This window comes from Janibacter limosus, assembly GCF_004295485.1.
GTDB classification, from domain to species: Bacteria; Actinomycetota; Actinomycetes; order Actinomycetales; family Dermatophilaceae; genus Janibacter; species Janibacter limosus_A.
In genome coordinates this window covers 2275807-2332765 of sequence record NZ_CP036164.1, presented here as the reverse complement: position 1 = coordinate 2332765, position 56959 = coordinate 2275807, and the positions used below count along the sequence as shown (strand labels likewise).

At 70.8% G+C, this 56959-nt stretch carries 52 protein-coding genes (2 of these 52 running past the window's edge); 32 read left to right on the top strand and 20 right to left on the bottom strand.

The genetic code is table 11. The annotated features are described in order from the left end of the window. Positions 1-1394 carry the 3' portion of a sigma-54-dependent Fis family transcriptional regulator gene (locus tag EXU32_RS11065; RefSeq protein ID WP_130629956.1) on the top strand. Its footprint begins 247 nt before the window's first position, so only the last 1394 of its 1641 coding nucleotides appear in the window; its start codon lies beyond the left edge, outside the window; the stop codon is at positions 1392-1394. Here the strand turns inward: EXU32_RS11065 and mftR are convergent. Next, positions 1388-1987 (bottom strand): mycofactocin system transcriptional regulator, encoded by a 600-nt coding sequence (gene mftR, locus EXU32_RS11060; protein WP_207233781.1) that lies wholly within the window; start codon positions 1985-1987, stop codon positions 1388-1390. The genes EXU32_RS11065 and mftR overlap by 7 nt on opposite strands. A gap of 127 nt (positions 1988-2114) precedes the next feature. On the opposite strand from mftR, the gene mftA reads away from it, so the two are divergent. Genes mftA through mftF form a run of 7 tightly spaced genes read left to right on the top strand, consistent with a single transcriptional unit; the run spans position 2115 to position 8111 of the window. Then, a complete protein-coding gene (mftA, locus tag EXU32_RS11055) occupies positions 2115-2231 on the top strand; it encodes a mycofactocin precursor MftA (RefSeq protein ID WP_242612765.1) in 117 nt (38 codons plus the stop codon). Between the two features lie 4 nt (positions 2232-2235). Further along, positions 2236-2568, top strand: coding sequence for a mycofactocin biosynthesis chaperone MftB (gene mftB, locus EXU32_RS11050; RefSeq protein WP_130629954.1), 333 nt, complete (start codon positions 2236-2238; stop codon positions 2566-2568). Further along, positions 2565-3815 carry a mycofactocin radical SAM maturase gene (gene mftC / locus EXU32_RS11045; RefSeq protein WP_130629953.1) on the top strand — a complete coding sequence of 417 codons (1251 nt, stop codon included), beginning with the start codon at positions 2565-2567 and terminating at the stop codon, positions 3813-3815. Before mftB ends, mftC begins: the two co-directional genes overlap by 4 nt. A gap of 19 nt (positions 3816-3834) precedes the next feature. Beyond that, entirely contained in the window at positions 3835-5028 is a 1194-nt protein-coding gene (gene mftD / locus EXU32_RS11040) for a pre-mycofactocin synthase MftD (RefSeq protein WP_130629952.1), read from the top strand. Between the two features lie 16 nt (positions 5029-5044). After that, entirely contained in the window at positions 5045-5779 is a 735-nt protein-coding gene (gene mftE, locus EXU32_RS11035; protein ID WP_130631165.1) for a mycofactocin biosynthesis peptidyl-dipeptidase MftE, read from the top strand. Continuing rightward, complete coding sequence (locus EXU32_RS11030) at positions 5776-6570, top strand: mycofactocin-coupled SDR family oxidoreductase (RefSeq protein ID WP_130629951.1); 795 nt, start codon at positions 5776-5778, stop codon at positions 6568-6570. Before mftE ends, EXU32_RS11030 begins: the two co-directional genes overlap by 4 nt. Continuing rightward, the gene (gene mftF / locus EXU32_RS11025) at positions 6567-8111 is read left to right on the top strand and encodes a mycofactocin biosynthesis glycosyltransferase MftF (RefSeq protein ID WP_130629950.1); all 1545 of its coding nucleotides are present in this window, start codon (positions 6567-6569) and stop codon (positions 8109-8111) included. Before EXU32_RS11030 ends, mftF begins: the two co-directional genes overlap by 4 nt. Before the next feature lie 7 nt (positions 8112-8118). Here mftF and EXU32_RS11020 read toward each other — a convergent pair whose 3' ends face one another. The 5 genes from EXU32_RS11020 to EXU32_RS11000 all read right to left on the bottom strand — a co-directional run bounded on the left by EXU32_RS11020 (position 8119) and on the right by EXU32_RS11000 (position 11746). After that, entirely contained in the window at positions 8119-8769 is a 651-nt protein-coding gene (locus EXU32_RS11020) for an alpha/beta hydrolase (RefSeq protein WP_130629949.1), read from the bottom strand. Next, positions 8766-9278, bottom strand: a complete 513-nt coding sequence (locus EXU32_RS11015) for a VOC family protein (protein ID WP_130629948.1) — start codon at positions 9276-9278, stop codon at positions 8766-8768. The genes EXU32_RS11020 and EXU32_RS11015 overlap by 4 nt, the downstream gene beginning before the upstream one ends. 66 nt (positions 9279-9344) lie before the next feature. Further along, positions 9345-9920 (bottom strand): NADPH-dependent F420 reductase, encoded by a 576-nt coding sequence (locus EXU32_RS11010; protein WP_130629947.1) that lies wholly within the window; start codon positions 9918-9920, stop codon positions 9345-9347. An 87-nt stretch (positions 9921-10007) separates the two neighbouring features. Beyond that, on the bottom strand, positions 10008-10646 hold the full coding sequence (locus tag EXU32_RS11005) for an NADPH-dependent F420 reductase (protein WP_130629946.1): 639 nt from the start codon (positions 10644-10646) through the stop codon (positions 10008-10010). Beyond that, positions 10643-11746, bottom strand: coding sequence for an LLM class flavin-dependent oxidoreductase (locus tag EXU32_RS11000; RefSeq protein WP_207233780.1), 1104 nt, complete (start codon positions 11744-11746; stop codon positions 10643-10645). Before EXU32_RS11000 ends, EXU32_RS11005 begins: the two co-directional genes overlap by 4 nt. An 88-nt stretch (positions 11747-11834) precedes the next feature. Here EXU32_RS11000 and EXU32_RS10995 point away from each other — a divergent pair, with 88 nt between their 5' ends. After that, positions 11835-15737 (top strand): Pls/PosA family non-ribosomal peptide synthetase, encoded by a 3903-nt coding sequence (locus EXU32_RS10995; RefSeq protein WP_130629945.1) that lies wholly within the window; start codon positions 11835-11837, stop codon positions 15735-15737. Next, positions 15734-17044, top strand: a complete 1311-nt coding sequence (locus EXU32_RS10990) for a M1 family metallopeptidase (protein WP_242612764.1) — start codon at positions 15734-15736, stop codon at positions 17042-17044. The genes EXU32_RS10995 and EXU32_RS10990 overlap by 4 nt, the downstream gene beginning before the upstream one ends. Here the strand turns inward: EXU32_RS10990 and EXU32_RS10985 are convergent. Further along, positions 17011-17619, bottom strand: a complete 609-nt coding sequence (locus tag EXU32_RS10985) for a 4'-phosphopantetheinyl transferase family protein (RefSeq protein WP_242612978.1) — start codon at positions 17617-17619, stop codon at positions 17011-17013. The two genes, EXU32_RS10990 and EXU32_RS10985, sit on opposite strands and share 34 nt — an antisense overlap. A 24-nt stretch (positions 17620-17643) precedes the next feature. On the opposite strand from EXU32_RS10985, the gene chrA reads away from it, so the two are divergent. The 5 genes from chrA (at position 17644) to EXU32_RS10960 (ending at position 23948) form a co-directional block, all read left to right on the top strand. Beyond that, positions 17644-18825, top strand: coding sequence for a chromate efflux transporter (gene chrA / locus EXU32_RS10980; RefSeq protein WP_242612763.1), 1182 nt, complete (start codon positions 17644-17646; stop codon positions 18823-18825). 67 nt (positions 18826-18892) lie between these two features. After that, positions 18893-20290, top strand: a complete 1398-nt coding sequence (locus EXU32_RS10975) for an NAD(P)/FAD-dependent oxidoreductase (RefSeq protein ID WP_207233779.1) — start codon at positions 18893-18895, stop codon at positions 20288-20290. Positions 20291-20299: 9 nt separating this feature from the next. After that, entirely contained in the window at positions 20300-21589 is a 1290-nt protein-coding gene (locus EXU32_RS10970) for a M16 family metallopeptidase (RefSeq protein ID WP_130629940.1), read from the top strand. After that, on the top strand, positions 21586-22962 hold the full coding sequence (locus EXU32_RS10965; RefSeq protein WP_130629939.1) for a M16 family metallopeptidase: 1377 nt from the start codon (positions 21586-21588) through the stop codon (positions 22960-22962). The genes EXU32_RS10970 and EXU32_RS10965 overlap by 4 nt, the downstream gene beginning before the upstream one ends. 188 nt (positions 22963-23150) lie before the next feature. Further along, a complete protein-coding gene (locus EXU32_RS10960) occupies positions 23151-23948 on the top strand; it encodes a hypothetical protein (RefSeq protein ID WP_130629938.1) in 798 nt (265 codons plus the stop codon). Positions 23949-24122: 174 nt separating this feature from the next. Here EXU32_RS10960 and hisN read toward each other — a convergent pair whose 3' ends face one another. The 4 genes from hisN to EXU32_RS10940 all read right to left on the bottom strand — a co-directional run bounded on the left by hisN (position 24123) and on the right by EXU32_RS10940 (position 27941). Then, complete coding sequence (gene hisN, locus EXU32_RS10955) at positions 24123-24917, bottom strand: histidinol-phosphatase (RefSeq protein ID WP_130629937.1); 795 nt, start codon at positions 24915-24917, stop codon at positions 24123-24125. Positions 24918-25038: 121 nt separating this feature from the next. Further along, complete coding sequence (rsgA, locus tag EXU32_RS10950; RefSeq protein ID WP_130631163.1) at positions 25039-26124, bottom strand: ribosome small subunit-dependent GTPase A; 1086 nt, start codon at positions 26122-26124, stop codon at positions 25039-25041. Continuing rightward, a complete protein-coding gene (gene aroA, locus EXU32_RS10945; RefSeq protein ID WP_130629936.1) occupies positions 26124-27419 on the bottom strand; it encodes a 3-phosphoshikimate 1-carboxyvinyltransferase in 1296 nt (431 codons plus the stop codon). Before aroA ends, rsgA begins: the two co-directional genes overlap by 1 nt. A 6-nt stretch (positions 27420-27425) precedes the next feature. Further along, entirely contained in the window at positions 27426-27941 is a 516-nt protein-coding gene (locus EXU32_RS10940; protein ID WP_130629935.1) for a DoxX family protein, read from the bottom strand. Positions 27942-28029: 88 nt separating this feature from the next. On the opposite strand from EXU32_RS10940, the gene EXU32_RS10935 reads away from it, so the two are divergent. Further along, positions 28030-28860, top strand: a complete 831-nt coding sequence (locus EXU32_RS10935) for an SOS response-associated peptidase (protein WP_130629934.1) — start codon at positions 28030-28032, stop codon at positions 28858-28860. Then, entirely contained in the window at positions 28853-29584 is a 732-nt protein-coding gene (locus EXU32_RS10930) for an alpha/beta hydrolase family protein (protein WP_130629933.1), read from the top strand. The genes EXU32_RS10935 and EXU32_RS10930 overlap by 8 nt, the downstream gene beginning before the upstream one ends. A gap of 133 nt (positions 29585-29717) precedes the next feature. Here EXU32_RS10930 and EXU32_RS10925 read toward each other — a convergent pair whose 3' ends face one another. Beyond that, positions 29718-30902 carry a helix-turn-helix domain-containing protein gene (locus EXU32_RS10925; protein WP_207233778.1) on the bottom strand — a complete coding sequence of 395 codons (1185 nt, stop codon included), beginning with the start codon at positions 30900-30902 and terminating at the stop codon, positions 29718-29720. 157 nt (positions 30903-31059) lie between these two features. On the opposite strand from EXU32_RS10925, the gene EXU32_RS10920 reads away from it, so the two are divergent. The 5 genes from EXU32_RS10920 to EXU32_RS10900 all read left to right on the top strand — a co-directional run bounded on the left by EXU32_RS10920 (position 31060) and on the right by EXU32_RS10900 (position 35867). After that, on the top strand, positions 31060-32175 hold the full coding sequence (locus EXU32_RS10920) for a ferredoxin reductase (protein ID WP_130629932.1): 1116 nt from the start codon (positions 31060-31062) through the stop codon (positions 32173-32175). A 2-nt stretch (positions 32176-32177) separates the two neighbouring features. After that, a complete protein-coding gene (locus EXU32_RS10915; RefSeq protein ID WP_130629931.1) occupies positions 32178-33419 on the top strand; it encodes a fatty acid desaturase family protein in 1242 nt (413 codons plus the stop codon). A 167-nt stretch (positions 33420-33586) separates the two neighbouring features. After that, complete coding sequence (locus tag EXU32_RS10910) at positions 33587-33814, top strand: FitA-like ribbon-helix-helix domain-containing protein (RefSeq protein WP_130629930.1); 228 nt, start codon at positions 33587-33589, stop codon at positions 33812-33814. Then, the gene (locus EXU32_RS10905; protein ID WP_130629929.1) at positions 33811-34239 is read left to right on the top strand and encodes a type II toxin-antitoxin system VapC family toxin; all 429 of its coding nucleotides are present in this window, start codon (positions 33811-33813) and stop codon (positions 34237-34239) included. The genes EXU32_RS10910 and EXU32_RS10905 overlap by 4 nt, the downstream gene beginning before the upstream one ends. 377 nt (positions 34240-34616) lie before the next feature. After that, positions 34617-35867 carry a hypothetical protein gene (locus EXU32_RS10900; protein ID WP_130629928.1) on the top strand — a complete coding sequence of 417 codons (1251 nt, stop codon included), beginning with the start codon at positions 34617-34619 and terminating at the stop codon, positions 35865-35867. Here the strand turns inward: EXU32_RS10900 and rsrA are convergent. The 3 genes from rsrA to EXU32_RS17695 form a co-directional block, all read right to left on the bottom strand. Beyond that, positions 35854-36153: a mycothiol system anti-sigma-R factor gene (gene rsrA, locus EXU32_RS10895; RefSeq protein ID WP_130629927.1), complete on the bottom strand. Its 300-nt coding sequence runs from the start codon at positions 36151-36153 to the stop codon at positions 35854-35856. The genes EXU32_RS10900 and rsrA overlap by 14 nt on opposite strands. Beyond that, a complete protein-coding gene (locus EXU32_RS10890) occupies positions 36150-36800 on the bottom strand; it encodes a sigma-70 family RNA polymerase sigma factor (RefSeq protein ID WP_130629926.1) in 651 nt (216 codons plus the stop codon). The genes rsrA and EXU32_RS10890 overlap by 4 nt, the downstream gene beginning before the upstream one ends. Positions 36801-37032: 232 nt before the next feature. Continuing rightward, a complete protein-coding gene (locus tag EXU32_RS17695) occupies positions 37033-37107 on the bottom strand; it encodes a 50S ribosomal protein bL37 (RefSeq protein ID WP_370639715.1) in 75 nt (24 codons plus the stop codon). A 130-nt stretch (positions 37108-37237) separates the two neighbouring features. On the opposite strand from EXU32_RS17695, the gene EXU32_RS10885 reads away from it, so the two are divergent. The 3 genes from EXU32_RS10885 to EXU32_RS10875 all read left to right on the top strand — a co-directional run bounded on the left by EXU32_RS10885 (position 37238) and on the right by EXU32_RS10875 (position 40121). Further along, positions 37238-37609, top strand: coding sequence for a hypothetical protein (locus tag EXU32_RS10885; RefSeq protein WP_130629925.1), 372 nt, complete (start codon positions 37238-37240; stop codon positions 37607-37609). 89 nt (positions 37610-37698) lie between these two features. Next, a complete protein-coding gene (locus EXU32_RS10880; protein ID WP_130629924.1) occupies positions 37699-38859 on the top strand; it encodes an HD-GYP domain-containing protein in 1161 nt (386 codons plus the stop codon). Then, on the top strand, positions 38856-40121 hold the full coding sequence (locus EXU32_RS10875; protein ID WP_130629923.1) for an HD-GYP domain-containing protein: 1266 nt from the start codon (positions 38856-38858) through the stop codon (positions 40119-40121). The genes EXU32_RS10880 and EXU32_RS10875 overlap by 4 nt, the downstream gene beginning before the upstream one ends. Before the next feature lies 1 nt (position 40122). Here EXU32_RS10875 and EXU32_RS10870 read toward each other — a convergent pair whose 3' ends face one another. After that, positions 40123-42120 (bottom strand): hypothetical protein, encoded by a 1998-nt coding sequence (locus tag EXU32_RS10870; RefSeq protein ID WP_130629922.1) that lies wholly within the window; start codon positions 42118-42120, stop codon positions 40123-40125. A gap of 286 nt (positions 42121-42406) precedes the next feature. Between EXU32_RS10870 and EXU32_RS10865 the strand changes: the two genes are divergently transcribed. From EXU32_RS10865 to EXU32_RS10860, 3 genes are read left to right on the top strand one after another with little or no spacing between them, the layout of a single operon-like run. Then, a complete protein-coding gene (locus EXU32_RS10865) occupies positions 42407-43567 on the top strand; it encodes an NAD(P)-dependent malic enzyme (protein WP_130629921.1) in 1161 nt (386 codons plus the stop codon). Then, complete coding sequence (locus EXU32_RS17175) at positions 43564-43833, top strand: hypothetical protein (RefSeq protein WP_165399651.1); 270 nt, start codon at positions 43564-43566, stop codon at positions 43831-43833. The genes EXU32_RS10865 and EXU32_RS17175 overlap by 4 nt, the downstream gene beginning before the upstream one ends. Then, positions 43830-44672 (top strand): nucleotidyltransferase family protein, encoded by an 843-nt coding sequence (locus EXU32_RS10860; protein ID WP_165399650.1) that lies wholly within the window; start codon positions 43830-43832, stop codon positions 44670-44672. The genes EXU32_RS17175 and EXU32_RS10860 overlap by 4 nt, the downstream gene beginning before the upstream one ends. Before the next feature lie 4 nt (positions 44673-44676). On the opposite strand, the gene EXU32_RS10855 is transcribed toward EXU32_RS10860, so the two are convergent. Together EXU32_RS10855 and cysD are read right to left on the bottom strand one after the other, a co-directional pair. Continuing rightward, positions 44677-46038 carry a sulfate adenylyltransferase subunit 1 gene (locus EXU32_RS10855; RefSeq protein ID WP_242612762.1) on the bottom strand — a complete coding sequence of 454 codons (1362 nt, stop codon included), beginning with the start codon at positions 46036-46038 and terminating at the stop codon, positions 44677-44679. Then, positions 46038-46952 carry a sulfate adenylyltransferase subunit CysD gene (gene cysD, locus EXU32_RS10850; RefSeq protein ID WP_130629919.1) on the bottom strand — a complete coding sequence of 305 codons (915 nt, stop codon included), beginning with the start codon at positions 46950-46952 and terminating at the stop codon, positions 46038-46040. Before cysD ends, EXU32_RS10855 begins: the two co-directional genes overlap by 1 nt. A gap of 155 nt (positions 46953-47107) precedes the next feature. On the opposite strand from cysD, the gene EXU32_RS10845 reads away from it, so the two are divergent. From EXU32_RS10845 to EXU32_RS10830, 4 genes are read left to right on the top strand one after another with little or no spacing between them, the layout of a single operon-like run. Continuing rightward, a complete protein-coding gene (locus tag EXU32_RS10845; protein ID WP_165399649.1) occupies positions 47108-50083 on the top strand; it encodes a glycosyltransferase in 2976 nt (991 codons plus the stop codon). After that, on the top strand, positions 50080-50967 hold the full coding sequence (locus EXU32_RS10840; RefSeq protein ID WP_130629917.1) for an ABC transporter permease: 888 nt from the start codon (positions 50080-50082) through the stop codon (positions 50965-50967). The genes EXU32_RS10845 and EXU32_RS10840 overlap by 4 nt, the downstream gene beginning before the upstream one ends. Continuing rightward, the gene (locus EXU32_RS10835) at positions 50960-51817 is read left to right on the top strand and encodes an ABC transporter ATP-binding protein (protein ID WP_242612761.1); all 858 of its coding nucleotides are present in this window, start codon (positions 50960-50962) and stop codon (positions 51815-51817) included. The genes EXU32_RS10840 and EXU32_RS10835 overlap by 8 nt, the downstream gene beginning before the upstream one ends. Further along, a complete protein-coding gene (locus EXU32_RS10830; protein WP_130629916.1) occupies positions 51814-54096 on the top strand; it encodes a DUF6270 domain-containing protein in 2283 nt (760 codons plus the stop codon). Before EXU32_RS10835 ends, EXU32_RS10830 begins: the two co-directional genes overlap by 4 nt. On the opposite strand, the gene EXU32_RS10825 is transcribed toward EXU32_RS10830, so the two are convergent. Next, positions 54083-54832, bottom strand: a complete 750-nt coding sequence (locus EXU32_RS10825) for a DUF6270 domain-containing protein (protein ID WP_130629915.1) — start codon at positions 54830-54832, stop codon at positions 54083-54085. The two genes, EXU32_RS10830 and EXU32_RS10825, sit on opposite strands and share 14 nt — an antisense overlap. Continuing rightward, on the bottom strand, positions 54829-56959 hold the 3' end of the coding sequence (locus tag EXU32_RS10820; protein WP_130629914.1) for a glycosyltransferase. Its footprint extends 2375 nt past the window's final position; the window shows 2131 of its 4506 coding nt (coding positions 2376-4506); its start codon lies beyond the right edge, outside the window; its stop codon occupies positions 54829-54831. Before EXU32_RS10820 ends, EXU32_RS10825 begins: the two co-directional genes overlap by 4 nt.

Genomic DNA, 56959 nt, shown 5'->3' with positions numbered 1-56959 from the left:
ACGACGACCCGCGGACGCGCGAGGGGCTCGACCTGCTCAACATCCGTGAAGGCACCAGCATGCTCGAGGAGAATGTCGGCACGAACGGGCTCGGGACGGTCTTCGAGACGCGTCACCCGGTCGTGATCCACGGGTCGGAGCACTTCGCAGAGTCCCTGCGGCACTTCAGCTGCTACGGCCACCCGATCCGGCACCCGCTCACGCGTCGGATCGAGGGAGTCCTCGACATCTCGGCGCTCGTGGACACCGCGAGCCCGCTGCTGCCACCGCTGATCGCCCGCGCCGTGCACGACATCGAGCAACGACTCCTCGACGGCAGCCGGATCTCCGAGAAGAGTCTGCTGGCCGCCTTCCAAGAGGCGTCTGGGCACTCCAAGCATGCTGTCCTGGCCATCGGTGAGGACATCGTGATGAGCAACCAGGCCGCCTCGAGCCTGCTCAGCTCCTCCGACATCGCACTGCTCCGCGTGCTCGGGGAGGACCCTCCGGCAAGCTCTGACAGCACCCTGCGCTTCACCCTCGAGACCGGTCGGGCTGCGGACGTCACGGTCACGCGGGTGCCGGGAGCGCGCCGCGGGGTCCTGCTCCGGGTGGCAGAGCGGTCCTGCGGGCCGCACCTGACTCCTCCGTCGATGAGTCCGGTCCGGGTGCCGGACAGGGCGCCCGCTCCGACCTTGGTGTTCGGGCCACCCGGCACCGGACGGTCGACCCGGGCGAAGGAGATCGGCAGCCTGCCCACCAAGGTCTTCCACGCCGCGACGGCTCTGCTGGAGGGTCAGGAGGTGTGGGCGAAGGAGTTCGACGGCGCAATGCGCCGACCGGGCGGCTGCGTCGTCGTCGAGGCCATCGACCTGTTGTCGGACGAGCTGCTCGACCTCGTCATCGACCGGGTCGACCTGCGCTCGCGACCCCAGCTGGTCTTCACCTCGGGCCCGGTCGAGACGCTCACCGGCAGGGCGGCCACCCTGGCCGGGACCGCGGTCGTCCGCGACGAGCTGACGACTCTGGCTTCACGGCGTGCGGAGATCCCCGGTCTGGCCGCAGCGATGCTCGCCGACGTCGCCGCGAGCGACGACGTGCACCTCACTCCCGGGGTCATCCATGCACTCACCGCGCAGGACTGGCCGGGCAACCTGCGTGAGCTCAAGGCCGTCATCACCTTCGCGGCCGGTCGTCGCACGCATGGTGGCATCGCACTGACGGATCTGCCCGACCAGTACCGGGTGGCCAGCCCTTCTCACACGCTCACCACTCGTGACCGGGCCGAGCGCGACGCCGTCGTGGCCGCGCTCCGCGCCTTCGACGGCAACAAGGTGCAGGCGGCGCGGGAGCTCGGCATGTCGCGTACGACGCTCTACACGCGCATCCGCCAGCTCCGCATCACCAGCTACTGACCCTTGCCCACCGCCCTTCGCTCGGGGGTCACGGCGCGCTGGTCGTCGAGATGATGGTGGAGTGCGGCGAAGGTCTCGTCCAGCAGGCTGGGCAGCGACGTCTGCTCGTCCTCGAGCCACTGCTCGTAGGCCGACAGGGCGAGGGCCAGCGCAACGCGACCGATGGTGCGGGGATGGAGGTCGTCGGGGCACATGCCATGTCGCTCTGCGACGTACGACGCGATGACTGCGCGCCAGGCGCCGTGGCGCAGGGTGGCGTGGGCCTGCAAGGCGGGGGTGTTCATCAGCAGACGCATGCGTCGTCGGTGCTGCTCCACGGCGGCGGGGTCGACGTGGTTGAAGGCCTTGACCGACTCCTGGACGGCCACGGCCGTGCTGACGTCGGCGGGCATCTCGCGCAGGTGCTGGGCGAGCAGGCGCAGGCTCTCGTCGAACTGGCCCCACGGGATGTCGTTCTTGGACGGGTAGTAGCGAAAGAGCGTGCGCCGAGCGATGCCCGCCGCGTCGGCGATCTGCTCGACGGTGGTGTTGTCGAAGCCCTGCTCGTCGAAGAGGCGGAAGGCGATCTCCTCGATCAGGGCGTGGGTCGTCACCGGGGGGCGACCTGGGCCTTTCTTGCGCACCGGACGAACCTATCGCAGCAAATTTCGGATCACCCCTTCCATATTGCCCTCAGTGCCAATATGGTGTGGCCCACGTCATACCCACCAAGGAGGAACGATGGACAGCACGGAGACCATGGAGACCACGGACACCACCACTGCCGAGTCCGAAGAGCTCACCGCGGAGATGCTGGTCGAGGAAGTCTCGATCGACGGCATGTGCGGCGTGTACTGAGCCGATGTCGACCGCTGCGACTGCCACCGTCCTCGAGGCTGACCCCGTGCCACGGATCGAGGTCCGTCTCGAGGACGGGTGGCGACTCAACCCGAAGGTCGCGCTGAGACCCGAGCCGTTCGGCGCGCTGGCCTACCACTTCGGCAACCGGCGCCTGTCGTTCTTGCGCCGGCCCGAGCTGGTCACCGTCGTCCGGGCACTGGCCGAGGCCCCTGACGTGCGCACCGCGCTGGCTGATGCCGGCATCCCCGAGGCCCAGTGGGCGGCATACGCCGGCGCACTGTCCACGCTCGCCGAGTCCGACATGATCCACTCCCGCAAGGAGGGCCAGCGATGACCATCACCGCACCAGCCCGCGATGCCCGTCCGAAGGGCGGCAGCCTGGTCGACCAGTTCGAGCTCGGCCTCGATGCCCCCATCTGCCTGACCTGGGAGCTGACCTATGCGTGCAACCTCGAGTGCGCGCACTGCCTGTCGAGCAGCGGCCGCCGCGACCCACGCGAGCTGACCACGCAGCAGTGCGAGGCGGTGATCGACGAGCTGCAGCGGATGCAGGTCTTCTACGTGAACATCGGCGGCGGCGAGCCGACGATCCGACCCGACTTCTGGCACCTGCTGCAGTACGCGGTCGACCACGAGGTGGGGGTGAAGTTCTCCACCAACGGTGTCCGCCTGACCCCCGAGCGCGCCGGCTTCCTCGCCTCGCCCGCCTGCAACGGCTACGTCGACGTGCAGATCTCGCTGGATGGCGCGACCGCCGAGGTCAACGACTACGTCCGCGGCCCCGGCTCCTACGACACCGCGCTCGCGGCCTTGCAGAACCTGCAGGAAGCCGGCTTCGAGGACGCCAAGATCTCGGTCGTCTGCACCCGGCAGAACATCGGCCAGCTCGACGACTTCAAGGCGCTCGCCGACCACTACGGCGCCACCCTGCGCCTGACCCGGCTGCGCCCTTCGGGTCGCGGCGCGGACGTGTGGGACGAGCTGCACCCGTTGCCCGAGCAGCAGCGCGAGCTCTACGACTGGCTGATGGCCCATGGCGAGGACGTCCTCACCGGCGACTCGTTCTTCCACCTCGCGGCCTTCGGTGAAGCACTGCCGGGCCTGAACCTGTGCGGCGCCGGGCGGGTGGTGTGCCTCATCGACCCGATCGGCGACGTCTATGCGTGCCCCTTCGCGATCCACGACAACTTCCTGGCCGGCAACCTGCTCGCCGACGGCGGCTTCCGGGAGGTGTGGCAGACCTCGCAGCTCTTCCAAGAACTTCGAGCACCACAGACCTCGGGGGCGTGCACGAAGTGCGAGTTCTTCGACTCCTGCCGTGGCGGGTGCATGGCCGCGAAGTTCTTCACCGGCCTGCCGATGGACGGCCCCGACCCTGAGTGCGTGCAGGGCTACGGCGAGTCCGCGCTGGCTGCCGACCGCAGCATCCCCGCGGCCAGCCAGGACCACTCCCGCACGGCCCCGGGACGCAACCAACCGGTGATGCTCACCCTGACCCGTCGTCCCGACGACTTCACGCCTCCGACGTCCGCGCCGGTCTCTGCCTGTGCGGAGAACCCGCTGGCCGGCTTCACCCCCTGATCCCGAGAGGTCTCCACCCATGTCGAAGAACCCCTGGGCCCAGAATCCTTGGTTCGAGTCCGTCGCCGTCGCCCAGCAGCGGGCCAAGAAGCGGCTGCCGAAGTCGGTCTACGGCGCACTCGTCGCCGGCTCGGAGCGTGGGCAGAGCCTCACCGACAACGAGGCTGCCTTCACCGAGCTCGGCCTGGCCCCTCACGTCGCCGGCCACCTTCCCGACCGTGCCATGGCCACCAGCGTGCTGGGCGTCGACATCTCGTTGCCGGTGATCATGTCGCCGACCGGTGTGCAGGCGGTGCACCCTGACGGTGAGGTCGCCGTCGCTCGGGCAGCCGCCGCGCGGGGTACGGCGATCGGCCTGAGCAACTTCGCCAGTCGCTCGGTCGAGGACGTCGTCGAGGCCAACCCCAACACCTTCTTCCAGATGTACTGGACAGGCGATCGTGACGTCATGGTCCAACGCATGGCGCGGGCCCGGGCCGCCGGTGCCAAGGGGCTCATCGCCACCCTGGACTGGTCCTTCTCGATGGGCCGTGACTGGGGGAGCCCCGAGATCCCCGAGAAGATCGACTTCGCATCAGCCCTCAAGCTGGCTCCCGAAGTGGTCCGACGTCCCCGATGGGCATGGGAGTTCGCCAAGGAAGGCAACATCCCGGACCTGACGGCACCCAATCTGGCGGCCCCGGGCGAGGACAAGGGGCCGACCTTCTTCGCCGCCTACTACGAGTGGATGACCACGACCCCGCCCACCTGGGAGGACGTGGAGTGGATGGCGAAGGAATGGGGCGGCCCCTTCATGCTCAAGGGCGTGTGCCGCATCGACGATGCCAAGCGCGCCCGGGACCTCGGCGTGTCGGCGATCTCGGTCTCCAACCACGGTGGCAACAACCTCGACGGCACCCCGGCCCCGATCCGGGTCCTGCCCGGCATCGCGGATGCGGTGGGTGACGACATCGAGGTGCTGATGGACGGCGGCATCCGACGCGGTAGCGACGTGGTCAAGGCACTCGCGCTGGGTGCGCGCGCGGTGATGATCGGCCGCGCCTACCTGTGGGGCCTCGGCGCCAACGGCCAGGCCGGGGTCGAAAATGTCCTGGACATCCTGCGCAGCGGCATCGACTCCGCTCTGCTCGGCATGGGCCACTCCTCGATCGACGAGCTCAGCCCGGAAGACCTCGTCATTCCCGAGGGCTTCGCCCGCAGGCTGGGCGAGTAGGGAGCCTTTCGTGGGCATGCTGACGCGGACGACCTGGACGGCGCTGGAGCCCGGCTGCCGGGTCCTGGTCCCCATCGGGTCGACCGAGCAGCACGGACCGCATCTTGGTCTCGGCACGGATACGGCGATCGCGGTCGCCGTGGCCTCACGACTCGCAGGCTCCGTGCCGGGTCCGACACATGTCGCGCCGCCAGTCGCGTTCGGAGCCTCCGGTGAGCACCAGGGGTTCCCCGGACTGATGTCGGTCGGCAACGACGTCCTGCAGCTCGTCCTGGTCGAGCTGGTCAGGTCGATGAGCTCCTGGGCCGGGGAGATCACCTTCGTCAACACCCACGGGGGCAACCTCGCCGCGCTGCGCGGGGCCGTGACGCAGCTGCGCGCCGAGGGACACCACGCCCGATGGCTGCCGTGCGCAACCGAGGAGCTCGATCTGCATGCAGGCCATGCCGAGACCTCGATCATGCTGCACCTCGACCCGCTCACGGTCGACATGAGCGCGGCCGAGGTCGGTGACACCCGCCCCCTGGCGGAGGTACTCCCCACCCTGATGACGAAGGGGGTGATCGCAGTGAGCGCGAACGGCGTGCTCGGTGACCCGACGACCGCGACAGCCGAGGAAGGTGTACGACTGCTCGACCTGATCGTCGAGGACGCACTCGAGCGACTGACGTCCGCCGTGGTCGATGACCGTGGTTGCCTGGTGCGCGGGTCGGATCGCGCGGCACCGGCGGCCATGCAGAGACAGTCATGACGACCGCCGACCGGGTGGTCCTCGTCACCGGAGCGGCGCGGGGGATCGGCGCGGCGACCGTGTCAGAGCTGCTCGGTACCGGACATCGGGTGATCGCGATCGACTCGTGCCGGGGCGCCGACAGCGGGCTCAGCTATCCGCTCGCGACTCGCGAGGATCTGGCGGCGGTGGCCGCCCTCGACCCCGGCCGGGTGGAGGCGGTCGTGGCCGACGTCTCGGACCCCACCGCGATGAGGGCAGCGGTCGCCACGGGGGTTGCGCGGTTCGGGCGCCTCGATGCTGTGGTTGCTGCGGCCGGGGTGATCGCCGGTGGAGCGCCGCTGTGGGAGACGCCGGCAGAGGACCTGCAGACCCAGTGGGACGTCAACGCCCTGGGTGTCTGGAACACCGCGGCCGCCACCGTGCCCGTCATGCTCGACCAGCAGGACCCGTCCGGCTGCCGGTTCGTCGCCGTCGTGTCCGCAGCCGGGAGCCGCGGGTTGTTCCATCTCTCCGCCTACAACGCGTCCAAGCACGCGGCACTCGGCATCATTCGCGGACTCGCGGCCGACCTCGTCGGCACGGGGGTCACCGCGGTCGCCGTCTCGCCCGGGTCCACCGACACCGCGATGCTCGCCGCCACCGCCAGCATCTACGGGCTCGCTGACTCGTCCGAGCTGGCGGAGTCGCAGCTGATCAGGCGTGTCATCGGGCCGGCCGAGATGGCCGTGACGATCGCGTTCTGCTGCTCGACGGCCGGGGGCGTGCTCAACGGATCGGTGGTCGCGGCCGACGGTGGGTTCGCCGGGTGAGTGCAGTGTCACCGTCGACCGGGCTTCCGCACGGTGCTCGCCTGCGCCTCAACGAGCACGTGCGGCGGTACGACGACGGGCGGGTACTGGTCGGCGGGAGCCCGGGACGGTTGATGCGACTGTCGGCAAGGGCTCTGGCGATGCTCGACGGCGACGAGCTGGATGTGGGCGCCGGGACCGCTGTGCTCGCTGAGCGACTCCTTGACTCGGGCCTGATGGACCCGGCCCCTGCGTCGTTGCCCCCCATCTCGCTCGACGAGATGTCCGTGGTGGTCCCGGTGCGGGACCGAAGTCGGCAGCTTGATCGTCTGCTCGCTGCCCTGCCCACCGGGGTGCACGTCCTGGTGGTGGACGACGCCTCGGAGCGGCCGGATCTGGTGACCGCGACGGCGGAGCGGCACGGCGCAGAGGTCTTGACTCTCCCCACCAATGGCGGGCCGGCGGGAGCGCGGAACCGTGGGTTCGAGGCGACCCGGACCCCCTTCGTCGCCTTCGTCGACTCCGACGTCGTACCCGGTCCCGGGACCTTCGAGGTGTTGCTGCGCCACTTCGCCGACCCCCGGCTCGCGATGGTCGCGCCGCGCATCCTCGGCCTCGAGCCCAGGTCCGCGAGGGCGCACGGGAGCGGCGCGCTGACGCGCTACGAGGCCGCGATGTCGTCACTCGACCGGGGGCCCGACCCGGCGTTGGTCAGGCCGCTGAGCCGGGTGGCGTGGCTGCCCAGCGCCTGCGTCGTCGTGCGCCGTGGTGTCTTCGAGTCCTGCGCAGGGTTCTCCGAGGAGATGCGCGTGGGCGAAGACGTCGACCTTGTCTGGCGGCTCACCTCGGCGGGGCACCGGGTCCGCTACGAGCCGGCTGCCTTCGTGCGCCACGAGCATCGCGCCACCGCGTCGTCCTGGCTGACCCGCAAGGCGGTGTACGGCACGAGTGCTGCGCCGCTCGCATCACGGCACGGGGATGCGGTGGCGCCCGCGGTCTTCACTCCCTGGACCGCAGCCCTTGCGGCGGCGGTCATCGCCCAGCGTCGGTGGAGCCTGCCCGTGGCGGGGCTCATCTGGGCCACCATCACCGCGCGCCTCGCGACGCGTCTGCGCTCCTCGGGCGATGACGTGCCCCTGAGCTGGTCGACCGCGGGGCAGATCGCCGCTCGCCTGTCGTATGACGCAGCTCGTGGCTCGCTCGAGCAGTCGGGTGCGCTGGCGTTGCGGCACTGGTGGCCCGTCGTGCTGCCTGCGGCCCTGGTGTCGCCACGAGTTCGTCGCATCGTCGCGGTCGCCGCCGTCGCCGACGCGATCTCGGAGTGCAGACGCGTGCGTCCTGATCTCGATCCCTTGAGCTTCCTCGTGGACAGACGGCTCGACGACCTGGCCTACGGGGCCGGTGTGTGGACCGGTGCGGTGCGGGCCAGGTCTGCGCGTGCCCTGCTGCCGCGCTTCGGCGGATCGGTCAAGGCGAGGCGACCTATCGCTGAACCTGAACCGGCTCGGGTGGTCACCTCGTGCTCTGTGCCCGCGAGTACGCAGCACCAGTCGACCACCTGAGTCGGGTTCAGGTCGGGTCGGGCGTGGGTCGGCCGGCGAGCGCCTTCAGCCAGCCGACCAGCACGACCAGGCTCGCCTGCGTGATGCCGTGGCCCCCCGCATCGCGGTGGGCGGTCACCAGGGCGCCGGACTCGTCGTGCAGATAGGTCCAGGTGCCGTCGAGCAGCTCGCGCGGGATGACGTGGTCGCTGTCGCCCTGGGCGACGAGGACGGGTAGGCCGTCCAGGCGTTGCGCTGTGACGGGCACGCCGGCGTCGAAGGGGAGGGTGGCGTAGAGGATCGCCGCACCTGCGTAGCGCTGCGGGTCCTCGAGGACGAGCCCGCCGGCGAAGGCCCCGCCGCCGCTGAAGCCGATGAGCACGACCGGCCGCCCGGTCGGGGCCACCTCGTCGAGCCAGGTACGGAACCACGCCATGGTGTCCGTGAGCGACTCGGCGACGGGGCGACCGATGCCGCGGTTGGCGAACCAGGCGAAGCCACCCCCTTCGGCGATCGGGGCACGGACGGCGGCGTACGAGGGCCCGGCCGGCAGGTGGGCCGCGAGGGAGAGGATCTGCCGCTCGTCGGACCCTCGGCCGTGCAGCAGCACGACGAGCGGCTTGGTCGGGTCGTCCTCGCCGAGGAATGCGGCGACGGCTGGGGCGAACTGCGCGCTCACGCGGTCACCTCGCGCGGGACGAGCTCGCCAGCGGTGGCCACGCCGGCCCAGCGCTCGATCTCGGCGGGCAGGTCCAGGGCCTCCACGGGCGCCGCGTTGTCGTAGGAGCCCCACTCGCTCTGCGGCAGCATCCACATGACCTCGAACTCGTTGCCGTCCGGGTCCGCGGCGTACACGCTCTTGGTCGCGCCGTGGCTGGACTCGCCGACATGGGCACCGAGCCCGACAAGGGTCCGCCGGGCCTCGTCGAGGTCCTCGATCGTGTCGACCTGCCAGGCGAGGTGGTACAGCCCGATCGAGCCGCGCTCGCGGGGCGGCTGGGCGCCGACGCCGAAGAGCCCGAGGTCGTGGTGGTTGGTCGAGCGGGGCATCCGCAGGAAGGCGGCGCGCATGCGCGGCTCGTAGGCGACGGTCTCGGCACCGAAGGCGTTGCGGTAGAAGGCGATGGAGCGCTCGACGTCGGCGACGAAGAGCACCGCGTGGTTGAGGCGGACGGCTGGGATGGGCATGGGCACGACTCCTTTGGAGCTGGCGTGGGACGAAGGGGGAGGGCCTGGCGAAGGGGGGAGGCCGGGTCAGCTGATGACGCCGAAGCCCTCCGTCCAGGCGAACTTCTCGCGGGCGGCGAGGGTGATCTGCAGGAAGCCGATGGCCTCGAGCTCGCGGGCGCGCTTGAGGGCGCCCGCGTCGATGACCTTGAGCCCACCGGAGGTGAGGACCTCGGTCAGGGACTGCTTGGCGGCATCGTCGTCACCGGCGATCAGGGCCGTCGTCTGCAGTGGGCCCACGGTGCCCTCGGCCAGGGTGCTGGCGAAGTTGGTGTTGAAGGCCTTGACGACCTTGGCCGACGGGAGCGCCGCGGCGATCTCGGCTGCCATGGAGCTGTCGGCGGGCACGACAAGCGAGTCCATCGTCGCGAAGTCGACCGGGTTGGTCAGGTCGACCACGACCTTGCCGGAGAGCTGCTCGCCGCGGGTGGCGATGATCTCGTGGACGGCGGTGTGGGGGACAGCGAGGACGACGATGTCACCGGTCACGGCGACGCCTTGGTCGGAGGAGCCGAGGAGCTGCACGCTGTGGTTGCCGCGCTCGGCGACCGCCGCGATGGCGCTGCCCATGGTGCCGGTGCCGATGATGGAGATGCTCGTCATGGTGACTCCTGAAAAGTTGTTGATTTAACTATGTGGCTCCACTATAGCGATATTTAGTTGTTGCGTCAACCAAAGAGTTCGAAGGGGTCAGCCCCGTGCCGCGACACCGACGAGATCGCGCAGCGCAGCTGCGTCGACGTTCGCGCCGAAGGCCGGTCGCCCCGGCTCGAGCGCGCGTCCCTCGGCCAACGCCCCGATGGTCACCGGGTCGAAGCCGAGCTCGTCGACGAGGCGGGCGGCCTCCGCGACGTCATCGGCTGCGTCACCAGCGATCGCGATGGCCTTGCGGCCCTCGGCGCCTGCGGGCCGGGCACCGTCCTCGAGGTCGTGGTAACCCATGTGGTTGAGCGCCTTGACCACGCGCGTGGTCGGCAGGTGCTCCCGCACGATCTCGCTGGTGGTCGTGCGCGGGTCGGTCAGGTCGTCGCGGACGCCGTCGACCTCCCACCAGTAGTTCATCGCGTCGATGACGAGCCTGCCGGCGAGAGCCTCGGCCGGGAGGCTCGTGTGCTTGCCCAGCGGGAGGGCGAGGATGACGGCGTCCGCGCGGGCGGCGGCGTCCGCGGCGGTCGTCGCCTCGGCGCCGGGTGCCAGCACCTCGACGGTCAGGGCGATGCGCTCGGGGTCGCCCGAGCCGGCGACGAGCACCTCGTGACCGGCGGCGACGGCCAGCCGGGCGAGGACGGTGCCCAGCTTGCCGGCGCCGAGGATCCCGATGGTGCTCATGGCCGACCCCCTTCGCTCGTCGTCGCGGTCGCATGGTCGGCCGCGTCGGTCTCGGTCAGGTCGGCGAGCAGCTCGCGCACGCGCGGCGCGACCTCGCGGCCGTACAGCTCGACGGCGCGCAGCCGGTCGTCGACCGGGGTGCTGCCGCTCGTGTAGACGAGGTCGAACCGTCGGGCGTCGATGGCGCGCAGGGCGCCGGCGATGCGCTGGGCGACGGTCTCGGGTGAGCCGATGTACAGGGACCCGTGGGCGATCTCGTCCTCGAAGGACTCGCGTGTCACCGGCGGCCAGCCGCGTTCGGCGCCGAGCCGGTCACGGTTGCGCTTGTAGTGCGGCCAGACGATGTCCGCCGCCGCCTGGTCGGTGTCGGCGACGAAGCCGTGCGAGTGCATGCCCACCGGGTGCGGGGTCGTGCCGTACTGCGCCGCGGCCCGTCGGTAGAGGTCGACATAGGGGGCGAAGCGCGCCGGGGAGCCGCCGATGATCGCCAGCATGAGGGGCAGGTCGTAGCGTGCGGCGCGGATGACCGACTGGGGCGACCCGCCGACGCCCACCCAGGTGTCGAGGTGACCCGACTCGGTGCGCGGGTGGACCTGCGCGTCGGTGAGCGGCGAGCGCGTCGTGCCCTGCCAGGTGACCGGCTCCTCCTTGAGCAGCTCGGAGAAGAGCTGGATCTTCTCCTCGAAGAGGGTGTCGTAGTCGGCGAGGTCGAAGCCGAAGAGCGGGAAGGACTCGGTGAAGGAGCCGCGGCCGAGGATCACCTGGGCGCGGCCGCCGGACATCGCGTCGACGGTGGAGAAGCGCTGGAAGACGCGGACCGGGTCGTCGGACGACAGCACGGTCACGCCGGACGCGAGCTTGATCCGCTCGGTGCGCGTCGCGAGGCCGGCGAGCACGGTCTCGGGGGAGGAGATCGCGTAGTCGGACCGGTGGTGCTCACCGAGCGCGATGACGTCGACGCCCACCTGGTCGGCGAGCACGCCCTCCTCGATGACCCGGCGGATCGCCTCGGCCTCCGAGACGAGGGCGCCGCGACCGTCCTCGGGGATGTCGCCGAAGGTGTCGAGACCGAGCTCGATCTGGGTGATGGGCGTGGTCATCGCGGCCTTCCGGTCGGAGAGGGGAGAAATTGTTGTCGATTCAATCAACCAGTGTGCCCGACGCGCTATTCCGGCGCGCCATCGCCAGATGTTCACCTTCGCAGTCCACGATGCGCCGGTGACCTCCCCTTCGCCCGTGCCGCCGTCGCTCCTCGCGGGCGACCGGGCGCCGTCCCCGCGCACCCTCGTGGACATCTTCACCGGGGTCGTCGCCGAGCACCCGGACGCGCCGGCCGTCGACAGCGGCAGGGAGAAGCTGACCTACGCCGAGCTTGGCGAGGCGGCATCGGCGGTGGCCGAGCAGCTGGCCGAGCTCGGGATCGGGCGGGGGGACAAGGTCGGGGTGCGCATCCGCTCCGGCTCGACCGACCTCTACGTGGCCATCATCGGGATCCTCGTCGCGGGCGCGGCCTATGTCCCCGTCGACGCGGACGACCCCGACGAGCGGGCGCGGGTGGTCTTCGAGGAGTCCGGTGCCGCGGCCGTCATCGGCAACGACCTGGTCATCTCCACCACCCTTGCGGGACAAGGGCGCCCGACGCGCGACCCGGCGCATCCCGGGACCGGGGACGACGCCTGGGTGATCTTCACGTCCGGCTCCACGGGCAAGCCGAAGGGGGTGGCCGTCACCCACCGCAACGCGGCCGCCTTCGTCGACGCCGAGTCGCAGATGTTTCTCGTCGACGACCCGATCGCCCCGGGGGACCGGGTGATGGCCGGGCTGTCCGTCGCCTTCGACGCCAGCTGCGAGGAGATGTGGCTGGCCTGGGCCTACGGCGCCTGTCTCGTGCCCGCACCCCGCTCGCTCGTGCGCTCGGGCGTCGACGTCGGCCCGTGGCTGCTGGCCAACGAGATCACCATCGTCTCGACCGTGCCGACCCTCGTCTCGCTGTGGCCGCCGAGCTCGCTGGAGCGGGTCCGGCTGCTCATCATGGGGGGCGAGGCCTGCCCGGCCGAGCTGGCCGCGCGCCTCCAGGCGCCGGGCCGCGAGGTGTGGAACACCTACGGCCCCACCGAGGCCACCGTCGTCGCCTGCGGCGCGATGCTCGACGGCAGCGACCCGGTGCGCATCGGCCTGCCGCTCGCCGGCTGGGACCTCGCCGTCGTCGACGCGCAGGGGCACCCCGTGGCAGAAGGGGAGTCCGGCGAGCTGATCATCGGTGGCGTCGGCCTGGCCCGCTACCTCGACCCGGCCAAGGACGCCGAGAAGTACGCCGCCATGCCCACCCTCGGCTGGGAGCGCGCCTACCGCTCCGGCGACGTCGTACGCAACGACCCGCTCGGGCTGGTCTTCGCCGGCCGCGCAGACGACCAGATCAAGCTCGGCGGCCGGCGGATCGAGCTCGGCGAGATCGACGAGCAGCTGCTGCGCCTGCCGGGCGTCGTCTCCGCGGCGGCCGCCGTGCGCTCCACCCAGGCGGGCAACAAGCTGCTCGTCGGGTACCTGACGGCCGACGCGCACTTCGACGCCGCGCGGGCCCGCGACCTGTTGCGCGAGCGGATGCCCGCCGCGCTCGTACCGCGCCTCGCGGTCGTCGACGAGCTGCCCACGCGCACCTCGGGCAAGGTCGACCGCGACGCCCTCCCGTGGCCCCTGCCCACCTCCGACGACACCCCGGCGACCGGGCAGCTCGGGCAGACCGAGCAGTGGATCGCGGGGCTGTGGGTGGAGATCATCGGTGCCCAGGTGAGCGACCCCTCGGTCGACTTCTTCGACCTCGGGGGCGGTTCGCTGACCGCCGCCCAGGTCGTCAGCCGGCTGCGCGAGCGCAACCCCGAGACGACCGTCGGTGACCTCTACGCGCACCCCACGCTCGGCGACCTCGCGGCCTGGCTCGACGAGTCCGCGGCCGCGTCGACGATGGTCCTCACCAACCGCAAGGTCCGACCCATCCGCACGCGGACCCAGGTGGCCCAGCTCGTGGCGATGGTCCCCCTTCGTGCTCTGGCGGGGATGCGGTGGGTGGCGTGGCTGCTGCTGGGCTCGACCATCGGGCACGTCGTCCTGCCGTGGCTGCCGGCCTTCCCCTTCTGGCTCGTTGCAATCACCACGGCGCTCTTCCTCACCGCCCCAGGCCGGATGGCGCTCGCCGCGCTCCTGGCGCGGCTGGTCCTGCGCGGCGTGAGGCCCGGCTCCCACCCGCGTGGGGGCAAGATCCACCTGCGGTTGTGGCTGGCGGGGCGCATCCAGGACGAGCTGGCCGCGGCTTCGCTGTCCGGCGCGGTCTGGTTCCGTTGGTACGCAACGCTCCTCGGAGCCAAGATCGGCGAAGGGGTGGACCTGCACGCCCTCCCGCCGGTCACCGGATGGCTGGACGTGGGGCCGGGGGCCTCGATCGAGCCGGAGGTGGACCTGCTCGGTCACTGGATCGACGGTGACCGCGTGCACGTCGGCCCGATCACCATCGGAGCCACCGCTCGGATCGGTGCCCGCAGCACCATCTCCCCGGGGTCGGTCATCGGTCCGGGGGCGGAGGTGGCCCCCGGCTCGCACGTCATGGGCGTCGTGACGCAGGACGAGTTCTGGTCGGGCGCCCCTGCGGAGCCGCACGGCCGGGCCCGCGGGCCGTGGTCGGCGCAGGCGGCGCCCGCCCCCAGGACGTGGTTGCTCGGCTATGCCGTGCTCGCCCTGCTCATCGCCTCCCTGCCCGGGATCGCCACCCTCGCTGCCGGCGCCCTGCTCTGGCCGGCCGTCGCCGGGTCGGACGGCCTCGGCGAGGCGCTGCGCTCCGCCCTCCCGTGGCTGCCCCTCGTCGCGCTCGCCGGCTACCTCGTCCTGGCACTGCTGGTCCTCGGCCTCACCCGCCTGCTCGGCACGCTCGTCCAGCCGGGCCACTACCCGGTGCGCTCCGCACCCGGCCTGGCCATCTGGGGGACCATCCGCCTCCTCGACGAGGCGCGGGACTGGCTCTTCCCCATCTACTCCAGCGCCTTCACCCCGATCTGGTTGCGGCTGCTGGGTGCTCGCATCGGCGAGGGCGTCGAGGCCTCGACCGTCATGCTCATCCCCAAGCTCGTGCGGGTCGGTGACCACGCCTTCCTCGCCGACGACACGATGATCGGCTCCTACGAGCTCGGCGGCGGCTGGATCCGCGTCGAGCGGGTCAAGGTGGGCAAGCGCTCCTTCGTCGGCAACTCCGGGATGCTCGCGCCGGGCCGCCGGGTGCCCAAGCGCTCTCTCGTCGCCGTGCTCTCGGCCGCTCCCGGGCGCGGCGTCGCCAAGGCCGGCCAGTCCTACATCGGCTCCCCGCCGCGCAGGCTGCGTCGGACGGCCGACGACCAGGACTCCAGCCGCACCTACGACCCGCCGATGCGACTGAAGGTCATGCGGGCCCTCGTCGAGCTCTGCCGGGCCGTCCCGCTGTGGTGCTCGGTCGCGCTCAACCTCGCGGTCGGGGTCGTCCTGCTGGCCCTGATCGACCGATCCCTCTGGGTCGCAGTGTTGCTCGCCGGACCCGTCATGATCATCGGCAGCCACGTCGCCGCCGGGGTCACCCTCGTCGCCAAGTGGGTCCTCGTCGGTCGTCACCGTGCGGGCGAGCACGAGCTGTGGACTCCCTTCGTCTGGCGCAACGAGCTCGCCGACACCTTCACCGAGATGCTCGCCGCGCCGTGGTTCGCCCGGATCACCGCCGGCACCCCCGCGCTCAACGTGTGGCTGCGCCTCATGGGCAGCCACGTCGGCACCGGGGTGTGGTGCGACACCTACTGGCTCCCCGAGAGCGACCTCGTCCGGCTCGGCGACGGCGCGACGGTCAACCACGGCTGCGTCGTGCAGACCCACCTCTTCCACGACCGGGTGCTCAGCATGGACTCGGTCGTCCTCGAGGCCGGGGCGACGCTCGGACCCAACAGCGTCATCCTCCCTTCGTCGAGCATCGGACGCGACGCGACGGTCGGCCCCGCATCGCTGGTGATGCGCGGCGAGGGCGTACCGTCGCGCACACGATGGATCGGCAACCCGATCGGACCGTGGGAGGAGAGCGAGTGAGGCGGCACGGAACGGACGACTACGTCCCCGGGCACGGGGACGCGTCCTACGACGTGGAGCACTACGACCTGGTGCTCGACTACAAGATCGTGGGCAACCGTCTCTCGGGCGAGGCGACGCTGACCTGCCGGGCGCTGCAGCCGGTGAGTCGGGTGGAGCTGGACCTGCACTCCCTCAACGTCGCTCGCGTGCACGTCGACGGCAAGCCGGCCAAGTACACCCACCGCTTCGACCGCCTCGCCGTCACGCTCGGGCGCACCGTGCCAGAGGGCGAGGACTTCGAGCTTCGGATCAGGTACGCCGGGACGCCCAAGCAGGTGCGCAGCCGTCATCTCGGCGACGCCGGCTGGGAGGAGCTCGAGGACGGCGTGCTCGTCGCCGCGCAGCCGCACGGGTCGCCGTCGTGGTTCCCGTGCAACGACCGACCGGACAACAAGGCGACCTACGCGATCGCGCTCTCCGTGGCGAAGGGGTACCACGTCGCCGTCGCCGGTGAGCTGGTCCGCAGCACGACCCGCGGCAACATGACGACGTGGACCTACCGCCAGGACGACCCGATGGCCACCTACCTCGCCACCGTCCAGGTCGGCGACTACCGGGTGCTGGAGCAGAAGGGGGCGCCCGTCCCCGTCCGCGTCGTGGCACCCGCCAGCCGCCCCCGGGCCGGTTTCGAGGCGGCCTTCGGCAAGCAGCCGCAGATGCTGGCCTTCTACGTCGAGCTCTTCGGGGACTACCCCTTCGCGTCGTACACGGCGGTGATCACCGATGACGACCTGGAGATCCCGCTCGAGTCGCAGGGGCTGTCGACCTTCGGCCGCAACTTCATGAGCGACGACTGGGAGTGCATCCGGCTCGTCGCGCACGAGCTGAGCCACCAGTGGTGGGGCAACTCCGTGACCCTCACGCACTGGCGCGACATCTGGCTGCACGAAGGCTTCGCCTGCTACTCCGAGTGGCTGTGGTCCGAGCACGTCGGGCTGATGACCGTGGGGGAGCGCGCGGAGGTGCACCACGACAAGGTGCTCCACGACGACGGCGACGAGCTGCTCCTGGGTGACCCCGGCGCCGAGCTGATGTTTGACGACCGGGTCTACAAGCGCGGTGCACTGACGCTGCATGCGTTGCGGCTCAAGGTCGGTGACTACGCCTTCTTCGAGGTGCTGCGGACCTGGAGTGCCGCGCAGCGCCATGCCAATGTCACGACGGCGATGTTCGTCGAGCACGCGCAGGCGGTGACGGGGGAGGATCTCGCCGGCCTCTTCCAGTCGTGGCTCTACGAGGTCGAGCTGCCGCCCCTGCCGGCCTGAGGGATGGTGGCGACGGCTGCGGCGAGGCCCCCGGGTGCCTCGATGTCCACGACCGGCCAGTCGGCGACCCGGATCTCGCTCATCGGCGTGCTCAGACCCGTGCCGAGCGCCTTGAGGATCGCCTCCTTGCGGCACCACATGGCTCCCCGCTGCCGCATCTCCTTAAGGTCGTGCGCAAGAAGCCGCATCTCCTTAAGGTCGTGCGCAGGGCCCCGCATCTCCTTAAGGTCGTGCGCAAGACGTCGCATCTCCTTAAGGTCGTGCGGGTGTTTTTCGCTCGGATGGAGGACCAGGGCCGGGTCCCAGCGTGAGGTGACCGCCTCGATCGACTCGACATCGATGCCGACCGGGTGCTCCGCGACGACCGTCACGAGATGCTCGCCGCAGCGGGAGAGGCTGACGTGCGTGCTCGTCCCGTCGGCCAGCCGGGCCCACGGTCGACCGTGGGTCGTCGAGCCGCATGACGGGCAGTGCCGGCCGACCTCGATGTCCGCGCCGAGGTGGGCGCGGAGGGCTTCGCTCCCTTCGAGACGCTTGCTGCGCAAGCTCCGCAGGGACCGGGCGTCGTGCCACATGATGTCCACGAGAGCAGGGTAGGCGTGCGCGCACTCGAGGTCTTCCGCGTCTTCCTGCTGCTCGGGCTCACCAGCTTCGGGGGGCCGGTCGCGCACCTGGGCTACTTCCGCGATGCCTTCGTCGTGCGCCGCCAGTGGCTCACCGAGGCGGCCTACGCCGACCTCGTCGCGCTCTGCCAGTTCCTCCCCGGACCGGCCTCGAGCCAGGTGGGGATGGCGATCGGGCTGCGCCGTGCCGGCTACCTCGGCATGGCCGCGGCATGGGTGGGCTTCACCCTCCCTTCGGCCCTGCTCATGCTCGGCTTTGCCCTCGGCGCGCGGGCCATCGGCGTCACCGGGGACGAAGGGTGGTTGCTGGGTCTCAAGGCCGCCGCCGTCGCCGTCGTGGCCCACGCGGTGATCGGGATGGCGCGCACGCTCGCCGCCGGGCCGCGGCGCGCCACGATCGCGGTGGCCGCGCTCGCGGTCGTCCTGCTGCTCCCGTCTGCTGCCAGCCAGGTCGCCGCCATCGTCCTGGGGGCGCTCGCGGGGCTGCTCTGGCTCTCGGCGGACCCGGTCACGGACGAGGAGGACGAGGCCGTCCCCGTCCGACGGCGCACCGCCCTCACGGCCCTGACGATCTGGGTGGGGCTGCTCATCTCCCTTCCCGTCCTCGCGGCGCTCGTCCACGACCCGACGCTGGGCATCGTCGACTCCTTCTACCGGGTCGGGTCGCTCGTCTTCGGTGGCGGGCACGTGGTGCTGCCGCTGCTCGAGGCCGAGACGGTCGGCACCGGCCTCGTCGGGCACGGGGACTTCCTCGCCGGCTACGGCGCGGCGCAGGCCGTCCCCGGGCCGCTCTTCACCTTCTCCGCCTACCTCGGTGCGCTGGTGCCCGGGCAGAGCGCCCCGCTCGGGGCCCTCGTCGCGCTGCTCGCGATCTTCCTGCCGTCGGCGCTGCTCGTGGTCGCCGGTCTGCCCTTCTGGCAGCGGCTGCGCCGCTCGGCCCGCGCTCGCCGCGCCCTGGCGGGGGCCGGGGCGGCGGTCGTCGGGCTCCTGGCCGCCGCGCTCTACGACCCCGTCCTCACCCAGGGCATCACCGGTGCGGGGACGATGGTCGTCGCGGCGATCGCCTTCGTCGCCCTGACCGTGTGGAAGGCGCCGGCCTGGGCCGTGGTCATCGGCGCCAGCGTGCTGGGCGCCGGGCTCCTGCAGATCGTCCCTTAGCACGTCCCGGGCTCTGTGACCAGAGGAATACCCTGTCGATTTCGCCCCCGTCAAGGGCTGGGCCACAATGGGAGACGTGAGCGAAACCTCTGCCAAGCACCGCGTCGTCATCATCGGATCCGGCTTCGGCGGCCTCTTCGCCGCCAAGGCACTGAGCGGCAAGGACGTCGAGGTCACCCTCGTCTCGCGTACCGGCCACCACCTCTTCCAGCCGCTGCTGTACCAGGTGGCGACGGGCATCCTCTCCGAGGGCGACATCGCTCCGGCGACCCGCGACATCCTCGCTCGCGACAAGAACGTGCGCACGATCCTCGGCGATGTCATGGACATCGACCTCGAGGCCCGCACGGTCACCTCCCACTCGCTGGGCCAGGAGACGGTCACCCCGTACGACAGCCTGATCATCGGCGCCGGTGCCGGCCAGTCCTACTTCGGCAACGACCACTTCGCCCGCTACGCACCGGGCATGAAGGACATCGACAACGCCCTCGAGCTGCGCGGCCGGATCTTCGGCGCCTTCGAGCTGGCCGAGACCACGACCGACCCCCACGACCGCGAGCGTCTGCTCACCTTCGTCGTCGTCGGTGCCGGTCCGACCGGTGTCGAGATGGCCGGCCAGATCGCCGAGCTGTCCCACAAGACGCTGGCCCACGAGTTCCGCCACATCAACCCGCGCGATGCCCGCGTGGTGCTCCTCGACGGTGCCGACATGGTGCTGCCCTCCTTCGGCGACCACCTCGGTGCCAAGGCGCGCAAGAGCCTCGAGGCCCGCGGCGTCGAGGTCCAGCTCGGCGCCATGGTGACCCAGGTCGACGGCACCGGCATCGAGGTCAAGGACAAGGACGGCACCCACCGCCGCATCGAGTCGATGACCAAGGTCTGGGCCGCCGGCGTCGCCGCCTCCCCGCTGGGCAAGATGGTCGCCGACCAGGCGGGCGCCGAGGTCGACCGCGCCGGTCGGGTGCACGTCGAGGAGGACCTGACGCTCAAGGGTCACCCCGAGGTCTTCCTCATCGGCGACATGATCAACCTCAAGCGCTACCCGGGCGTCGCCCAGCTGGCGATCCAGGGTGGTCGCTACGCGGCCAAGGAGATCGTCGGTCGCCTCGACGGCAAGGAGCCGCAGGCCCCCTTCAAGTACTTCGACAAGGGCTCGATGGCCACGATCTCGAAGTACTCCGCCGTCGCCAGCATCGGCCGGATCAAGCTCACCGGATTCATCGCCTGGCTGGCCTGGCTGGCCGTGCACCTCATGGCGATGGTCGGCTTCAAGAACCGCATCTCCACCCTGCTCAACTGGATCATCACCTTCGTCGGCAACAACCGCAACGAGCGGGTGACGACGATGCAGCAGGTCTTCGCGCGTCGGGCGATGGAGGACCTCGGCCCGGGCGCCTACCCCGAGCTGCCCCGTCGCGGGCACGAGGAGCAGCTCGAGGCCGAGGTGCAGCGCGACGCGTCGTAGGGTGCGAGCATGCACTTCACCCTCGAGGAGCACACCCTCGCCAACGGGCTGCGCGTCGTCGTGCAGCCGGACCACACGACCCCGACCGTCACGGTCAACCTGTGGGTAGGTGTCGGATCGCGCCATGAGGAGCCGGGTCGCACCGGCTTCGCCCACCTCTTCGAGCACCTGATGTTCCAGGGGAGTGCCCACGTCGACAACGGCGAGCACTTCCAGGCGCTCATGGGTGTCGGCGGCCGGCTCAACGCCACGACGTGGTTCGACCGGACCAACTACTTCGAGACCATCCCCTCCGGGGCGCTGGAGCTGGCGCTCTGGCTCGAGGCCGACCGGCACGCCAACCTGCTCGCGGCGGTCAACCAGGCCAACCTCGACAACCAGCGCGATGTGGTCAAGGAGGAGAAGCGTCAGCGGTACGACAACCAGCCCTACGGCCAGGCGCTGTCGACGGTCTACGCGACGATCTTCCCCGAGGGCCACCCCTACCACCACCCGACGATCGGCTCGATGGAGGACCTCGACGCCGCATCGGTGCAGGACGTCCACGACTTCTTCACCGCGCACTACGCCCCGGACAACACGGTCATGACGATCGTCGGCGACGTGACGGCGGAGCGGGCCGTCGGCCTCGTCGAGCAGTACTTCGGGCACATCACCCACGCGGCGGCGCCACGACGGGGCCCGGTCGCCCCCCTTCCGCCCCTGGCCGAGCCGGTCCGGGTCGAGGTCCTCGACGAGGTGCCCAACGACCGCATCCATCTCGCCTTCCGCCTCCCTGCCGAAGGGGGCGACACCCGCCAGGAGTTCCTGGCCGCCTCGATGGCGCTCGACTGCCTGGGCGGGTTGAGCTTCTCCCCGCTGGAGCAGCACCTGGTCCTCGACCAGCAGGTCGCCAACAGCATCGACGTCGGGGCCATGGGCTTCGTCGACGGGGTGTCGCTGGGTCTCGTCGTCGCGGACGTCGCCGAGGGCGTCGACACCGACGCGCTCGAGGAGCAGATCTGCGCCGAGCTGACGGCCTTCGCCGACGAGGGGCCGACGCCCGAGCAGATGGAGGCGGTGCGCGCCCAGGCCGAGCGTGGCTGGCTCTCGTCCCTGGCTGCCAAGGACGAGCGCGCCGACATCATCGGCCACTACACGTGCCTCCACGACGACCCGGAGTACGTCAACACCTTCCTCGACCGACTGGGCGAGGTCACCCCCGACGACGTGCGCGCGGCGGCCCACAAGTACCTGCGGCCGCAGAGCCGGGCCGCTGTCGTCTACCGCGTCGCGCAGCAGCAGGAGGAGGTCGCATGAGCACCGTCGACGAGGCGAGCACCCCGGTGCAGCCGCGGCCCGAGGTCACCCCGCCGGGTGAGTGGAGCTTCCCCCAGCCGCGAGAGCTGGTGCTGCCCAACGGGATCCGCGCCCTCGTGCACGACGTGCCGGGCCAGTACGTCGTCTCGGTGCGGGTCACCGTGCCGGTCGCGCTGCGCCACGAGCCGCCGGCGGTCGAGGGGGTCGCCTGGATCATGGCGCGACTGCTCGACGAGGGCACCCGCACGCACGAGCAGCGGGAGCTGTCCGAGCTGCTCGAGCGACGAGGCGTCGCGATCGGTGCCGGCATGAGCGAGGCCTCCCTCGGCATGGACATGGACGTGCCGCAGCGCAACCTCGAGGCGGCGCTGGAGCTGCTCACCGAGTGCCTCAGCGAGCCGGTCTTCGCCGAGACCGAGGTCGCGCGGCTGACGCGCACCCGGCTGGCAGAGATCGAGCAGGAGCGGGCCTCGGCCGGGCGCCGGGCGCTGAAGGAGTGGGCCAAGACCTACTACGACGCGAGCAGCAGGGCGAGCCGCCCGGGCTCCGGGACGCCGGAGACGGTCGCCGCGATCACCCGCCAGGACGTCGTCGACTTCCACGCGCAGCACGTCCACCCCGAGGGGGCGACGGTGGTCGTCGCCGGTGACCTGACCGGGGTCGACGTCGACGCGCTGCTGGCCGGGTCCCTCGGCGCGTGGACCACCTCCGGGCGGACCGCCTCGGTGGAGCCGGCCCCCGCGCCGCGAGCCGCTGACGCCGCCCGCGTGGTGCTCGTCGACCGGCCGGGCTCGGTCCAGTCGGAGATCCTCATCGGCAGCCCCGGACCCGACCGGCGGGTCGACTCGGGGTGGGCTCCCTTCCCGATCCTGGGCTATGTCATCGGCGGTGCGCCCAATGCCCGCATCGACGAGGTGCTGCGCGAGGACAAGGGTTACACCTACGGCATCCGGGCGGGTTTCCGGCCGCGGCAGATCGGGTCGGCCTTCACCGTCTCGGGGTCGGTGCGTGCCGACTCGACCGTGGACTCGCTGCGGCTGCTGACCCAGATCCTCGGTGAGGTCGGCAGCGGGCTCACCGAGCAGGAGACGCGCGCCGGCGTGGACTTCATGACGCTCACCGCACCCGGGCGCTACGACACGGCCGACGCCATCGCCGACGAGACGAGCGGGCTGGCGGGCGACAACCTGCCGCTGACCTTCACCAGCGACGTCATCACCGCGATGCGTGAGCTCACTCCCGCCGACCTCGACGCCGCGTGGCGCGAGCACGTCTCGCAGGAGCGCACGATCATCGTCGTGGGCGACGCCTCGCTGTACCGGGACGAGGTCGAGGCGCTCGGCCTGGGCCCGGTCACGGTCGTCGCCAACTGAGCGACGTCAGCTGGTCACCCCGATGGTTGTGGGTTGAACCGGTAGTCCTGGGTGCCGGCCTCGCCATATAGGCCTCGCCGGCAGCTTTGGCTACCACTTCAACACACAACCCTCGGGGCGAAGGGGGGTTCTTCCCCAGATCTGCGATGGTCCTGTGCGGCGGTGCGGTTGGCCGCTGTGCTGGTCGGATGATCTATCTGAGAGACCAGTGGCAGGGGAGCGCACGCGAGCTGGCGGCGACGGTGGGCAGAGGTGATCTCGCACGTGCGGGCAGGTACTACGTCACGCCCGACACCTCGCTCGAGGTCCGGCAGGCCCTGGCGGAGGGGCTGCGCCCGACCTGTGTGACGGCGGCCAAGGAGCACGGACTGTGGGTGCCGCACGAGCACGGCCGGCACGTCTACGCACGGCGCGGGCCCGTAGGTGCCGCATGGGTCGGGCACGGGTGGCACCACGGGTGGCCGGAGAGTGATGCCATCGCGTCCCCGCGCCTGCTGCTGGAGCACGCGATCGGCTGCCTGGACCCGCTCGACGTCGGGATCCTCGCCGACTCGGCCCTGCACCTGGGCAAGGTGAGCGCTGAGGAGATCGCTGCCCTGGCCAGCGCCGCGCCGCGCCGGACAGCCCGAGTGCTCAGTCGGGTCTCGGGGCTGTCGCAGGCCGGGACCGAGAGCAAGGTGCGGCTCTTCCTCCAGCTGCACAATGTGACCATGACGCCCCAGGTCAAGATTGCTGGTGTGGGCTGGGTCGACAACTTGGCCGGGCGCCGCTGGATCATCGAGTGCGACAGCAGGGCGCACCACACCGGAGAGGACACCTACGCCAAGGACAGAGCCCGGGACCTGCGCGCGCTGGAGCTGGGGTACTTCACCTCGCGGCTGACCCACCACATGATCATGGGCAGGTGGAGCAAGACCTCGCACACCCTGCTGCAGGTCATCCGGTCCGGCCGCCACGCCGAGGATCCCGCCAGGTACGCCCTCTGACCAGTCAGGTCAGCAGGGTTGGTTGTGTGTTGAACCGGTAGTTCTGGGTGCCGGCGTCCCCCTGTAGGCCTCGCCGGCAGCTGTGGCTACCAGTTCAACACACAACCATTGCTCGGCCGGGTGCTGCTGTGCCGGCAGGTGGTGCTGTTGATGCTGGTGGGGCCTTTGTGACTGCTATGGCCGAGGGGTCAGACGCGAGAGCACCTCGTCGTGCAGCAGCCCATTGCTCGCCACGGCATTGCCACCCCACGGGCCGCGGGTGCCGTCGAGGGAGGTGAATCGGCCGCCCGCCTCCTCGACGATCGCGACGAGGGCCGCCATGTCGTAGAGCTCGAGCTCGGGCTCGGCGGCGACGTCGACGGCGCCCTCAGCCACGAGCATGTAGGACCAGAAGTCCCCGTAGGCCCGGGTGCGCCACATGTCGGAGGTCAGGTTGAGGAAGCTGCTCCCGCGTCCGCTCTCACGCCAGCCGTCGAGCGAGCTGTAGGAGAGGGAGGCGTCGGCGAGCCGGGAGACCTTGGAGACGCCGATCTGCCGGGCCTGCGAGAGCGAGCGCCCGGTCCAGGCGCCGGCGTCCTTGGCGGCCCACCAGCGGCGGCCGAGGGCGGGCGCCGCGACGAGCCCCATGACGCAGTCCTCGCCGTCGACGAGACCGATGAGCGTCGCCCAGACGGGGACGCCGCGGACGTAGTTCTTGGTCCCGTCGATCGGGTCGATGATCCAGCGACGTTGCGAGTCACCGGTGTTGCCGAACTCCTCGCCGAGGACCGCGTCGCGACCGCGGGAGCGGGACAGCTGGGCGCGGATCGCCTCCTCGCAGGAGCGGTCGGCGTCGCTGACGGGGGTCAGGTCGGGCTTGGACTCGACGACGAGGTCGTCCGCCTGGAACCGGGACATCGTGATCCGCTCGACCTGGTCGGCCAGCACGTGGGCCAGTCGCAGGTCGTCGGCATAGTGGGAGGTCGCCATCCGGTCAACGTACCTGCCCGGCCTCCGGGAGGAGGCAAGGGAGAGGTCCGGTGCCTCCGGTCCTGCTCCTCGTGGTGGGTCACGTGACCCACCACGAGGAGCAGGACGGGAGGCGCGCCAGCTAGTGGGTGTCCTCGCCCGATCGCGCCCGCAGCAGCCGGCGAAGGGAGTCCAGTCGCTGCTCTCCGCCGGTCCCGGCGTGCCCGGCAGCCACCCAGGCGTCGAGGGCGCAGTCGGGCTCGTCGTGGGTGCACCCGCGCGGGCAGCCGGCGTCGGCGCCCTCCGCCAGCTCGGGGAAGTGCCGGATGATGTGGTCGGGCTGCACGTGCGCCAGCCCGAAGGACCGGATCCCCGGGGTGTCGATGATCCACCCGGGTGCGTCCGGGTCGTCCAGGTCGATCTCACGCCCATCGATCTCGAGCCCGTCGACGGCCGGCAGCCGCAGCCCCAGAGCACTGGTCGACGTGTGGCGCCCGCGGCCGGTGACGTCGTTGACGTGGCCGGTCGCCCGGTCGGCGTCGGGGCACAGCGCGTTGACCAGCGTGGACTTGCCGACCCCGGAGTGCCCGACGAGCACGGAGACCCGCCCGGCCAGACGCCGCCGCAGCTCGGTCAGGCCCTCGCTGCCCTCGGTGAGCACCGAGGTCACCACGTGCGGCACGTTGAGCGGTGCGTACTGGGCGAGGAAGTCCTCACCGGACGCGAGGTCGGACTTCGTCAGGACGAGAAGGGGGTCCATCCCGGCGTCGTAGGCCGCCACCAGGCAGCGGTCGATGAGTCGGGGGCGCGGCTCGGGGTCGGCCAGGGCCGCGACGACCACGAGCTGGTCGGCGTTGGCGACGATCACCCGCTCGAAGGGGTCGGTGTCGTCTGCCGTGCGCCGCAGCACCGTCGCCCGCTCCTCGATCCGCACGATGCGCGCGAGCCCGTCCGGCTGCCCGGAGGTGTCGCCGACCATCGCGACCCGGTCGCCGACCACGACGGGGGAGCGGCCCAGCTCGCGGGCCCGCATCGCGATGACGACGCGCTCGGGCAGACCGTCGCCTGCCGGCACGAGGGTCGTCCAGCGACCGCGGTCGACCGCGGTCACGCGTCCGACTACCGCGTCCTCGTGCTTGGGCCGGTCCTTGGTGCGGGGACGGGTGCCTCGCCGGTTGGGCCGCACCCGCACGTCCCGCTCGTCCCAGCTGCTCGCGGCCCGGCCCATCAGCGTGCCGCGGCCTCGAGCATGGACTGCCACAGCTGGACGAACTCGGGCAGCGTCTTGACGACGGTGCCCGGGTCCTGCACGACCGTGCCCGGCGCGCGCAGCGCCATCACGGCGCCGGCCATCACCATGCGGTGGTCGGCGTAGGTGTGGAAGGTGTTGCCCCGCAAGGGTGCCGGGTCGATCTGCAGCCCGTCCTCGAGCTCGGTCACCCCGACGCCCAGACCGCCCAGCTCGCGCGAGAGCGCGGCGATCCGGTCGGTCTCGTGACCGCGGATGTGCCCGACCCCGCGGATGTACGAGCGGCCCTCGGCGCACGCCGCCAGGGCAGCCACGACGGGGGTCAGCTCGGCGGCATCGTGCAGGTCGATGTCGATCCCGCGCGGGTGCCCGTCGCCGGTCACGGTCAGCGTGCGCGAGTCGAGGGTGACCTCGGCGCCCATCTGCTCGAGCACGTCGCGGATCCGGTCGCCGGCCTGGGTGGTGTGCCCCGGCCAGTCGGGGACCGAGACCGACCCGCCGGCCACGACCGCGGCGGCGAGGAAGGGCGCGGCGTTGGACAGGTCGGGCTCGACGGTCACGTCGAGCGGCAGCAGCTCGCCCGGCTCGACCCGCCAGGTGTTGGCCTCGGAGTCGTCGACCGCGGCACCGGCGTCGCGCAGCGTCTCGACGGTCATCTCGATGTGCGGCAGCGACGGCACGGGCTTGCCCTCGTGGACGATCGTGATGCCCTCGTCGAAGCGTGACCCGACGAGCAGCAGCGCGGAGATGAACTGGGAGGACGCGGACGCGTCGACGACGACCGTGCCGCCACGCACCGAGCCCTGTCCCTGCACGACGAAGGGGAGGGTGCCCCTCCCTTCGTCCTCGATCGTCACGCCGAGGTCCCGGAGAGCATCGATGACCGCGGCCATCGGCCGCACGCGGGCGTGCTCGTCGCCGTCGAAGGGCACCGGGCCGCCGGCCAGGGCCGCGACGGGCGGGAGGAAGCGCATGACGGTCCCCGCGAGGCCGCAGTCGACGGGGCGTCCGCCGCGCAGGGTCGCGGGGGTGATCAGCCAGTCGGGGGAGCCGCCGGTGGACGTGGCGTCGTCGACGCCGGCGCCGAGCTGGCGCAGGGCCTGGGCCATCAGCTCGGTGTCCCGGGAGCGAAGGGGGCGGCGCAGCCGCGAGGTGTCCGAGGCCAGGGCGGCGAGGACGAGGTACCGGTTGGTGAGGGACTTGCTGCCCGGCAGCGTCACGGTCGCATCGAGGCGGCCGGACGCTGCCGGGGCATGCCAATCAGGGCTGGTCATCGCGGGTCAGGACACCGCGTTCTTGGCCTGGAGGGCGGCCAGCTTGGCCTCGCGGCGGGCCGTGGCGCGGGCACTGCGCGCGGTCCGCTCGACGCTCTGGCCGGCGAGCTTGGCGCGGTAGGCGACGCCGGGCTTGCCCTCGGTGTCGACGGCGGCCAGCATCAGGCCACCCATGAGGGAGATGTCCTTGATGAACTGGGTCATCTTGCCGGCCTTGGCCTGCGGGTCGGACTCGGCCCAGAAGTCGTGCGTCGCGGCCGTCGGGGCGAGCGTGCCCATGAGGACGGTGGAGGCCAGACGGGGGAACTTGCCCGTGGCGAGCAGGGCCCCACCGGCGAGCATCGCGGCGCCGTTGGCGCGCACCAGCAGCTCGGTGTCGTCGGGCAGCTGGGTCTTGGAGGCGAGCGGCTTGGTGACCTTCTCGGCGGCGGGCGCGTGGGCGCTCGGGTAGCGAAGGGCGTTGATGCCGCCCCAGATGAAGATGCCGGCCAGCATGGGGCGGGCAATGCGACGAACGATCATGACTGCTCCTTGTCGTCGTGGACGTCACCGGGAGGGCCCCGGCGGGTACGTGACTACCGTAGTCGGCTCGTCGGCCTACGCTCGAGGTGTGTGCGGACGATACGCGGCCACGGCCAACCCGGATGACCTGATCGAGGAGTTCGAGATCGACGCCGATCGGGTCGGTGACCCGGCGCGCTCGCTGCTGAAGTCACCCCAGGACCCGCCGCCGGGCACCCCGGACTACAACATGGCGCCGACCAAGCAGGCGCCGGTCGTCCTCAGCCGTGCGCCCAAGGGGGAGGGGGACCCCCTTCGCCAGCTGCGACTGCTCACGTGGGGCCTCGTGCCGTCGTGGGCCAAGGAGACCAAGGTCGGGCTGCGGATGACCAATGCCCGCGCGGAGACGGTGCTCGAGAAGTCCTCCTTCGCCAAGGCGGCAGCGAGCCGGCGCTGCCTGGTGCCGGCCGCGGGCTGGTACGAGTGGCAGGCCTCGCCGGTGGCGACCGACAGCAAGGGCAAACCGCGCAAGCAGCCCTTCTTCATCCACCGCGGCGACGACGAGCCGCTCGCCTTCGCCGGGTTGTACGAGTTCTGGCGGGACCGGGCCGTCGCCGACAACGACGACCCGCAGGCGTGGCTGACGACCTTCACGATCATCACGACGACGGCCGACCCCGGCATGGACCGCATCCACGACCGCCAGCCGCTGGTGCTCGAGCGCGAGGACTGGACGCGCTGGCTCGACCCGGGCCTGACGGACCTCGCCGAGGTGGGGGAGCTGCTCGCCTTCGCCCAGCCGGGTCGATTCGCCGCCCACCCGATCTCGACGGCGGTGGGCGCGACCCGCAACAACGGCCCGCACCTGCTCGACCCGCTGCCCGCATCTGAGCTGGTCGGCGTCGTCGACCCCGAGACAGGGGAGATCCTCGGTGGCTGACCCCCCGATCCCTGAGGAGGCGCTCCAGCGCCGTCGCCCCCCGATCCCTGAGGAGGCGCTCCAGCGCCGTCTCGAAGGGCGAAGCCTCCCGACCGCGCAGGGCCCGGCCCGCGTCCACACCACCCCGGCGAAGGGGGTGACCCGAGGCTCCCTGCTCCTCACCCACGGGGCCGGTGGCGGGGTCGACGCCAAGGACCTCGCCGCCATCGCGAAGCTGCTGCCGGAGCACGGGTGGCAGGTGGCGCTGGTGGAGATGCCGTGGCGGGTGGCGGGCAAGAAGGTGGCGCCCATGCCGCCCAAGCTCGACGCCGCGTGGCGCGAGATCGTCGCCGCGGTGCGGGGCGAGCTGGCCGAGCGGGTGGTCTTCGGTGGCCGCAGCGCGGGTGCGCGTGTGGCCTGCCGGCTCGCGGGGGAGCTGGGCGCCGACGGGGTGCTCGCGCTGTCCTTCCCGCTCGTGCCGCCGGGCAAGGGGCCGGACAAGTCCCGGATCGGCGAGCTCGTCCTCCCGGTCGAGGCCGGCCTGCCGGTGCACGTGATCCAGGGGCGCAAGGACCCCTTCGGCTCACCCGACGCAGTGCGCGAGGCGTTGCGAGGAGCTTTGGGGGACAATGCCGCTGACGTACGTGTCGACGAAGCCCCCGGCACCCACTCCTTCACCAACGGCCCCGCGGTGGCCGAGTCCGTGGCCGCGTGGGTGACGGGCCCTCCCTTCGCATCTCCTTGAGGTCGTGCGCAAGGGTTCGCATCTCCTTAAGGAAATGCGCAAGGAGTCCGCATCTCCTTGAGGTCTGCGCAAGGAGTTCGCATTTCCTTAAGGAAATGCGCAAGGGTTCGCATTTCCTTAAGGAGATGCGCACTCAGGGGGTGCGCCCCAGGGCCAGCAGGATCGCCAGCACCTCGTCGGGGTCGTTGAGGCGCTCGCCGTAGAGGTCGCGCACCTGGTTCATCCGGTAACGCACCGTCTGCGGGTGGACGTGCAGTGTCTCGGCGACCAGCTCGCGGCGCCCCTGCAGCAGCAGCCACGCGCGCAGGGTGTCGGCCAGCCGGTCCGCGGCACCGTCGGTCACCTCGTCGAAGGGAGCCAGCGCCGCCGCGCGCAGATCGGCCAGCGCCGCGGGGTCGGCCTGCAGGACGAGCTCGGGCAGCAGTGCGTCGGTGTCGACGACCCCGTCACGCAGCCCGATGCCCCGCACGGCCCGCTCGTAGGACTCGTGGGCGCGCGTCCACGGCCGGGCAGGGCCGACCGCGGCGTCGTGGCCGTCGAGCAGCGCCAGCAGCCGCTGGCGTGCGCGCCCGCCGCTGTCGGGGACGAGCAGCGTGGAGTGGGTGTCGACGGAGCCCGGCAGGTCCTCGGCGAGGCTCAGCGTGCGGGGGTCGAGGACGCCGACGGTCCGCACGAGACGGTGGCGGGGGACCATGACGGCAGTCAGGGTGCGTGGCGGGGTCCAGCGGGCGGCGGCCGCGGCGGCCTCGAGCTCGACCTCACCGACCCCGGTGAGCAGCCCGCGGGCGAGCCGGTCGAGGTGGACGATGCGCTCGCGCTCGGTGCTGCTCGTCTCCCGGTTGTGGCCGGCCACCGAGGCGGCGGACAGCTCGTCGATGTAGGTGAAGACCAGCTCGGCAAACCGCCCCAGCGTGGCGGCGTCGACGCCCACGGCGATCGCCTCGACGGACAGCTCGCGCCACGCGGCGCGCGACCCGACGCGATAGGCGGCGAGCAGCGCATCGACGGGGCGGCCGTTGCGCGCCTCGGCCTGCCCGAGGTCCCGTGCGGCGCTGACACCCACGCCGACCGGCGCGCCATCGGGCGCGGACTGCGAGGCGAGCGACACGAAGCTCTCGAGCGAGACCTGCACGGCCTTCTCGATGATCTGCCCCATCCGCCCCTGGAAGGGGACGTCGTAGGCCGGGACCTGCTCCATCACCTCGGCCATGACGACCTTGGCCACCCTCGGCAGGTGAGCGCGAAGGGCGTCGACCGTCGCCTCGTCGAGGGCGAGGTCCGCGGCGTGCTGCGCGGTCCGACCGTCTTTGTCCGACAAGGGAATTCCTTCTTCAGCAGGGATGAATTCTCGAAGGACTGCAGGGGAGTGAGTGCCAGGCCACACCGCCTCTTTGTCTCGAGCGAACAATTCTTCAGGTCAAACACTACTCGCACGAGACACAACCATCGCCTTGTTGAGGCGAGAGGATGGAGTCATGACAACCTTTGCGAATCGAGACGCGGTCCGGACCCAGCCTCTGCTGAAGGTCCGCGACACCGCTGTCCGCATCGCCCGTGGCCTGGCCACCCCCGTCGTCCCCGACGAGTACCTCGACCTCATCGCCCCCCTTCGCGCCGGCGCCGACCTGCGCGGCCGCATCGTCTCCGTCATCCCCGAGACCCGCGACGCCGCCACGATAACCATCCGCGCAGGTCGGGACTGGCAGGGCCACGCGGCCGGCCAGTACATCCGGATCGGCGTCGACGTCGACGGCCGCCGCCTGTGGCGCGCCTACTCCCTGACCTCCGACACGAGCGCCCGCGACGGTCTGATCTCAATCACCGTCAAGGCGATGCCCGACGGTCTGGTCTCCCGGCACCTCGTGCACCACACGCGGCCGGGCACGATCGTCCAGCTCGACCAGGCGACCGGCGACTTCATGCTCCCGCAGAGCGTCCCGCCCAAGGTCCTCTTCCTCACCGGTGGCTCCGGCATCACGCCGGTCATGGGGATGATGCGCAACCACGACTTCGACGGGCTCGACGTCGTCCACGCGCACTCCGCGCCGACGGCCGACGACGTGATCTTCGCCAAGGAGCTGGCCAACCCCGCTCCCGGGGTGCGCGTGATGGTGCGCCACACCGACGACGAGGGCATGTTCACCCCCGACCAGCTCGACGAGCTCGTCCCCGACTGGCGCGACCGCGAGACCTGGATCTGCGGGCCGACCCCCATGCTCGACGCCTTCGAGCAGCACTACGAGGCGGCTGGCCACACCGACCTGCTGCACGTGGAGCGCTTCCGGCCCACCATCGTCGAGGCCGGCGAAGGGGGGACCGCCTCCCTTCGTGTCGGGGCGGAGACCAAGACCCTCGAGCTCGACGGCGCCACCACCATCCTCGACGCCGCCGAGGACGCCGGCGTCCTCATGCCGAGCGGGTGCCGGATGGGCATCTGCTTCAGCTGCGTCCTGCCCATGACCGACGGAGCCGTGCGCGACCTGCGCACCGGCGACGTCACCTCGACAACTCCCGACGACCCGGCGGTCAAGGTGCAGACCTGCATCTCCGCCGTCGCCGGTTCCTGCACCATCGAGACCAAGGAGAAGTGACCATGACTGCCACTCTCGAGCGCACGACGGACGCCCGCATCACCGGCGGCATGTCCGATGTCATCCACACCCACGTCAATCTCACCGAGTCGCCGATCTCGCACCTCACCCCGGAGCGGATCGAGGAGCTCGGTCGCGAGCTCGACGGGATCCGCGCGTCCGTCATGGACTCGCTGGGCGAGGCCGATGCCCGCTACATCCGCCGCGTGATCAAGGCGCAGCGCTACCTGGAGATCGGTGGCCGCGCCGCCCTGTTCTTCTCCGGCAACCCGATCGCCTGGGTGGCCGGCACGGCCGCGCTGAGCGCGTCCAAGATCCTGGACAACATGGAGGTCGGGCACAACATCATCCACGGCCAGTGGGACTGGATGCGCGACCCGAGCATCCACTCCTCCACGTGGGAGTGGGACAACGTCACCCCGGCGGACCACTGGAAGAGCAGCCACAACCAGGTGCACCACACGTACACCAACGTCGTCGGCCACGACAACGACCTGGGCTACGGCATCATGCGTGTCGACGACGCGCAGAAGTGGTACCCGGGCTACCTGATCCAGCCGATCACGCAGTTCATCAATGCCACGCTCTTCGAGTACGGCATCGCCGCGTACGACCTCGAGCTCGGCAAGAACTGGAAGACCCGCAAGGACAACCCGGAGTGGATGTTCGAGGCGAAGAAGGTCGTCAACAAGATCAAGAAGCAGGCCGGCAAGGACTACCTGCTCTTCCCGCTGCTGTCGGGGCCGAACTTCCTGTCGACCCTCGGCGCCAATGTCGTGGCCAACCTCGTGCGCAACTACTGGACGCACTCGGTCATCATGTGCGGCCACTTCCCGGCGGGCGTGAAGACCTTCAGCAAGAACTCGATCGACGGTGAGACCCGCGGCGAGTGGTACCTGCGCCAGATGCTCGGCTCGGCCAACATCACCGGCTCGACGCCGATGCACATCGCCACCGGTCACCTGAGCTATCAGATCGAGCACCACCTCTTCCCCGACATGCCCAGCCGTCGCTACCCGGAGATCGCCCCGCGCATCCAGGCGCTCTTCGCCGAGTACGGCCTGGAGTACGTCTCCGGATCGCTGCCCAAGCAGGTCGGCTCCGCGTGGAGCGAGATCATCCGCCTGTCCCTGCCCAACGACACCTCGCTCACCCAGGCGATCGGCATCCTGCGCACGTCCGGCATGAAGGGCCTGAAGGCCCGCGCCCGCAAGACCCGCTTCCAGCTCGCCAACGCTGGCTGAGGAGCTTGCGCAGCAAGCGTCTCGAAGCCAGACGGCAGCACCAGACGGCAGCAAGCGTCTCGAAGCCAGACGCAAGAGACCCCCTTCGATCGCGAAGGGGGTCTCTTGCGTGACGGGCGCGGCCTCCTGGCTGATATCATTCATCTGATATCGAAGGGGTGGTCGCCATGGAGCAGATCCTGATCCGCAAGCTTCCCGCAGGGACCAAGGCAGCGCTGAAGAGTCGCGCCGAGCAGCATCACCGCTCGACCGAGGCCGAGGCGCGGGCGATCTTGGCCGAGGCGCTGGGGGGAGTTCGCCTGACGCTCGCCGATCTGCTGGCGAGCGAGGAAGGTCTCGACATCGAGTTCGAGCCCGAGCGGCTTGGGCTGGCCGCCCGGACCCCTGAGCTGTGACCCAGTTCGTCCTGGACACCAACGTGGTTACCGCGCTTCGGCTGCGGGGGCGCAACCCGGCTGTCGAAGCATGGTCGGCCACCGTGTCCGTCGCCGACCAGTTCGTCACCGCGTTGACCATGAGCGAGATCGAACGCGGGATCGTCGCCAAGGAGCGGTCGGACCCGGCTCAGGGTGAGGTGCTGCGCCGCTGGTTCGAGCGTCAGGTGTTGCCGGCCTTCTCCGGCCGGGTGCTGTCCTTCGACCTGCCGGCCGCGCGGGTGCTGGCCACGTACCGAGTCCCTGAGCACGCTCCCTTCGACGACGCACTGATTGCCGCGGTGGCCGAGGCCTCGGGCATGACGGTGGTGTCCCGCAACATCCGGCACTTCGAGCCGCTGGGAGTTGCCTGCCTCGACCCGTGGACGGCGTCAGAGCGTCCCTGACGTATGCCCGGGCACGTTCCTCGAGGTACGAAGGGGGGTTCCCCTCACGCGGGATAGCCCTGCGGGTTGGCCGACTGCGAGCGTCATCTGGCCGAGGCTAGGGTTTCGGCATGGTGGGTCGCGTCCTCAAGGTCTTGCAGTCCCGGTGGGACTACGTCCGATTCATCTACGGTCGTAACTCGCGCGTCGCATGGGAGCTGGTGGCCGTGCTCGTCGCGTTGCTCGGGCTGAGCCTTCCTGCGCTCCTCCCGGGTCCCGTGGTGGCGGGTGTCAACGGACTCGGCCTGGTCATCGCGACTGTCTCCGCGTTCATCGGCGCCGCCGTGACCTTCCGAAGTTGGCGTGCCGTGACCCTCGTCCCGTACGAGCCCGAGCCCGTGGCCGGCGTCGAGTGGACGGACACGGGGTGGCATGCGCGCGACGCGGTTGCCTCCCACAACGGGATCGCGACGCGACTGTGGGGGAGCACTGAGGTTGATCAGGTGCTGTGGGGCAGGAGTGTCGCAGAGCCGGTGGGCGGGGAGGGTGACGCGGATGCTGTGATCACCCCGGCGCGGCTGGAGACCAGCGCATATCAGCTGCCCGGCACTCTGCAGGAGGTGGCCGCGGCGGCGCTCCGGCACACAGGGCGCAACTGGAAGCGCACCCTTCGCCTGCCGATTCGTTTCAACGGGCAATGCCTCGGCCTGGGAGTGGAGCCCACCGCCCAGCTGCTCACTGACGGACACCTGGCCTTTGTCCCCACCCGCTACTTCGACGGTGAGTGCAGCAACGAGCTGTGGGGCTTTCGCATCCATCGACGCGACGAGAGACAGTCGATCCAGCCGCGGGATCTCGCTGTCGATCGTGCCGGTCGCGCGCTGAGCCTCGACCAGTCGCGGGCTGCCAACATCGTCGGCATCTCGCTCTTCGCGGTGACTCGCGATGACAAGGTGATGCTCATCCAGCAGACCCAGGGCAACTCGGTCGCTCCGGGAGCGCTCGCGTCCAGCAGCTCAGGTTCGCTCGACCTCGCCGACTTCCCGCAAGGCCCGCGACGCCCCTGGTGGAGCTCTTGGTGGGGCGCGTCCCGTGGTCAGGGCGACGGGGATGTCAATGGTGTGCGGGTCCTGCTGACGGGGATGCTGCGCGAGCTGCACGAGGAGTGCCTCGTGCGGCCGGGACGGCGGACGGATGGTTCGCCCGACTACTTCGCCGGTGAGGTGCGCGGAGAGACCGCTCGGGTGACGGGGTACTGGCGGTGGGAGTCGCGGTCCATGAAGCCCGAGTTCTCCGGCCTCGTGAAGGTGGACGTCGACGCTGGCACGCTCACATCCCGGACGCATCGGGGCGGTGAGACCACGTTCACCGAACGCCTCGTCGCGGTCGACGCCGACGTCTTGGTGAGGGCTGCAGATCTGAAAGCCAACACCTCCACCGGGTGGGAACGACGGGCGATCAACCTGCTGAGAGAGGGCGTGGTCCACACCCAGTCAGCTGATACCAATGCCGTCGAAGCCACCACGCCCGAGCAGGTCGAAGCGGTCGAGATGAGCCCCAGCTGTGAGCAGGCGTGGGTGCACGCCGTGCGCTTTGTGTCGCAGAACCCCGACTGGTTGTCAGTCTCTGACGAGCTCAGCCCTCGGTGATGTGCCGCACCTGCGTGACCTCGGACCACGAGCCGTCGTCGCAGATCGTCGTGATGCGCTGCATGATCGTCGCCCGCAGCCGCGGGGGAGCGGGCTCGCACGCGCAGGAGCGCTGCACGATCTGGCGCAGCACCTGGTCGATGTCGCGCTCGGCGAGGCAGGGGGCGCAGCCGGACAGGTGCTCGCGGAGCGCCTGCGTATCCTCGGGCGTCATCTCGCCGTCGACGTACTCCATCATCCGATAGAGGGCCTGCGAGCAGTCCATGTTGGCGTCGTCGTGGCTCATGCCTTGCTCTCCTTGGCGGCGGCCACGCCACGGTCGGCGGCATAGTCGGTGAGCATCTCGCGCAGCTGACGTCGGCCGCGGTGCAGACGGGACATCACGGTCCCGATGGGCGTGCCCATGATCTCCGCGATCTCCTTGTAGGCGAAGCCCTCGACGTCAGCGAGGTAGACCGCCATGCGGAAGTCCTCGGGCAGCTCCTGCAGCGCCCGCTTGACCTGCGAGTCGGGCATCCGGTCGAGCGCCTCGACCTCGGCGGAGCGCAGCCCCTTGGAGGTGTGCTGCTCGGCCTTGTGCAGCTGGTAGTCCTCGACCTCGGGGGAGTCGGACTGCTTGGGCTCGCGCTGCTTCTTGCGGTAGGTGTTGATGTACGTGTTGGTCAGGATGCGGTACATCCACGCCTTTAGGTTGGTCCCCGGCCGGTACTGGTGGAACGCGGCGAAGGCCTTGGCGTAGGTCTCCTGGACGAGGTCCTCGGCGTCCGTCGGGTTGCGCGTCGTGCGCATCGCGGCGGAGTAGAGCTGGTCGAGCAGCGGCATGGCCTCGCGCTCGAAGCGCGCGCGTCGCTGCTCGGTGGTCTCGTGGGCGACGTCGACGGCAGCGTCGGCCGCAGCCTGGGCAGCCGTCTCGTCGGTCGTGGGATCAGTCATCGCACTCCACCCTAGCGGGGTGGCCGTGCGCTCTCCGGCGTGCAGTACGAGCACCTGGACTCCTGAACGTGGTCGTGGCTCTTCGCGTGGTTCAACGGCGAAGGGGGGGCGCCTCATTCCCGTCGTGTGGTCCGGGCCGGGGACCGGCCGAGTCGTCGGTGTCCGTCTTCGGGCATGACGAAGGGGGTCGCTCCGGTGACCGGATGCGACCCCCTGCGTGGGTGGTGCCAGCTCAGGCGTTGGGCTTCTTGCCGTGGTTGGCGGACTTGCCCTTGCGGGAGCGACGCTTGCGGGCGCGCTTGCTCATGGTGACTCCTTGCGTACGGGCTCTCCCACCGTGCGCAGGAGATGTAACAACGAGGCATTCTGTCACGAGTCCACGGATTGCCCTCGCGCTGGGGGTGGGTCCCGGGTCAGATCAATGGCATCATAGGAACGTGAAGAAGATCATGGCCCTTGTGGGCGCGACGACCTTGGCACTGACCCTGTCGGGTCCTCTCACGCCCCAGGGCGGTGCCGACTGGGCGGCGCAGCAGAGGAGCGGCGCCGACTGGGCACTGCCCTTTGGCCTCAGCCTCGACTTGGGCACGATGCATCCGGCTGGAGCCGACTGGGCTGCACTCCAGGATGATGGCGCCGACTGGGCGTTGCCCTTCGGTCTCAGCTTCGACTGGCGCACCATGCGTCCGGCCGGTGCCGACTGGGCCACTTCCACAGATGACGGTGCCGACTGGGCCGCTTCTCAAGATGATGGTGCCGACTGGGCCGCCCCGGTAGCTACCGGGTCAAGCGCACTCGGCAACGCCTGAGCATCGAGCACGACGACCCTCCTCGGAGGGTGCCTGGCCTGGCGAGGGCGACGCGCGACTACGTCGTGTCGATCGCTGCCCTCGCCATCTTGGGTTTGATCGTTGCGTGGCTGTCCGCTGGACCACCCCAGCAGTTGAGCTGGTTCATCGCGATGGTCGTCGTTGCTGGGATCGCAGCCGTCGGAAGACCCCAAGCGATCGGTGCGGTCCAGATCTCGGTCTCCGGCATCGTGCAGATCGCCTCCATCCCGCTCCTTGGTCCGTTCGGCGCCGCGCTGGTTGCAGGACTGCCGGTATTGCTGGACCGCAATGAGCCCGTGAAGCGGTGGTTCAACGTGAGCCAACGTGTCTGTTACGTGCTGGCGGGAGCCGCGGGCTACTGGCTCGTCGGCGGGACTACTGTCACCACGGCGCGGGAAGGTGTGCAGCCGGTTCTGCTGGCAGTGCAGATCACGACGGCGTCCGTGAGCGCCGGTCTCGTCAACGCGGTGCTCCTCGCTGGCGTGATCCAGCTGAGCTCTGCGGGTTCGATGCGCGCGATCTTCACCGATGTCGTTCGTCAGATCTCATCCCCCTACGCGAGCTACGCGCTCGCGGCATACCTGTTGGTCCTGCTCTGGGCCCCTGCTGGGCTGGGCTGGGTCTCGGCCGTGCTCTTCCTCCCCTCGATCCTCGTCATCCAGTGGGGCCTGCACACCCACTCCTCGGAGTGGGCGATCCGTCACGAGGTGCTCAACCCCTTCGTCGTGGCACTCGACCTGCGGCAGCCCGGGGCCGCGGAGGAGGCTCGCCTCGTCGGTGGCGCGGCCACCGCGATCGCCACCGGCGTCGGCCTGACGCCCGTCGCCGTCGACGAGGTGACGACGGCCGCGCGCCTGCGCGACGTGGGCAACCTTGCCCTCCAGGGCGCGCCGGAGGCGATCGTGCGCCGCGACCACGCTGCAGCCGCTCAGCGGGTCCTCGGCTCGGTGGAGTTCTTGGACGGACCGATGTCGTTGATCGCGGCCCACCACGAGAGGGTCGACGGCCAGGGCCGTCCGCAGGGCTTGATCGGCGAGGACATCCCGATCGGCGCACGCGTCGTCGCGGTTGCGGACACGTGGGGCGATGCCGTCGCCAGCGGTCTGCCGCCCGACAGGGCAGTGAGGCACTGCGAGGCGCTGGTCGGCAAGAGCCTCGACGCGTCGTGCGTCGCAGCGCTGAGGCGAGCCCTGGAGCTGGACCAGCTGCCCCGGGTGACGGCCCGATGATCTCCTGGCTCCGACGGCGCCCGGGTCTGCTCCTCTTCGTCGTGGCCGTGCTCATCGGCTCCATCGCTGCAGTGCGTGGCGAGATCACGCCCGGCATGGTCACGCCACTGACGGTTGCCGCCGTCCTGGCCATCATCATCGGCGAGCAGCTGCCCGTGAGGATCTCTCGGCGAGTCATCGCACCGTTGACGACGGCGCCCGCACTGGGGCTGATCCTCATGCCGCTGGCGGAGTGGGGGGAGAGGCCGACCGCGTCGACCGTCCTTGCCGTCGTCTGGCTGAGCATCCTGCTCGGAGGGTTGATCGCGCGGATCCTCGGACGGTCCGTCGTCGAGGGCTCGCTGGGCTCACGATTCATCGGGATGGCGGTGGCCTGCCTGTGCGCGCGAGGGGTGAGCGTCGACGGCAGCACCCTCGTCGACTGGGCCTTCGCCGCGGACACGCATCGTGGCCTGGGAGCGATGGGTCTGCTCGCAGCAGCCGCCGCCGGTGGAGTCGTCGAGCGTGTCCTGGACAGTGCCGTCGCGTGGTGGGTCGAGGGGCATTCCCTCGCCCGCATCCTCGGCTCCGAGATCGGGCCGGTCGCCGGTGTCTCGGCGGCGACGGTCACGACGGGCCCCCTCATCGCCCTGGCCAGCCGGATCGTCGACTGGGCTGCCATCCCCCTCTTCACCATCCCGGTGCTCCTCAGCTATGTGGCGGTCCACCGCGTCGTGACCATCCGCCAGTCGCTCGACGAGTCCCTCCAGGCGCTGTCCCGACTGACCGAGGTCACCGAGCTCACGCGCGTGGGGCACGTGCGGCGTGTCGTCGAGATCGCGTGTCTGATCGGGCAGGAGCTCAACCTCGACGCAGTGGGTCTCCACGAGGTCGAGCGCACGGCGATGCTCCACGACATCGGGCAGCTCGGACTGACCGAGCCCCTGCGCGGGGGCGCCACGATCTACGCGAGTGCCGCCGAGGTCGAAGAGATGGCGTCGGCCGCACGGAGGGTCATCGCCGGCGCCCCGCAGCTGGCCTCGGTGGCGCCACTCGTCGCGCACGTCGGCACCCCCTTCCGCCGCACTCGCGAGTTCGGCGAGCACATCCCCCTTCCCTCCCGCATCGTGCGTGTCGCCAACGCGTGGGACGACATCACCGAGGGGGCCCGCTCGCCGTGGGCCCGGGGCGTTGCGCTGGAGCGGCTGCACCTCGGGCTGGGCTACGACTACGACCCAGAGGTCGTGTCCGCGCTCGAGCGCGCGCTGGAGTCGCGGCGATAGGTCAGCTGGCGACGGTCGAGCGCAGCGTGATCGCCGCGCCGGTCACGTATCCGGTGCGGCGGGCGGTGACGTGCACGTGGATGCGCGTGCCCTTGTCCTTGCTGGTCAGGGTGTAGGTCGTGCCGGTCCTGCCCGCGATCGCGACGTTGTTGCGGTACCACTGGTAGCTGTAGCTGGTCGGCCGCGGGGTCCACGTGCCCGCCCTGACCGTGATGGTCTGGCCTGCGCGGAAGGTGCCGTTGAGATAGGGGCGGGTGGTCGCATGGATCGGGATCCCGACGCTCGCGGAGGTGGCCGACGCGGTCCTGTAGCCGGACCTCGTCACCTCGACCCGCACGCTGAGCTTGCGGCCCGCGTCGGCGGTGGTCGGTGTGTAGGTCCGCTGGGTCGCGCCGGAGATGTTGGCGCCGTTGCGCTTCCACCGATAGGTGTAGCGCGAGGGAGTCGGCGACCACGAGCCGGTGGAGGCGGTGAGGAGCTGGCCGACACGTGGCGTCCCAGCGATCCTCGGGGAGGTCGTGCGGGTGAAGCCGGGCAGCCGCGAGGTGTTGTCGATGCGCACCACGGCGCCGCCGGCACCCGCGGACTCGGTCGTGACGCGCACCTTGCCGTCGTAGCTGCTGAAGGTGTGCCCGGTTGTCAGAGCCGACTGGTTGTCGAGGGTGCCGGTGGGGGTGGGGTCGAGCAGGACGGAGCCGGACAGTGGGCTGGTGCGCAGTACCCGCACCCCGGTGTCCTGGACCCGGGGGTCCGTCGTGTCGCGTCCGGTGCGGGTGCGGTACTCGACCCAGTACTGCACGCCGGTGCTGACATTGCTGATGACCGCGGCTCGGGTGCCCTCGAGCCCGGAGAGGGGCTTGAGCGTGACGCGCGTGGTGCCGTAGCCGACGGGCACGGCCGCCGCGCTCGGGAGCAGCCCGAGACGCAGCGCCTGCGGGGTCGAGAGCATCGGCATGTCCACGGGGAAGGAAGGGCCCATGATGTCGAGCGCGTCGCCGTACTGCGCCTCGTCGCAGGTGGTCCACCAATCGTTGACGCTGTCATAGCGGGAGTCGTCGCGGTCGGTGCAGACGAGGGAGTTGGCGTGGTCCATCCCCATGTTGTGGCCGAGCTCGTGGGCCAGGACGGGCGCCGCGATGTCCGAGACGTGCAGGACGCCTGGGGAGTTGGGGGTGTCGCCGAGGGAGCCGAGGCCGTACCCGCAGCTTGGGCCGGCGGCGAAGGGCAGCTTCAGGACGAGGCTGGAGTTGTCGGTCCACGCCCAGCCGGTCCTGCTGATCGCCTCGTTCCACAGCTTCATCGGGTCGCTGTCGCAGGCGAAGGCGGAGGTGTAACGCGTGATCGTCGTCGGTGCGCCGATGCGCAGCTCGCTGCGGGACTGGTCGCGCCAGTAGGCGTTGCTCGCGGCGACCTGCTGGGTCGCGGGGGTGAGGGTGATCGGCTCGCGGGTCATGCCCCTGGGAGTGACTTCGACATAGGTGATGCGACGGGTGGCCGGCACGTAGTCGGCGCTGCTCGCCTCCTGGGCCGCAACGACCTGGGCGACCTCCAGCGGGGCGCTGTCCGGTGACATGGCGACGTCGGTGCTCGCCGCCCCAAGGGTCGACGATGACGTGGCGGGCGTGCTGTCGGACGCCGCACGCAGGGCGGCCTGGTCGAGGCGGTGACTGGTCGGGCTCTTGCCCGCCGAGCGGACGGTGAGGGTCCTCCCGGTCTGCGCGGCGGTGACGACGCTCTGCGGGGCGCGGACGTCGAGCGTCACCTGCGCGTGCGGCGGGGTGTGCTCGAGACCGTCTCCGCTGACGGGTACCAGCTCGTCGCCGACGCGCACGGCCAGCCACTGCTTGTCCCCTCGGTGCTCGACGGAGGTCTTGATCAGCTCGCCGGTCAGCCGGACCCGTGCCTCGGTCGTCGTCGCGTCGTCGGCCTGGGCGGCTGCGGCGGTCGTGAGGGCCAGGGCGGCGGTGAGCACTGCGGGGACGAGGCGGCGGCTGCGCATCAGTGGGCTCCGGGCAAAGAGTCGGCGGCACCAGCCGCAGTGACCGTCGTGCGAAGGGGGAGGGGCGAGGCCCCGAGGTGCGGCGTAGGTAGATGGTGACACACACGTACCCACGCTGGCTGAGGTGCGAGGTAGGAGCCTCCCACGCTGGCTGAGGTGCGAGGTACGAGCCTCGAAGCCACGTGTGGGAAGATGATCGCGGCTCACCAGCCGCCCGTCGTGACCTCACCCGGTCGCCACAGGGCCGCCCAACATCTGCTCCACGAGTTTCCGAGGTCTGTCTGCCGTGTCCGCGTCCGAGCCCACCACCACGTATGACCTGGCTGCCCCGCAGTTCGTCGCTCACGAGGGCGGCAAGGTCGAGGTACGGGCCACGAAGCCGTTGCGGGGGATGGACGATCTCGCGCTCCTCTACACGCCGGGTGTCGCCGACGTCTGCCTCGCGATCGAGCAGGATCCGTCGCTCTCGCGCAGCTACACCGCGCGCAACAACACGGTCGCCGTCATCTCCGACGGCACGGCCGTCCTGGGCCTGGGCGACATCGGTCCGCTGGCCGCGATGCCGGTGATGGAGGGCAAGGCAGTGCTCTTCAAGCACTTCGCCGGTGTCGACGCGATCCCGGTGTGCCTCGAGTCCGGCACGGTCGACGAGCTCTTCGACACCATCGTCCGGTTGGCGCCGAGCTTTGGTGGGATCAACCTCGAGGACATCTCGGCCCCGCGCTGCTTCGACCTCGAGCGCCGGCTGCGTGAGCGGCTGGACATCCCCGTCTTCCACGACGACCAGCACGGCACGGCGATCGTCGTGCTCGCCGGCATGATCAACGCCTGCCGCGTGCTGGGCCGTGAGATCTCCTCGCTCAGCGTCGTCGTCGCTGGCGCCGGCGCGGCTGGTGTCGCGGTCACTCAGCTGCTGCAGCTCGCGGGTGTCACCGATGTCGTCGTGTGTGACTCGCGCGGTATCATCGGCAAACACCGCAACGACCTGGTGGCGCACAAGGAGATGCTCGCGGCGACGACCAATGTCACGGGCAAGACCGGGACGATGGGCGACGCGCTCAAGGGCGCCGACGTCTACATCGGCGTCTCCGGCGGCACGGTGCCCGAGGAGCAGGTCGCGGCGATGGCCGAGGGTCCGATGATCTTCGCCCTGGCCAACCCGACGCCCGAGGTGCACCCCGACATCGCGCACAAGTACGCGTCGATCGTCGCGACGGGTCGTAGTGACTTCCCCAATCAGATCAACAACGTGCTGGCCTTCCCGGGGATCTTCCGCGGGGCGCTCGACGCCGGGGGAGTGCAGATCAGCGAGGAGATGAAGCTGGCCGCGGCCCGCGCCATCGCCGACCTCGTCGCGGAGCCGACCGTCGACTGCATCGTCCCGCCGGTCTTCCAGGAGGGCGTTGCCGAGGCTGTCGCCGCTGCCGTGGCTGCCCACGCAGGATGACTCGCTGGCGCGTCGCCGACGGCATCGCCTGGGTGGCGGCCGAGCCCCAACGCGTCGCGCTCATCGATACCCGCGACCCGCTGGCGCAGCCGATGATCGTGCCGACCCCCTTCGCGGAGCTGTGGAAGGCCATCGCGGACGAACCCCACTCGGAGGCCGAGCTGCTCGCGCTCGCGACCGACCTCGTCGAGGACGAAGGGGAGGACCTTCGGGACGAGTTCGTCCGCAGCATCAGTGCGGCCGGCCTGATCGAGGTCGCTACGTGAGTGAGCCGCTGACCCTCGCCGAGGCCGTCCCGCTGGGCACGGTGCACCTGCAGCGGCTGCTGTCAGCGGCAGGCATCCGCTCGTTGGTGATCAAGGGGCCGGCCTTCGTCGAGCTGGGTGTGCGTAGGCCGAGACAGAGCAACGACATCGACCTGATGGTTGCGGCTGGCGACCGCGCAGTGGCCACCGAGACCTTGGCGAGCGCTGGCTGGTCGATCATCAGTCACTGGTTTCCCCCGGCACTCGACGACATCATCTACTCCACGACCTTCAGACATGAGCGCTTCCCGGCCACGCTGGACCTGCACCATCACTTCTCGGGGATGCTGGCCGACGACGCCTTCGAGCACCTGTGGTCGCGCCGTGTCGAGGTCGTGCTGGCTGGCCAGCCGGTGCACACCGTCGGGGTCCCGGATGCACTGATCATCGAGGCGCTCAACGCGATCAAGGCGCTGGCCCGGGATCGTCGCAAGGCGGCGGTCAGCAGGGTGGTCGAGTCTGCCGTCCCGGTTGACGTCAGCGAGGTGGCGCGGGCTTCGGAGACCATCGGTTCGCGTCACACCGCCACGCTGCTCATCGAGGGCCTCGGAGGACCGTCGGCCACTGGTCCCGTCCCCGCGGGCTACCGACGCTGGCTGCGACGGGGCGCTCGCAACGGTGGCCTCGAACTCGTTCTCGACATCCTGCTCCGAGCGCCCCACCAAGCGCCCCGGGTCATCTGGCAGCAGCTGACACTGAGCCCCGACATCGCGCGGTTCTGGGCAGACACACACCGCGTGCCGTACCACAGCCCGCGACAGGTCCTGTGGGTGCGGATCCGTCGCGCGCTGCGTCGCTGACCGATCAGATCGTGTACTCGACCCCGTGGGTGCTAGAGATCATCCCGGCACCGACGGTATTGCCCGTTGCCGGATCGATGAGGATGAAAGACCCTGTGGCCCGGTGGGTCGCATAGGCGTCGACGGCGAGCGGCTGCGACAGTCGTAGGGAGACGGTCCCGACCTCGTTGAGGCCGAGCTCGCTGGCCTCGCCGTCCCGCTCGAGGGTGTTGACGTCCAAGCGTGCACCCAGGCCGTCGACGACGGCCTTTACGGTGCGGGTGGTGTGCTTGAGGAGCAGCTTTTGTCGGCTGTGGAGCGCGCCCGTCGTCATCCAGCAGATCGTGGCGGTGACCTCGCGGGTGACCTCGGGTGCATGCTCGGCGTCTGCGATGAGGTCACCACGTGAGACGTCGACCTCGTCGGCGAGGCGCAGGGTGACGGACTGACCCGTCAGGGCCTGGTCGTGCGTGGCATCAAGGGTGTCGATGCCGGCGATGCTCGTGCGCACACCACTGGGCAGGACGACGACCTCCTGCCCGACGGTGAAGGTCCCGGCCTCCACGCGGCCGGCGTATCCGCGGTAGTCCCGGTGCTCTCCCTGCTGCGGGCGGATGACGTACTGCACGGGGAAGCGGGCTCCCTTCGACTCGAAGAGGTCCGCGTTCTCGGCGGTCTCGAGGTGCTCGAGCAGGCTCGTCCCCGTGTACCACGGCATCGCGTCGCTGGTCGCGACGACATTGTCCCCGGCAAGCGCACTGATGGGGAAGGTCGCGACGGCCGGGACCTCGAGCTGCTCGGCGAAGGTGAGGAAGTCGTCGCGGATCTGCGTGTAGACGGCCTCGTCGTAGTCGACGAGGTCCATCTTGTTGACCACGAGGGTGATGTGCGGGACCTGTAGCAGCGACAGGAGCACGGTGTGCCGGCGCGACTGCTCGGTGAGCCCGTGGCGCGCATCGACGAGGACAAGCCCGAGATCGGCAGTCGAGGCGCCGGTGACCATGTTGCGCGTGTACTGCGCGTGCCCGGGGGTGTCGGCGAGGATGAACTTGCGACGCGGGGTCGCGAAGTAGCGGTAGGCCACATCGATGGTGATGCCCTGCTCGCGTTCGCTGCGCAGCCCGTCGGTCAGCAGCGCCAGATCGGTGTGATCATGCCCCTTGGCCTTGCTCGTCGCCTCGACGGCCTCGAGCTGGTCCTCGAAGATCGCCTTGCTGTCGAGCAGCAGGCGCCCGATGAGGGTCGACTTGCCGTCGTCGACGGACCCGGCCGTGGCGACGCGCAGCAGGCCAAGGTCGAGGTCCGTGGATACCCCGCTCCCTGAGGTGCTAGGAGCGCCAGCGACGAGCCTCGAAGGGTCGGTAGTGGTCAGGGTGTCGGCACTCATCAGAAGTACCCTTCCTTCTTGCGGTCTTCCATGGCGGCCTCGCTGAACCGGTCGTCGCCACGGGTGGCGCCCCGCTCGGTCAGGCGGGCGATGGAGATCTCGTCGATGATCTCCTCGACGGTGCCGGCGGTGGACTCGACGCAGCCGGTGAGCGTGAGGTCGCCGACGGTGCGGAAGCGCACGGTGCGCTCGCTCGCGACCTCTCCGGGGCGAAGGGGGTTGTGCTCGCTCGCGGTGAGCAGCATCCCGTCCCGCTCGAAGACCCGCCGCTGGTGCGAGTAGTAGATCTCGGGGATGTCGAGCTGCTCCCGACCGATGTACTGCCAGATGTCGAGCTCGGTCCAGTTGCTCAGCGGGAAGACGCGCATGTGCTCGCCCTCGTGGATGCGACCGTTGTACAGCGACCACAGCTCGGGCCGCTGGTTCTTGGGGTCCCACTGGCCGAAGTCGTCGCGATGGGAGTAGATGCGCTCCTTGGCGCGGGCCTTCTCCTCGTCACGCCGCCCTCCGCCGAAGGCAGCCGTGTAGCCGCGCTCCTCGATGGCGTGCAGCAGGGTGCCGATCTGCAGGCGGTTGCGCGAGGTCTTGCCGTCATCGATGACGATGCCGTCGGCGATGGCCTGGTCGACTGACGCGACGTGCAGGTCGATCCCCAGTCGCTCGACCCAGCGGTCGCGGGTGGCCAGGACCTCGGGGAAGTCGAATCCGGTGTCGACCTGGAGCAGACCGAAGGGGATCTTGGCCGGCGCGAAGGCTCGCTCGGCCAGCCGGAGCATGACGATCGAGTCCTTGCCGCCGGAGAACATCAGGACGGGGCGCTCGAACTCTGCGGCGACCTCACGGATGATGTGGATCGACTCGGACTCGAGGACGTCGAGGTGCGTCAGGGCGGCCTGTGGGGCAGCAGTGGGCACGAGGGAACCTCTCTTCGGACGGAACCCTCGGAGCATAACGAGAAGTTATGGATGTCCAAACTGGTGTTCATGTGTTGGATGGACACGTCCCGGAGGTGCGCAGGGCACGTGCGTGCGTCGGGCACAATGTCGCCCATGACTGTCGGGGAGGTGGCGTGCGCGTCCTCCTGCTGACCCATCACTACCCGCCGGAGATGGGTGCCCCGCAGCAGCGCTGGGAGGGCCTCGTCGAGTGGTTCACCGCCAACGGCCACGACGTCGCCGTCATCACCCCGGTGCCCCACTACCCGAGCGGCCGGGTCTGGCCCGAGGCCGCCGGTCTCGTCGCGGGGACGGTCCACGGCGGCTCGCACGGCGAGGTCGTCCACCGGGCGGCCTACCGCACGACGACCGGCTCGGTCTGGTCGCTGCTCACCGACCAGGTCATCGGTGCGGCCCACTCCGTCTGGCTGGCCCGACGGTTCGCCGGGGACGCGCGGCCGGACGTCGTCATCACGACCGTCCCGGCGCTCCCTTCTCTCATCTCGGGTGTCGTCGTCTCCCGCCTCATGCGCCGCCCGCTCGTGCTCGAGATGCGCGACGCCTGGCCCGACCTCCTCGCCGTCATCGACCGCTGGGACGGGGAGCGGGTCACCGGCCGCCAGCACGTCAAGCGCTCGCTCGCCCGGGTCGCCGCGGTGGGCACGAGCGTCCTGCAGCGCCGGGCGTCGGTCGTCGTGACGACGACCCACTCCTTTGCCGAGCGACTGCGCGAGCGCCGGTTTCGCCACGTGCGGGTCGTGCGCAACGCCTCGCACCCCTTCGAGGCCCCGCTCGAGCTGCCGACGCGTCCGCTCGAGGGTGAGCTGCGGGTCGTCTACGTCGGCACCGTCGGCCGCGCGCAGGGTCTCGAGACGGCCGTCGAGGCCGCCCGACTGGCCGCGCAGGCCGGGGTCACCGTGCGCCTGCGGGTCGTCGGCGGCGGTGCCGGGCGGGCCCTCGTCCAGCAGGAGGCGGCCGCGGCCGGCGTCGACGTCGAGCTGCTCGGCATTGTCCCGCGCACCGAGGTGCCGGACCACTACGCCTGGGCCGACACCGCGCTCGTCATGCTGCGCGCCTGGCCGGGGCTGGAGCTGACCATCCCCTCCAAGGTCTACGAGCTCATGGACGCCGGCATGCACATCAGCGCGAGCGTCTCGGGCGAGGCCGCGGACGTCATCGGTGACGCCGGTGCCGGTGACGTCGTGCCCGCGGGCGACGCGCGCGCCCTCGCCGACCTCTGGGTGCGGCTCGCCCGTGCCCCGCACCCGCCGGCGCCCTCGCCCCGGGCCAAGAGCTGGGTCGACCTGCACGCCCGCCGCCCGATCACGGGCGAGCAGTACCTCGGCCTGCTCGGCGAGCTCCACGTCGCCGTGGGGCAGCGCGGGGTCAGCGCCGGGCAGCGCCTCGCCGCCCTCACCGACAACGCCTCGCTCCTCGCGGCCACGGCCGTGGAGCACGTCGGCGACGACCCGATCTCCTTCGGCGTCCTCGTCATGCGCCGGCTGCCCGGCCGGATCCGTGACCGCGTCGCCGGACCGCTTGCCCGGCTCGGCTCGAGCCCGACGACGGCCGCCCTCGGGCACGTGCTCGCCGACCGGCCGGAGCAGGCCCGCTCCCTGCTCGAGCGGGCCCGTCCCTCGCGCCTGCGCGACGAGCTCGAGCTCATCGTCTCGGGCACGACCGCGGGCGAAGGGAGGCTGCGCTCACGCGCCCTGTGGTCCGACGGCGAGATCTCGGGGGCGATCGACGCGCTCTCGTCGAGCGACCGCGGTGGCGACCGGCGCCAGGCCGAGCGGCTGCGGTCCGAGCGCCGGCTCCTCACCCCGGGGCACCGTCTCGCCGTGCCCCCGACGCCGGGCCGGCGTGAGCGGGCCCGCCGCCGCAGCGTCACCCACCTGCTCACCAACTCGCTCCCGCACACCGGCTCCGGGTACGCCCTGCGCAGCCACGCGATCCTCCAGGCGCAGACGGCGGCCGGCATCCGGGCGCGGGCCATCACCCGGCCCGGCTACCCCGTGACCGTTGGGGTCCCGGGGGCGCAGCACACCGACTTCGTCGACGGGGTGCCCTACCACCGGGTGCTCGCGCCCCGGCTGCCCGAGATGCTCGAGGACCGGCTCGGGCTGTGGGCCCGCGGCGTCGTCGACCTCGGGGCGCGCTCGCGCACCGAGGTGCTGCACGCGACGACGCACTACCCCAATGCCCTCGTCGCCCAGGCGGCCGCCTCCGCGCTCGGCGTCCCGTGGGTCTACGAGGTGCGGGGGCAGCTGGAGAAGACGTGGGCGACCTCGCGCCCCGACGGCTCCGACGCCGTCGCACTCGCGAGCGAGCGGTATGCGCTGTGGCGGGCCCGCGAGATCGAGATGGCGTGCGCGGCCGACGCCGTCGTCACCCTCTCCGAGGCCCTGCGCGACGACCTCGTCGAGCGCGGGGTGCCCTCCGACCGGATCACCATCGTGCCCAATGCTGTCGACGCGACGCTGCTCGTCGACGCGCCGCCCGCGCACCTGGCCCGTCGTCGCCTCGAGCTGCCGGAGGACGGGGTCTGGGTCGGTACCGTCTCGTCGATCGTCGGCTACGAGGGCCTGTCGACCCTCGTCGACGCCATCGCCCTGGCCCGCGAGGCCGGGGTCGACGTGCGCGGAGCGATCGTCGGCGACGGCGTCGCGCGCCCGGCACTCGTGGACCAGGTGCAGAGCCTCGGACTCGCCGAGCACGTCGTCCTCCCGGGGCGGGTCTCTCGGGGCACCGCGCGACTGTGGCACCAGGCCCTCGACGTCTTCACCGTGCCGCGCCGCGACGTCGACGTCGCCCGCACCGTCACGCCGCTCAAGCCGATCGAGGCGATGGCCGTGGGGCGCCCCGTCGTCGCGAGCGACTTGCCCGCACTCGCCGAGATCGTCGAGACCCCCGGCAGCGGCCTGCTCGTGCGACCCGAGGACCCCGAGGACCTCGCCCGGGCTCTCGTGCGCCTCGCCGGCGACGAGACGCTGCGCGCCGACCTCGGCCTGCGGGGCCGGGCCTTCGCCGAGACCCGGACGTGGACCGCCCTGACGCACAGGTACGCCGGTCTGTACGACACACTGGTGGGTGCGGAGGTGAGCGGATGACGTCGGTGCAGGCGCAGATCGAGGGACAGCCCGTGTCGACGGAGTACGTCGACGTGCGAGGGCTCGTCCCCGTCGGGCGACGCCCTTCGCTGCCCACCTACCTCGCGGAGCTGTGGCGCCGGCGGGCCTTCATCGTCGCCGACTCCCGGGCCAAGAGCGCCACCTCCAACAAGGACTACCTGCTCGGCAACCTCTGGCTCATCGGCCGGCCGCTGCTCGACGGGCTCACCTACTTCGTCATCTTCGGCATCGTCTTCGGCGCCCGAGACGGGATCGACAACTTCGTCGGGTTCCTGCTCATCGGCATCTTCCTCTTCGGCTACACCTCCAGGTGCCTGACCGGCGGCCTGTCGGCGATCCAGAGCGGCAAGAACCTCATCCGCACCTTCGCCTTCCCCCGGGCCGTCATCCCGCTGGCGGGGACCCTGCGCGAGACCCTGTCGACCTTCCCCGTCATCGCGACGATGGTCGTGCTCATCCTCGCGATCCCGCCCCGCGCGCAGCTCTCGTGGTGGTGGCTGCTCTTCCCCGTCGTCTTCCTCCTGCAGACCCTCTTCAACACCGGCCTGGCCCTCTACGCCGCCCGCTTCGGTGCGCTCGTCCCGGACGCCAAGGTCGCCGTCTCCTTCATCAGCCGGATCTGGATGTACGGCTCGGGTGTGATGTTCTCCATCGAGAAGATCAGCGACGGTCACCCGCTCGTCATGGCCATCTCGCAGCTCAATCCCCTGTACTGCGTCCTCGAGATCTCACGTGACCTGTTGCTCTACTCACAGCCCGGAGACCTGCGGCTGTGGGTCGTCCTCGCCGCGTGGGCCATCATCACGCCGCTCTTCGGGTTCCTCTTCTTCTGGCACGGAGAGGAGCACTACGGCCGTGAGTGACCCGCTCATCACCGACGCGAGCGTCGTCGTCCAGGACGTGCGGATGACATATCGGGTCAATGCCGAGGAGGACGACGGCCACCGCCGACGCCTCTGGCGACGGGCGACCCGGGTGCACGCGCTCAGGGGCGTGAGCCTCGTCGCCCGCCGGGGGGAGACGATCGGCATCCTCGGCCACAACGGCTCGGGCAAGTCGACGCTCCTGCGGATCATCGCCGGTCTCGAGCCGCCGACCTCGGGCTCCGTCCTCGCGACGAGCACCCCGACCTTCCTCGGGGTCAACGCCGCGCTGCAGCCGGAGCTCACGGGCGGCCGCAACGTGCGCCTCGGCCTGCTCGCCATGGGCCTGACGCCCAAGGAGGCGGAGGCCGCCGTGCCCGACGTGCTCGAGCTCGCGGCCCTCGGGCCGGCGATCCACCGGCCGATGAAGACGTACTCCTCGGGTATGGGGGCGCGGCTGCGCTTCGCCATCGCGGCTGCTGCTCAGCCCGACATCCTGCTCATCGACGAGGCTCTCGCCACGGGTGACGCGGCGACGAAGGCCCGCAGCGACGAGCGGATGAGGAAGATCCGCGAGCAGGCCGGCACGATCTTCCTCGTCTCGCACGCAGCGCAGGTCATCGAGGAGATGTGCACCCGCGCGATCTGGCTGCACGAGGGGCAGATCATCTCCGACGGGCCCGCCGAGCAGACCGCCCGGGCCTACCGGTGGTGGGCGTGGTGCGAGGCTCAGGGCGACACGGACAAGGCCCGCGGAGTCCTTGAGGGCACCATCGCCCGGCACACCCCTGCCCGGGTCTCCCTGGCCGAGCCGCGAGGTCGTCGGGCCCGCCGGAAGGCCACCTCGTGACCCAGCCAGTCCTGCCGGATGGGTGGCGACCGAGTGGTGCCGACTACACGAGGTACGACCCGGTGCGCGCGTGGGCGAGCATCGACGACTTCGTCACCCGGTCGACCCTCGAGCGCGGCGTCGACATCATCCGGCTCCCGAGCGGTGACCACCTCGACGTCATCGTCGGCGGTCGCGCCGGAGACGCCGAAACCTGTATCCCCGTCTTCTTCGGCGGCGCCATGCCGAGCCGTCCGCAGCACACGCCCCCCTTCTTTTCCGGGCACAACCTCGGCAAGCTCGCGGGCGGGCGATACCTCGCCTTCTCCGACCCGCTCGTCGCCGCCGACACCGACCTGACGCTCGGCTGGTACGCGGGTCGGGCTGGTGACCACGCGCAGGAGACGATCGCCCGTGTCCTCGAGCTGGCCCACCGCCGGTGGGGGCAGGAGCTGCTGCTCGTCGGTGGGTCGGGCGGTGGGTTCGCGGCACTCGAGCAGCTGCGCCGTGCGCGGGTGCCCACGTCGGCCTTCGTGTGGAACCCCCAGACCGACATCCAGCGCTACCTGCCGCCCTTCGCCGATGCCTACCTCGCGACCGCGCTGGGGTTGTCCCGCCCCGCGCTGGGCGGCCAGACGGTCGACCAGCGGGAGGAGCGAGCCCGTGCGGCCGGGATCGACCTGGCCGCGGTCGGGCGTCCCATAGCCACACACGGCGAAGGGGGACGCCTCCTCGTCCTGCAAAACGCGACCGACTCGCACGTCGCCGACCACATGGGGCCCTACCTCGACCGCACCGACCTCGCCGACCTCGGTGACGGCCTGTGGTCCGGCGGCAGGGAAAGCTGGCTCGTCGCCGACATGGGTGAGGGGCACGCGGTGCCACCGCGCGCCACGCTCGAGGCGGCCTTCCTCGCGATGGTTCGTGCGGGCGCCGACTCCCGGCGCATCGCGACCGAACTGCGCTCGCGCGGCCTTGCGCCGGTGCCCCCGCACGACGAGCTGCCGGTCGACCTGCGTGGGGGATCGGTCGATCTGCTGCGCGCCGGGCTGCGGGTCACCCAAGACGAGTGCGGCATCGTGCGGGTGTGGCTGGGCCGACCCGAGCTGCTCACCGACCCCGTGCGAGTCAAGGTCGAGATCGCCTGGGCCGCGCGGGTGTCGTGGCGCGACGTCCCGCCGACCGGCATCGCCATCGCGGCTCCCGGTGCGCTGACGGCGACCGTGCACCTGCGGGACTGGTATGGGCACACCGTCGACTCGGTGACCGTGCCGCTCACCGTCACCGCCCAGCGGGGGATCGGCGTCGTCGGTAGCTGTGTCTCTCGAGACGCCTGCGAGCACCTGCCGAGCGACATCTCGCTCGTGGCCTACGAGGCGCGCCAGAGCCTGGTGAGCGCCTTCGGTTCCCCGGTGCCGCTGCCTCCGGAGCACGACCAGCTGTCGAGCGCCTTCCAGCGGCGCGTCTTCGAGGCCGACCACGCGAGTGCACTGCCCGACAAGGTGCGGGCCATGGCTCCGCTCACCGACCTGCTCGTCCAGGACCTCGTCGACGAGCGCCTCGGCATCTTCGTCCACCGAGACGGTGGCGTGACGACTCGCACCGTCGAGTGGCTCGGGTTGCACCGCGACGGTGCGCCTCCGGTGGGCGCTCGACTGGTCCCCTTCGGCTCCGACGATCACCTGAGGCTCTTCCGCGAGGCGCTCGTGCGGTGGCGAGCACTCCTCGAGGAAACCGGCCTGCTCGGACGTACCGTCCTGTTGGCGCCACCATGGGCCGTGCTCACGACCGACGGGGCACTCACCGGCCGTAGCCTCGACCTCGACGCCGAGGCCGGCAATGCTGCGATGCGGCCTTACATTGCGAGCGTCGAGGAGATCGTCGGCACCCCAGTGCTCGGCCGTGACCTGCTCACCCGGGCGGGTGACCCGCACCGGTGGGGGCCTGCTCCCTTCCACTTCGACGACGAGACCGAGCGCGCGATCGCCGCCGAGCTGGTCCGACGCACCGCCCCGGCGGCCGACCTCGGCGGGGTCGACGTCGGAGGCGACGGGGTCGTCATATCGGTGGGTCCCTCGGGCCCGGCGGCGATCGTCGTCGGGGTCACGGTGCCCCATGGCGCACGGGTCGCCTACCACCTCTTCCGCGGGGCAGAGCGGGTCGAGATGATCGGTTACGACGTGCCCCGCACACATACCTTCTGGCGGGTCGATCCCGGACGTTACGTCGTCAGGGTCTTCGTCATGCTCGCCAGCGGCTCACGGGTCTCGCGTGCCTCGGCGCCCGTCACCTTGGGCTGACGGCGTCGCGGATACCCGCGGCCAGGTGCCCGTAGGCCTGCGCGGTGTAGTGGAAGGGGCTGGCGCCCCACTGGTGCTCGCGGGTGGACGCGGTGAGCTCGGCGGGGAGGGTGACGACCTGCCAGCCCAGTCGGCGCACCCGGTCGTAGTAGCGGCGGTAGCGAGCATTGGCCTCGTCGGGCGTCAGGCCGGACTCCTTGGCCTCGAGGGACTCCCCGTCGTCGAGCGCGTCGGCCCAGGCGGTCTCGAGCACGACGACCCGGTCGGTGAGGCCGAGCTCGTCGATCTCCGCCGCGAGCCGGGCGATCGCCGGGGACCACAAGGCGAAGTGCTCGTCGGTGCCGAAGTCGATCTGGTGGCCGTCACTCGTGGCCTCGGCACCGCCGGCCCGCCACAGCTCGGCGAGGCGGCTGACGTAGCCGCCGCCGACCTCGACGACCCCGCCCCGCTCGTCGATGAGGTCGATGACGAGCACGTCGACCTCGTCGGCCCGACGGGCGAGCTGGGTGAGGGCATCACCCTCGATGTCGCCCTGCACGTTGCGCCGCTGGAAGGGGGACTCGATGGGCTCGAGCTTCGACCACACGCCCTCGGCCGGGTGGCCGGCGCTCACCGCGGACTGGCGTGCAACGTAGGCGATGAGCTCGTGGGTGTCGCCCATGGTCTCCAGGGTGTCCCGGGAGACGCAGCTGCCGTAGATGAAGGTGCGGACGCGGTCCTGGTCGTCGGTGCTCACGCGGTGCCTCCGGTGATGATCTCGGTCAGCTGGGTGGTCGTCCGCTCGTGGGAGAAGGCCGCACGGGCCTGCTCGGCGAAGGCCTCGCCGTCGCGGGGCGCGGTGGCGATCCGCTCGACCATGGACTCCACGTCGGGGCTGATCCACTCGCGTGGGTAGATCAGGTCCGAGCCCGGCCAGGCGAGCAGCGCGGGCAGCGCGCCCGACGCGGCACCGTCGGCGACCGTAAGGTGGAAGGACTCGAAGTCGCTCGTCGACAGGGCGACGCCGATGCCCTGGTACCACTGCGCCATGTCGTCGCCGTGGCCGTCGAGCACGACCGCCCCGGGACGCTGGGCGTTGATCCGGTCGATGCGGGCGAACTGCTCGTCGTAGTACGCCATCTCGTCGGGGCGCTGGGCCATCCACAGGTAGTCGGCGGGGGTCTTGCCCTTGATCCGCAGGGTGTGGTCGAGGCCGCGGGCGTGCAGGCCCTCGAGCACGTCGAGGGCCCGGTCGAGCCGCTTCGGCCGGGCGACGATGCCGACGAGTCCGAGGGTCGTCTCGGCCCCCGGGGACTTCGGCAGGTCGAGACCGTCGAGGTCGACGGCATTGGGCACGACGTGCGTCTTGTCTGCTGGAACGCCATGGCTGGCCACGGCCGCGTCGCGGATGAGGTCGCCGACGAAGACGTAGGCGTCGACGGCCGAGTGCTTGATCGAGGCGAGGTAGGGGCGGCGCAGCTCCTGCGAGTGGACCCGCACGACGAGGCGCTGACCCGGCATGAGGTGCTTGCTGTACCAGACCGCGTTGCCCAGGCCCCACTCGCAGACGATGACGTCGGCACCCTGCAGCAGACGGCTGGAGCGCTCCTCGTCGTGGTTGACGTGGTCGGCCCACTCGTCGATCTCGACCTCGTGGCCGGTGGCCCGCAGGTCGCGGATCATCGCCCGGGCGAACTTCATGTCGTGGCCGGCGACGACGACCTTGAGGTGGCGCGTCGGGCGACCGAAGTCGATCGGGTCTGTGGTGCCGTGCTCGATGCCGGGCGAGGCCGCGGGGAGGGTGAGGTGGACACCCTTCGCGTCGTCTTGCTCGAGACCGGCCTCGTAGGGGCGCGGGCTCCGGTGGTGCGTGCGGATGACGCTGCGGTGGACCATGGCGGGGCCGGACATCGGTGCCCGGGTTTCGTGGGCGAAGGCGTCGCCGGTCGCGTGGTCGGGGTCGACGGCGCCGCTGATCCGCTCCCAGTTGCCGAAGCTGCGGGTGTGTAGCAGGTCCTCGATGCCGGTGCGGGTCGCGACCGGCTCCTCGAGGCGTACGACGTAGTCGGCGGTCATCGCGTTGTAGAGACCGCGACCGTCCCACGCGTGCACGTCGACCCCGAGGTGGGTGAGGCGCTCGCGGGCGGCCTCGGCGTCGCCGACGACGAGGACCCGGGTCGGCAGGACGGACTGGCGGGCCAGCGAGTCGAGGACGTCGGTGCGGAAGTCGTCGACGATCGCCGCGTAGGTGGGCGGCACGTCACCGCGGGTCGGGATGCCGGCGGTGCGGGTCAGCAGGAGCATCGCGCTCGTCACGGTGTGCGAGCGCAGGACGGTGCGCATCTGGCGCCAGGCCTCGCGCAGGCGTGCCTGCGGGTCGCGGGACCACAGGCCGAGCGAGGCGCGCCAGACGTCGGAGTCGTTGGTCGCGGGGATCGTCGGGCCGAGCGTCTCGCCGATGCCGCGGCCGGGGCCCGAGAGGACGACACCACCGCAGGCGGCGACCTCGACGACCCGTCGGGAGAACATCGTCGGGGAATCGGCGACGGAGTTGACGTTGAGGTTGGCCAGGTGCGACTTGTAGGAGTCGATGACCTCGTCGTAGGGGAGCGAGCCGCGCACGTTGCCGCGGAAGATCGCGGGGAAGTGGTACGGCGAGTCCGGGATCGCCGCCTGGCGGTCGTAGATCGCCAGGCCGAAGGGCTGGGCCACGGTGAGCAGGCGGCTGAGCTCGGCGGAGCGCTCCGCGTAGCGCTCGCCGTAGTAGGTCCCGGCGTAGGCGACGGAGGGGTCGTAGGTGCGCGCGCCGGGCAGCGGGTTGTGGATGAGCGGCTGGGCGTAGAAGGGCAGCCCCGACGCGGTGCGGACCGTGCCCACCCCGGCG

Bases quoted from the DNA above. Each gene is read 5' to 3' on its own strand.
- mftA (WP_242612765.1), top strand. From the start codon at position 2,115: ATGGACAGCACGGAGACCATGGAGACCACGGACACCACCACTGCCGAG.
- mftB (WP_130629954.1), top strand. From the start codon at position 2,236: ATGTCGACCGCTGCGACTGCCACCGTCCTCGAGGCTGACCCCGTGCCA.
- mftC (WP_130629953.1), top strand. From the start codon at position 2,565: ATGACCATCACCGCACCAGCCCGCGATGCCCGTCCGAAGGGCGGCAGC.
- mftD (WP_130629952.1), top strand. From the start codon at position 3,835: ATGTCGAAGAACCCCTGGGCCCAGAATCCTTGGTTCGAGTCCGTCGCC.
- mftE (WP_130631165.1), top strand. From the start codon at position 5,045: ATGCTGACGCGGACGACCTGGACGGCGCTGGAGCCCGGCTGCCGGGTC.
- EXU32_RS11030 (WP_130629951.1), top strand. From the start codon at position 5,776: ATGACGACCGCCGACCGGGTGGTCCTCGTCACCGGAGCGGCGCGGGGG.
- EXU32_RS11015 (WP_130629948.1), bottom strand. From the start codon at position 9,278: ATGCCCATCCCAGCCGTCCGCCTCAACCACGCGGTGCTCTTCGTCGCC.
- EXU32_RS11010 (WP_130629947.1), bottom strand. From the start codon at position 9,920: ATGACGAGCATCTCCATCATCGGCACCGGCACCATGGGCAGCGCCATC.
- EXU32_RS11005 (WP_130629946.1), bottom strand. From the start codon at position 10,646: ATGAGCACCATCGGGATCCTCGGCGCCGGCAAGCTGGGCACCGTCCTC.
- EXU32_RS11000 (WP_207233780.1), bottom strand. From the start codon at position 11,746: ATGACCACGCCCATCACCCAGATCGAGCTCGGTCTCGACACCTTCGGC.
- EXU32_RS10995 (WP_130629945.1), top strand. From the start codon at position 11,835: ATGTTCACCTTCGCAGTCCACGATGCGCCGGTGACCTCCCCTTCGCCC.
- EXU32_RS10985 (WP_242612978.1), bottom strand. From the start codon at position 17,619: ATGTGGCACGACGCCCGGTCCCTGCGGAGCTTGCGCAGCAAGCGTCTC.
- EXU32_RS10975 (WP_207233779.1), top strand. From the start codon at position 18,893: ATGGGAGACGTGAGCGAAACCTCTGCCAAGCACCGCGTCGTCATCATC.
- EXU32_RS10970 (WP_130629940.1), top strand. From the start codon at position 20,300: ATGCACTTCACCCTCGAGGAGCACACCCTCGCCAACGGGCTGCGCGTC.
- EXU32_RS10965 (WP_130629939.1), top strand. From the start codon at position 21,586: ATGAGCACCGTCGACGAGGCGAGCACCCCGGTGCAGCCGCGGCCCGAG.
- EXU32_RS10960 (WP_130629938.1), top strand. From the start codon at position 23,151: ATGATCTATCTGAGAGACCAGTGGCAGGGGAGCGCACGCGAGCTGGCG.
- hisN (WP_130629937.1), bottom strand. From the start codon at position 24,917: ATGGCGACCTCCCACTATGCCGACGACCTGCGACTGGCCCACGTGCTG.
- rsgA (WP_130631163.1), bottom strand. From the start codon at position 26,124: ATGGGCCGGGCCGCGAGCAGCTGGGACGAGCGGGACGTGCGGGTGCGG.
- aroA (WP_130629936.1), bottom strand. From the start codon at position 27,419: ATGACCAGCCCTGATTGGCATGCCCCGGCAGCGTCCGGCCGCCTCGAT.
- EXU32_RS10940 (WP_130629935.1), bottom strand. From the start codon at position 27,941: ATGATCGTTCGTCGCATTGCCCGCCCCATGCTGGCCGGCATCTTCATC.
- EXU32_RS10920 (WP_130629932.1), top strand. From the start codon at position 31,060: ATGACAACCTTTGCGAATCGAGACGCGGTCCGGACCCAGCCTCTGCTG.
- EXU32_RS10915 (WP_130629931.1), top strand. From the start codon at position 32,178: ATGACTGCCACTCTCGAGCGCACGACGGACGCCCGCATCACCGGCGGC.
- EXU32_RS10910 (WP_130629930.1), top strand. From the start codon at position 33,587: ATGGAGCAGATCCTGATCCGCAAGCTTCCCGCAGGGACCAAGGCAGCG.
- rsrA (WP_130629927.1), bottom strand. From the start codon at position 36,153: ATGAGCCACGACGACGCCAACATGGACTGCTCGCAGGCCCTCTATCGG.
- EXU32_RS10890 (WP_130629926.1), bottom strand. From the start codon at position 36,800: ATGACTGATCCCACGACCGACGAGACGGCTGCCCAGGCTGCGGCCGAC.
- EXU32_RS10875 (WP_130629923.1), top strand. From the start codon at position 38,856: ATGATCTCCTGGCTCCGACGGCGCCCGGGTCTGCTCCTCTTCGTCGTG.
- EXU32_RS10870 (WP_130629922.1), bottom strand. From the start codon at position 42,120: ATGCGCAGCCGCCGCCTCGTCCCCGCAGTGCTCACCGCCGCCCTGGCC.
- EXU32_RS17175 (WP_165399651.1), top strand. From the start codon at position 43,564: ATGACTCGCTGGCGCGTCGCCGACGGCATCGCCTGGGTGGCGGCCGAG.
- EXU32_RS10855 (WP_242612762.1), bottom strand. From the start codon at position 46,038: ATGAGTGCCGACACCCTGACCACTACCGACCCTTCGAGGCTCGTCGCT.
- EXU32_RS10840 (WP_130629917.1), top strand. From the start codon at position 50,080: ATGACGTCGGTGCAGGCGCAGATCGAGGGACAGCCCGTGTCGACGGAG.